At 60.7% G+C, this 57,671-nt stretch carries 48 protein-coding genes and 1 rRNA gene (1 of these 49 running past the window's edge); 11 read left to right on the top strand and 38 right to left on the bottom strand.

Features of this window, described 5'->3' with window-relative positions; translation table 11 throughout:
* From ACQ4V8_RS17270 to ACQ4V8_RS17255, 4 genes are all read right to left on the bottom strand, one after another.
* On the bottom strand, positions 1-1,176 hold the 5' portion of the coding sequence (locus ACQ4V8_RS17270; RefSeq protein ID WP_436571907.1) for a S9 family peptidase. 774 nt of this gene lie to the left of the window's left edge; 1,176 of the gene's 1,950 nt are visible here — the first part of the coding sequence; the start codon lies at positions 1,174-1,176; its stop codon lies beyond the left edge, outside the window.
* 66 nt (positions 1,177-1,242) lie between these two features.
* The gene (locus ACQ4V8_RS17265) at positions 1,243-2,715 is read right to left on the bottom strand and encodes an amino acid permease (protein WP_010401852.1); all 1,473 of its coding nucleotides are present in this window, start codon (positions 2,713-2,715) and stop codon (positions 1,243-1,245) included.
* 351 nt (positions 2,716-3,066) lie between these two features.
* Positions 3,067-4,497, bottom strand: a complete 1,431-nt coding sequence (locus ACQ4V8_RS17260) for an amino acid permease (RefSeq protein ID WP_010401853.1) — start codon at positions 4,495-4,497, stop codon at positions 3,067-3,069.
* Positions 4,498-4,625: 128 nt separating this feature from the next.
* Positions 4,626-5,084, bottom strand: a complete 459-nt coding sequence (locus ACQ4V8_RS17255; RefSeq protein WP_010401855.1) for a RidA family protein — start codon at positions 5,082-5,084, stop codon at positions 4,626-4,628.
* Between ACQ4V8_RS17255 and ACQ4V8_RS17250 the strand changes: the two genes are divergently transcribed.
* Positions 5,083-5,244: a hypothetical protein gene (locus tag ACQ4V8_RS17250; RefSeq protein WP_157998777.1), complete on the top strand. Its 162-nt coding sequence runs from the start codon at positions 5,083-5,085 to the stop codon at positions 5,242-5,244. The two genes, ACQ4V8_RS17255 and ACQ4V8_RS17250, sit on opposite strands and share 2 nt — an antisense overlap.
* Positions 5,245-5,343: 99 nt before the next feature.
* Here ACQ4V8_RS17250 and ACQ4V8_RS17245 read toward each other — a convergent pair whose 3' ends face one another.
* Both ACQ4V8_RS17245 and ACQ4V8_RS17240 read right to left on the bottom strand, forming a co-directional pair.
* Positions 5,344-6,930 (bottom strand): ATP-binding cassette domain-containing protein, encoded by a 1,587-nt coding sequence (locus ACQ4V8_RS17245; RefSeq protein WP_436571906.1) that lies wholly within the window; start codon positions 6,928-6,930, stop codon positions 5,344-5,346.
* A 151-nt stretch (positions 6,931-7,081) separates the two neighbouring features.
* Positions 7,082-8,194: an NADH:flavin oxidoreductase/NADH oxidase gene (locus tag ACQ4V8_RS17240; protein WP_010401860.1), complete on the bottom strand. Its 1,113-nt coding sequence runs from the start codon at positions 8,192-8,194 to the stop codon at positions 7,082-7,084.
* A 214-nt stretch (positions 8,195-8,408) separates the two neighbouring features.
* Between ACQ4V8_RS17240 and ACQ4V8_RS17235 the strand changes: the two genes are divergently transcribed.
* On the top strand, positions 8,409-8,975 hold the full coding sequence (locus ACQ4V8_RS17235) for a glycine zipper 2TM domain-containing protein (protein ID WP_010401861.1): 567 nt from the start codon (positions 8,409-8,411) through the stop codon (positions 8,973-8,975).
* Between the two features lie 369 nt (positions 8,976-9,344).
* On the opposite strand, the gene ACQ4V8_RS17230 is transcribed toward ACQ4V8_RS17235, so the two are convergent.
* From ACQ4V8_RS17230 to ACQ4V8_RS17195, 8 genes are all read right to left on the bottom strand, one after another.
* Positions 9,345-10,358 (bottom strand): succinylglutamate desuccinylase, encoded by a 1,014-nt coding sequence (locus ACQ4V8_RS17230; RefSeq protein WP_010401866.1) that lies wholly within the window; start codon positions 10,356-10,358, stop codon positions 9,345-9,347.
* Positions 10,358-15,073 carry an NAD-glutamate dehydrogenase domain-containing protein gene (locus ACQ4V8_RS17225; protein WP_436571905.1) on the bottom strand — a complete coding sequence of 1,572 codons (4,716 nt, stop codon included), beginning with the start codon at positions 15,071-15,073 and terminating at the stop codon, positions 10,358-10,360. The genes ACQ4V8_RS17230 and ACQ4V8_RS17225 overlap by 1 nt, the downstream gene beginning before the upstream one ends.
* Before the next feature lie 148 nt (positions 15,074-15,221).
* Positions 15,222-16,562, bottom strand: coding sequence for an N-succinylarginine dihydrolase (gene astB / locus ACQ4V8_RS17220; RefSeq protein ID WP_436571904.1), 1,341 nt, complete (start codon positions 16,560-16,562; stop codon positions 15,222-15,224).
* 9 nt (positions 16,563-16,571) lie between these two features.
* Entirely contained in the window at positions 16,572-18,077 is a 1,506-nt protein-coding gene (astD, locus tag ACQ4V8_RS17215) for a succinylglutamate-semialdehyde dehydrogenase (protein WP_010401870.1), read from the bottom strand.
* Positions 18,070-19,125 (bottom strand): arginine N-succinyltransferase, encoded by a 1,056-nt coding sequence (gene astA, locus ACQ4V8_RS17210; protein ID WP_010401871.1) that lies wholly within the window; start codon positions 19,123-19,125, stop codon positions 18,070-18,072. The genes astD and astA overlap by 8 nt, the downstream gene beginning before the upstream one ends.
* A gap of 13 nt (positions 19,126-19,138) precedes the next feature.
* Positions 19,139-20,170 carry an arginine N-succinyltransferase gene (locus tag ACQ4V8_RS17205; protein ID WP_010401872.1) on the bottom strand — a complete coding sequence of 344 codons (1,032 nt, stop codon included), beginning with the start codon at positions 20,168-20,170 and terminating at the stop codon, positions 19,139-19,141.
* Between the two features lie 92 nt (positions 20,171-20,262).
* Entirely contained in the window at positions 20,263-21,504 is a 1,242-nt protein-coding gene (astC, locus tag ACQ4V8_RS17200) for an acetylornithine/succinylornithine family transaminase (protein ID WP_029496723.1), read from the bottom strand.
* A gap of 158 nt (positions 21,505-21,662) precedes the next feature.
* Positions 21,663-22,607, bottom strand: a complete 945-nt coding sequence (locus tag ACQ4V8_RS17195; RefSeq protein ID WP_010401875.1) for a GlxA family transcriptional regulator — start codon at positions 22,605-22,607, stop codon at positions 21,663-21,665.
* A 131-nt stretch (positions 22,608-22,738) separates the two neighbouring features.
* Between ACQ4V8_RS17195 and ACQ4V8_RS17190 the strand changes: the two genes are divergently transcribed.
* The 3 genes from ACQ4V8_RS17190 (at position 22,739) to ACQ4V8_RS17180 (ending at position 24,504) form a co-directional block, all read left to right on the top strand.
* Entirely contained in the window at positions 22,739-23,173 is a 435-nt protein-coding gene (locus tag ACQ4V8_RS17190) for a MarR family winged helix-turn-helix transcriptional regulator (RefSeq protein ID WP_029496724.1), read from the top strand.
* A gap of 45 nt (positions 23,174-23,218) precedes the next feature.
* Positions 23,219-23,503, top strand: a complete 285-nt coding sequence (locus ACQ4V8_RS17185) for a hypothetical protein (protein WP_010401880.1) — start codon at positions 23,219-23,221, stop codon at positions 23,501-23,503.
* A 152-nt stretch (positions 23,504-23,655) separates the two neighbouring features.
* Positions 23,656-24,504 (top strand): HDOD domain-containing protein, encoded by an 849-nt coding sequence (locus ACQ4V8_RS17180; protein ID WP_010401881.1) that lies wholly within the window; start codon positions 23,656-23,658, stop codon positions 24,502-24,504.
* Here ACQ4V8_RS17180 and ACQ4V8_RS17175 read toward each other — a convergent pair.
* From ACQ4V8_RS17175 to queA, 7 genes are all read right to left on the bottom strand, one after another.
* Positions 24,501-24,674, bottom strand: coding sequence for a hypothetical protein (locus ACQ4V8_RS17175; RefSeq protein WP_196855682.1), 174 nt, complete (start codon positions 24,672-24,674; stop codon positions 24,501-24,503). The genes ACQ4V8_RS17180 and ACQ4V8_RS17175 overlap by 4 nt on opposite strands.
* Before the next feature lie 270 nt (positions 24,675-24,944).
* Positions 24,945-25,247 (bottom strand): hypothetical protein, encoded by a 303-nt coding sequence (locus tag ACQ4V8_RS17170; protein WP_436571903.1) that lies wholly within the window; start codon positions 25,245-25,247, stop codon positions 24,945-24,947.
* Between the two features lie 68 nt (positions 25,248-25,315).
* Positions 25,316-26,338, bottom strand: a complete 1,023-nt coding sequence (gene secF / locus ACQ4V8_RS17165) for a protein translocase subunit SecF (protein ID WP_010401883.1) — start codon at positions 26,336-26,338, stop codon at positions 25,316-25,318.
* Positions 26,339-26,429: 91 nt separating this feature from the next.
* Complete coding sequence (gene secD / locus ACQ4V8_RS17160; protein WP_010401884.1) at positions 26,430-28,295, bottom strand: protein translocase subunit SecD; 1,866 nt, start codon at positions 28,293-28,295, stop codon at positions 26,430-26,432.
* A 104-nt stretch (positions 28,296-28,399) separates the two neighbouring features.
* A complete protein-coding gene (gene yajC / locus ACQ4V8_RS17155) occupies positions 28,400-28,732 on the bottom strand; it encodes a preprotein translocase subunit YajC (RefSeq protein WP_010401895.1) in 333 nt (110 codons plus the stop codon).
* Between the two features lie 196 nt (positions 28,733-28,928).
* Positions 28,929-30,068: a tRNA guanosine(34) transglycosylase Tgt gene (gene tgt / locus ACQ4V8_RS17150; RefSeq protein WP_010401896.1), complete on the bottom strand. Its 1,140-nt coding sequence runs from the start codon at positions 30,066-30,068 to the stop codon at positions 28,929-28,931.
* A 2-nt stretch (positions 30,069-30,070) separates the two neighbouring features.
* Positions 30,071-31,132, bottom strand: a complete 1,062-nt coding sequence (queA, locus tag ACQ4V8_RS17145; protein WP_010401897.1) for a tRNA preQ1(34) S-adenosylmethionine ribosyltransferase-isomerase QueA — start codon at positions 31,130-31,132, stop codon at positions 30,071-30,073.
* A gap of 198 nt (positions 31,133-31,330) precedes the next feature.
* Here queA and recG point away from each other — a divergent pair, with 198 nt between their 5' ends.
* A complete protein-coding gene (recG, locus tag ACQ4V8_RS17140) occupies positions 31,331-33,433 on the top strand; it encodes an ATP-dependent DNA helicase RecG (RefSeq protein WP_070346079.1) in 2,103 nt (700 codons plus the stop codon).
* Between the two features lie 87 nt (positions 33,434-33,520).
* Here recG and ACQ4V8_RS17135 read toward each other — a convergent pair whose 3' ends face one another.
* The 10 genes from ACQ4V8_RS17135 to ACQ4V8_RS17090 all read right to left on the bottom strand — a co-directional run bounded on the left by ACQ4V8_RS17135 (position 33,521) and on the right by ACQ4V8_RS17090 (position 43,237).
* Positions 33,521-33,646, bottom strand: coding sequence for a hypothetical protein (locus ACQ4V8_RS17135; protein WP_261980839.1), 126 nt, complete (start codon positions 33,644-33,646; stop codon positions 33,521-33,523).
* Positions 33,646-34,860: an MFS transporter gene (locus ACQ4V8_RS17130; RefSeq protein WP_010401899.1), complete on the bottom strand. Its 1,215-nt coding sequence runs from the start codon at positions 34,858-34,860 to the stop codon at positions 33,646-33,648. The genes ACQ4V8_RS17135 and ACQ4V8_RS17130 overlap by 1 nt, the downstream gene beginning before the upstream one ends.
* Positions 34,861-34,868: 8 nt before the next feature.
* Positions 34,869-35,858, bottom strand: a complete 990-nt coding sequence (locus tag ACQ4V8_RS17125) for a Gfo/Idh/MocA family protein (RefSeq protein WP_436571902.1) — start codon at positions 35,856-35,858, stop codon at positions 34,869-34,871.
* A gap of 1 nt (position 35,859) precedes the next feature.
* Complete coding sequence (locus ACQ4V8_RS17120; RefSeq protein WP_436571901.1) at positions 35,860-36,684, bottom strand: DUF3025 domain-containing protein; 825 nt, start codon at positions 36,682-36,684, stop codon at positions 35,860-35,862.
* A 6-nt stretch (positions 36,685-36,690) separates the two neighbouring features.
* Entirely contained in the window at positions 36,691-37,743 is a 1,053-nt protein-coding gene (pyrC, locus tag ACQ4V8_RS17115; protein WP_010401919.1) for a dihydroorotase, read from the bottom strand.
* Positions 37,744-37,941: 198 nt separating this feature from the next.
* The gene (locus ACQ4V8_RS17110; protein WP_436571900.1) at positions 37,942-38,667 is read right to left on the bottom strand and encodes an amino acid ABC transporter ATP-binding protein; all 726 of its coding nucleotides are present in this window, start codon (positions 38,665-38,667) and stop codon (positions 37,942-37,944) included.
* Positions 38,668-38,686: 19 nt separating this feature from the next.
* Entirely contained in the window at positions 38,687-39,379 is a 693-nt protein-coding gene (locus tag ACQ4V8_RS17105) for an amino acid ABC transporter permease (RefSeq protein WP_070346077.1), read from the bottom strand.
* 1 nt (position 39,380) lies between these two features.
* Positions 39,381-40,130 carry an amino acid ABC transporter permease gene (locus ACQ4V8_RS17100; RefSeq protein WP_010401924.1) on the bottom strand — a complete coding sequence of 250 codons (750 nt, stop codon included), beginning with the start codon at positions 40,128-40,130 and terminating at the stop codon, positions 39,381-39,383.
* Between the two features lie 100 nt (positions 40,131-40,230).
* Positions 40,231-41,187 carry an amino acid ABC transporter substrate-binding protein gene (locus ACQ4V8_RS17095; protein ID WP_010401926.1) on the bottom strand — a complete coding sequence of 319 codons (957 nt, stop codon included), beginning with the start codon at positions 41,185-41,187 and terminating at the stop codon, positions 40,231-40,233.
* Between the two features lie 196 nt (positions 41,188-41,383).
* Positions 41,384-43,237 carry an ABCB family ABC transporter ATP-binding protein/permease gene (locus tag ACQ4V8_RS17090; RefSeq protein ID WP_043463006.1) on the bottom strand — a complete coding sequence of 618 codons (1,854 nt, stop codon included), beginning with the start codon at positions 43,235-43,237 and terminating at the stop codon, positions 41,384-41,386.
* A gap of 61 nt (positions 43,238-43,298) precedes the next feature.
* Here ACQ4V8_RS17090 and ACQ4V8_RS17085 point away from each other — a divergent pair, with 61 nt between their 5' ends.
* Positions 43,299-43,739, top strand: coding sequence for an acyl-CoA thioesterase (locus ACQ4V8_RS17085; protein ID WP_050855976.1), 441 nt, complete (start codon positions 43,299-43,301; stop codon positions 43,737-43,739).
* A gap of 96 nt (positions 43,740-43,835) precedes the next feature.
* Entirely contained in the window at positions 43,836-45,428 is a 1,593-nt protein-coding gene (locus ACQ4V8_RS17080; protein ID WP_436571899.1) for an alkaline phosphatase D family protein, read from the top strand.
* Here ACQ4V8_RS17080 and ACQ4V8_RS17075 read toward each other — a convergent pair.
* Positions 45,425-46,291, bottom strand: a complete 867-nt coding sequence (locus ACQ4V8_RS17075; protein ID WP_436571898.1) for a LytR/AlgR family response regulator transcription factor — start codon at positions 46,289-46,291, stop codon at positions 45,425-45,427. The two genes, ACQ4V8_RS17080 and ACQ4V8_RS17075, sit on opposite strands and share 4 nt — an antisense overlap.
* 156 nt (positions 46,292-46,447) lie before the next feature.
* Between ACQ4V8_RS17075 and ACQ4V8_RS17070 the strand changes: the two genes are divergently transcribed.
* Positions 46,448-47,620 (top strand): acyltransferase family protein, encoded by a 1,173-nt coding sequence (locus tag ACQ4V8_RS17070; protein ID WP_010401935.1) that lies wholly within the window; start codon positions 46,448-46,450, stop codon positions 47,618-47,620.
* Here the strand turns inward: ACQ4V8_RS17070 and ACQ4V8_RS17065 are convergent.
* The 4 genes from ACQ4V8_RS17065 to ACQ4V8_RS17050 all read right to left on the bottom strand — a co-directional run bounded on the left by ACQ4V8_RS17065 (position 47,617) and on the right by ACQ4V8_RS17050 (position 54,447).
* Entirely contained in the window at positions 47,617-49,299 is a 1,683-nt protein-coding gene (locus tag ACQ4V8_RS17065; RefSeq protein ID WP_196855693.1) for a long-chain-fatty-acid--CoA ligase, read from the bottom strand. The genes ACQ4V8_RS17070 and ACQ4V8_RS17065 overlap by 4 nt on opposite strands.
* A 55-nt stretch (positions 49,300-49,354) precedes the next feature.
* Positions 49,355-51,037, bottom strand: coding sequence for a long-chain fatty acid--CoA ligase (locus ACQ4V8_RS17060; protein ID WP_196855694.1), 1,683 nt, complete (start codon positions 51,035-51,037; stop codon positions 49,355-49,357).
* Positions 51,038-51,313: 276 nt separating this feature from the next.
* The gene (locus tag ACQ4V8_RS17055; RefSeq protein WP_010401938.1) at positions 51,314-52,369 is read right to left on the bottom strand and encodes an aminopeptidase; all 1,056 of its coding nucleotides are present in this window, start codon (positions 52,367-52,369) and stop codon (positions 51,314-51,316) included.
* Positions 52,370-52,371: 2 nt separating this feature from the next.
* Positions 52,372-54,447, bottom strand: a complete 2,076-nt coding sequence (locus ACQ4V8_RS17050; RefSeq protein ID WP_070346074.1) for a molybdopterin-containing oxidoreductase family protein — start codon at positions 54,445-54,447, stop codon at positions 52,372-52,374.
* Positions 54,448-54,652: 205 nt separating this feature from the next.
* On the opposite strand from ACQ4V8_RS17050, the gene ACQ4V8_RS17045 reads away from it, so the two are divergent.
* Positions 54,653-55,846, top strand: coding sequence for a M20 aminoacylase family protein (locus tag ACQ4V8_RS17045; protein ID WP_070346073.1), 1,194 nt, complete (start codon positions 54,653-54,655; stop codon positions 55,844-55,846).
* Position 55,847: 1 nt separating this feature from the next.
* On the opposite strand, the gene ACQ4V8_RS17040 is transcribed toward ACQ4V8_RS17045, so the two are convergent.
* A complete protein-coding gene (locus ACQ4V8_RS17040; protein ID WP_436571897.1) occupies positions 55,848-56,750 on the bottom strand; it encodes an NAD(P)-dependent oxidoreductase in 903 nt (300 codons plus the stop codon).
* 96 nt (positions 56,751-56,846) lie between these two features.
* Between ACQ4V8_RS17040 and ACQ4V8_RS17035 the strand changes: the two genes are divergently transcribed.
* The gene (locus ACQ4V8_RS17035) at positions 56,847-57,407 is read left to right on the top strand and encodes an acyloxyacyl hydrolase (RefSeq protein ID WP_010401943.1); all 561 of its coding nucleotides are present in this window, start codon (positions 56,847-56,849) and stop codon (positions 57,405-57,407) included.
* A 160-nt stretch (positions 57,408-57,567) separates the two neighbouring features.
* Here the strand turns inward: ACQ4V8_RS17035 and rrf are convergent.
* Positions 57,568-57,671, bottom strand: a 5S ribosomal RNA gene (rrf, locus tag ACQ4V8_RS17030); the annotation flags it as partial.

The following is a 57,671-nucleotide window of genomic DNA, read 5'->3' as shown; positions in this document are numbered from 1 at the left end:
TTGCGGTGCGAAGCCGTCATTGTCGCGCGTGATTTTTTTCAGCTGGGCCACCGGACCGGCCACCAGGTAGCTGGCATGCGTAAAGTCTTCCTGTGCAGCAGCGGCTCGCAGCCCATCGGCGCTGAACGACAAACGGCCGTCGCTGCCGCTGCTGCTGATCTCACCGAGCAGCACCGGCTGGGCCGGACCGGTCTGCGCATCGACAGGCACCAGCGCAAGTTGCGCATCGATCAGCGCAGTGGCCAGCAAGCCGCTACCGCGCCAGACGACGCCATTGAAGGTACCGCGATAGTCTTGCGTGAGATTGCGCGGCGTGCCGCCCGCCAGCGATACGGTATAGATATCGCCGCCGATAGAGCCGAAATCACTCATCAGGCCGCCGATGAAAACCACCGTCTTGCCATCTGGCGAGACAGAAGGCAGATTCAGCTGCATGGCTGGCGCGGCGATCACGCGCAGCTCGCCGGTGAGCGCATCAATATGGCTGAGCTTGGCAACCCACCAGTTGCTGTCGCCATTGCCCTGCGCGCTGGTGGCGACAAAGCCGCGGCCATCCGGCGTCCAGCTGTATTCATACACATAGGTGTCGTTGGGTGACAGCAAACGCGGTGCGCCGCCACTGGCAGGCACGACGGCAATGCGCTGGGCATCGTCTTCACTGCCCACCTCACCCACCTGGCGCACACCCGCTTCCACGGCACCGGCCAGCTTGCGCGCACCCAGCGTCGCGAGCAGGGCCAGCTGCTTGCCATCGGGCGACCAGCGTGCCGCACTGGCCACGCCCCTAATACTGGTCAACACACGCACTTGCGCCTGTGTCAACGTGGCCAGGTACAGCTGCGCCACGCCCGCCTTGGCGTCGTAGCCGACAAAGGCCAGCTGCCTGCCGTCGGGCGACCAGCTGGGTTTATCGTAGGAGCACACGGCGCAAGGATCGAATTGCTGCACGATGGCACCGGTGGCGGCATCGCGCACGACGATGGCTGCATGCGGACGCTGCGGCTGCTCATCGGCCTTGCTTGATTCAATGGCGGCAATGCGCTGGCCATCAGCCGACAGGGCGACGGCGCGATAATCGCGCAGCTCCTTGCTGCTGGCAGGAGCTGCCTGCAGCGCACTGCCCAGAAGGCTGCTTACCAGCAAGCCACAGGCGGCAAGATCAGTTATTTTCATCATGTAAATTCCCGTTAAGAATAAAAAAACCGCCGACAAGCGCGGCGGTTTTGGAGCGAGCAGACTGTGTTAGCGAGCCTTCTTGCCCAGGTGCGAATGGCGCATGCTGTACAAGAAGTAAATGGCCACGGTCACCGTCATCCACACACTGAACACGACAAACGTCGTATGTGGCAAATCACGCATGATGTACAGGCAAGCCAATATGCTCAGGCCGGGAATCACATACGGCCCGAACGGCACGCTGAAGCCTTCGATGCGGTTCGCGCCCTGCTTGTAGCGCAGTACGGGCACGGCCAGCGAGACCACCATGAAGGCGGTCAGGGTACCGATGCTGACCATGTCCCACAGGTAAGTTGCATCGACGGCGCCGGCTATCGCGGCCACCACCATGCAGACGATGATGGTATTGCTGACCGGTACCAAAGTACGCGGGTGTATCTTCTGGAACGACTTCGGGATCAGGCCATCGCGGCTGACGGCGAACAGGATGCGCGTCTGGCCATAAATCGTTACCAGGGTCACGCTGAAGACGGAAATGACGGCGCCAGCCGACAGCACCAGCGCCGGCCAGGACTTGCCTGTCACATTTTGCAGGATGACCGACAGTCCCGCTTCCTGGCCTTCGAACAGCTTGGCTTGTTGCGCTCCCAGGGCAGCGACGGCCACCAGCAGGTAAAACACGGTAACGATGATCAAGGCACCGAGGATGCCTCGCGGCACATTGCGCGTGGGATTTTTCACTTCGTCACCCGCCGTCGCCACCGTATCGAGGCCGATGAAGGAGAAGAAAACGGTGCCGGCGGCGGCCGTCACACCGGTCATGCCGGCAAAGCCCTTGCTGTTGTCGGAATTGAAGAAGGGGACGAAATTGTCGGCATTAAAACCGGAAAACGCGATGATGATGAAAAACACCAGAATGGCCAGCTTGATAATGACCATGATGGCGTTCATCAGGGCCGATTCCTTGGCACCACGCAGCAGCAAAAGGCCGCACATGCAGATCAGGAAGATAGGCGGCAAGTTGATGTGGCCGGCATGAAACTCCATGCCATGCGGACCGGAAACGATCATCGGCGTGCGCAGCATGGCGGGAATATGCCAGCCGAAGGCATTTTCCAGGAAGTTATTCAGGTAGGACGACCAGCCGATGGCCACGGCACTGCCCGCCAAACCGTATTCCAGCAGCAAACAGGCGGCCATGATGAAGGCAAGGAACTCGCCCACGGTGGCGTAGGCAAACGAATACGAGGAGCCGGAGGCGGGTATGCGGAACGACAATTCCGCGTAGCACAGGGCCGTCAAGCCGGCAGTGATGGCGGCGATCAGGAAAGATAGCACGACCGCTGGGCCGGCCTTGGGAACGGCTTCGACCATGGTAAAGAAAATGCCTGTGCCGATGGTGGCACCGACGCCGATCATGGTAAGGGAAAACAAGCCGATGGAGCGGCTCAAGCCACTACTGCTGAGGCCTTCACCATATTCGATCGTGGCATCGATCGGCTTGGTGCGGCAAAGTTTCTGGACCAGGGTTTGAATCACTAGACTTCCTTTGTGAGGCATGCGCAATGTCATGAGGACTGAAAAAGAGAGCAAACGAGGCGCCAGGCACCTTGCATCGCATCGACTTCTGTTGGCTATAAATTCGCAATAATTTTCTGGTGATTACTCGCCTGCGAAAAAACCGAAAAGAGCTGGTCCATTTTAAATGCCTAAATGATTATAGAGCTTTCATCGGCTCTGCTAAACAGAGCTTTGATGCAAAGAAACAACGCTGAGCATGCACCGGCAAACCTGCCAGCGTGCTGGCGATAAAGGAAAGTGCTTTCAAGAAATAAAAAGCGCGCCGCTGGGATCAGAGGCGCGCTTTGAGCTCGGCACAACTACGCTGCTTTACCGCTTGACATGTGGCGCATCAGCCGGCGGCCAGCCTGCCTCGTAGCCTTGCGGCACGTCATCGCGCCGCTCTTTCGGCGCCAGGCCCAGCACGTAGTACAGCAGCGTCAGCAAGATCAGCCAGGCCGGTCCCACCATCAAGGCGATGCGCGTATCGGGGAAATACGCCATCAGACCAATCACCAGCACCAGGAAGGCCAGCGAAATCCAGGAACCGTATGGCGCGAACGGCATGCGGAAGGCCAGATTCTTGATTTCCAGCGGGCTCAAGGTCTTGCGGAACTGAAGCTGCGTGACCAGGATCACGCCCCAGGTCCAGACGGCACCGAAGGTAGAGATCGAGGTAACCCAGATAAACACTTTTTCCGGCACCAGGTAGTTCAGCAACACACCCAGCAGCAGCGCGAAAACGGACACCAGGATGGCGCGGCGCGGCACGCCGCTGGCCGTGGTTTGCGCAAACGCCTTCGGTGCCTGGCCTTGCAGCGCCAGGTTGTACAGCATGCGGCCCGTGCTGAAGATACCGCCATTGCACGACGACAAGGCTGCCGTCAGCACGACGAAGTTGATGATGCCGGCTGCCGTCTTGATGCCCAGGCGTTCAAATGTCATCACGAAGGGGCTGCCGGTGGTGCCGATTTCATTCCATGGGTAGATCGACAGAATGACGAACAGTGCGCCGACATAGAAAATCAGGATGCGCCAGAACACTGAATTGATGGCGTCAGGAATCGATTTCTTCGGGTTCGCCGCTTCGCCGGCCGTCAGGCCGATCATTTCCACGCCCAGATAGGCAAACATCACCATCTGCAAGGACATCAGCACGCCCTGCGCGCCATTCGGAAAGAAACCGCCATGCGTCCACAAATTCGAAATACCGATGGCCACACCGCCGTTGCCGAGACCAAAGATAATCATGCCCGTGCCGCCGACGATCATCAGAATGATGGTAACGACCTTGATCAGGGCGAACCAGAATTCAAACTCGCCGTAGGCTTTTACAGCCAGCAAGTTGATGGCACCCATGGAGCCCAAAGCCGCCAGCGCCCAGATCCAGCGCGGCACGTCGGGGAACCAGATGCCCATATAGATGGCGACGGCGGTAATTTCCGCCACGCACGTGACGAGCCACAGGAACCAGTAGTTCCAGCCCGTCAGATAGCCTTGCAGGGGGCCCAGATAATCCTGGGCATAGCGGCTGAAAGAGCCGGCCACCGGATTGTGCACGGCCATTTCGCCCAGCGCGCGCATGATCATGAAAATGACCGCGCCGCCGATAATGTACGACAACATGATGCCGGGACCGGCCATCTTGATAGCGTTGCCGGAACCCAAAAACAGGCCCACGCCTATCGCGGCGCCCAGCGCCATCAGGCGTATCTGCCGCTCGCCCAGGCCGCGGTGCAAGCCTTGTTCACTCGTTTTCATTACGTGTCTCCGTTTTTTCTTGAATACACCGATCCCTCCACCCCAATGGCGGTTGCGCTCTTGCTGGAAAGGAGGAAAGGATGCGCCGGCGGCAAGCGCCGGCATGCTCATGTGCTTAGACCACTGCGTCAGGCCAGTTCGGCGATCAGCTCGATCTCGACGCAAGCGCCCAGCGGGATTTGCGCCACGCCGAAGGCGGAGCGGGCATGCTTGCCGCTGTCGCCGAAGACTTCGACAAACAGTTCCGAGGCGCCATTGGTCACCAGGTGCTGTTCCGTAAATGTGGCGGTAGAGTTGACCAGGCTCATGACCTTGACGATGCGCTTGACCTTATTCAAGTCGCCGCCGCACGCGTCTTGCAGCGTGGCAATCAGCTCGATGGCGATACCGCGCGCAGCGATCTTGCCTTCTTCCGTGCTCACGTCCTTGCCCAGTTGACCGACCCAGATCTTGCCATCCTTCTTGGCCAGGTGGCCAGACAGGAAGACGGTGTTGCCCGTGCGGGCATGCATCACGTAAGCGGCAGCTGGTGCGGCAACGACCGGCAATTCAATGTCGAGGGCCTTGAGTTTTTCGTAAAACGACATGCTATTTCTCCAAGAAAACAATATAAGCAAAACCGAAATTCATCAGCAGAAACAGGATGATGGCGCGATGATGGCGTCCTGGCAGCGCGGTAGTGAGCTACAACAACGCCAGATTAAACATCATCATATTGGTGAACCAGCAGTTTTAGTTCACAAATAGGCCCGGTTATTCAGTGGATTATACCGATAATCAAACAAAATTCAGCATCAGTTCGTGTAGCGTGTGCGGCCGGCATCGCGCATGACTATTTTCACTTGATTATCTTTTCTGCAGAGTCAAGCCCTCTGGGTCCAGCTTCAGGCCATCCAGAAATGCGCGGTCGTGCGACACCACAAGTAATGCACCCTGATATTGCAGCAGCATCTGTTCGAGCGCCTGCAGGCTGGCCAGGTCCAAGTGATTGTCTGGCTCGTCGAGCAGCAACAGTTGCGGCGGCACCTGCGCATACAATTCGGCTGCCAAGGCGACCTTCATACGCTCGCCCCCGCTGAGCAAACGACTGGGCATGGTGGCGCGCGCGCCGACAATACCGAGCAGCGCCAGCCGCGTGCGCAAAGCCCCTTCCGCCAGGCTGCTATTGCGTGCCTGCAAGCGCTGTACGGCACTCCACTCGCCATCGCGCAGTCCCGCATGCTGGTCCAGCCAAGCCACCCGTGCATGGCAACGCAACTGGCCTTGCGCCGCTGCCAGCTGCCCGGCGATCACGCGCAGCAAGGTCGACTTGCCGCTGCCATTGTCACCGGTCACGGCCAGGCGGCGCGGCCCGCTGAGTAACAACTGAATAGGGAGTGCCTGACCATGTGGCAAGACCACGTCGTGCAATTCCAGCAGCAACTTGCCATTCGGCACCAGGCTCTCGGGCGCCAGCAGCAACCGTTCGGCATCGGGCGCGCAGCGGGCGCTGGCATCCATCACCCTTTGCTGGCGCGCCTGCTGCGCCTCTTGCGCGCGCAGGTGCAGCTTGCCCTGGTATGCCTGGCTTTTTTCCTTTTTTGCGTCAAGCAGGAGCTTGCTTTGATTGCCTTCGCGGCCCTCGCGCTCACCACGTCCAACGCGGCGCTGCTGGCGCTCGGCTTGCTGTTGCGCCGCGTGCTGTTGGCGTCTGGCGCCAGCTTTTTCCGCCTGCAGGGCAGCGGCGTAGCCGGCCTGCTCCAGCGCGCGCTGCTGCGCATACAAGGAATAATTACCGCCATAGCTGCGCAAGCCCTGCGGCGACAACTCGACGATTTCATCGACGTGCTCCAGCAGAGCGCGGTCATGACTAATCAGCAGCAAGCCGCCCGGCCAACGCGCCATCTGCACCACCAGGCGGGCGCGCTGGCGCGCATCGAGATGGTTGCTCGGTTCATCGAGCACCAGCCAATCCGCCTGCGACAGCCAGGCCCCCTGCAAGGCGATGCGCTGGCGCTCGCCACCGCTCAGGCTACTCGTCGGCGTGTCGGCATCGACATGGCGTAAATCGAGCGCATCGAGCGCCTGGCGCAGGCGGGCGTGGGCATCCCAGCGCTCGCCCACCAAAGCGTAATCTGCCGCATCGACGCTGCCGGCGGCGATGCGCGCCAGTGCAGCCAGCAAGACATCCATGCCGGCGAGCGCCGCCACGCTGGGATAGTGTTGCGGATCGAGTTCCTGCGCCACGTAATGCACGCTGCCGTCGCAGCGCACGGCGCCAGAAGACGGCTGCGCCTGGCCCGCCAGCAGGCGCGCCAGCACGCTCTTGCCCACGCCGTTATCGCCGACGAGGCCGATACTTTGACCAGCAAAGACAAATTGCACATCGGAAAGCAGGGCGCGGCCATCGGGCAGCAGCAAGGAAAGACGGTCGAGTTGTAGTAATGCGGGCATGGATACTCCTGATGCAAGGCTGGCGAACCCGCGCGGCGCAAGGCGCTGTGGCGGGATGGGCGAGGCCGTGCGCAGCACGGCAGTATCAATGGCGCATGTCGAAGCGTCCTGGAAGATGGGGAAGAGACGTCAGTGTAGCAGACGAGGTTCGTTAGCGCTGGCCCAGGGTTGTGTCGCCGAACAGGTTCTTGTACTCGCGCGGCTGCGAACGCCAGTACTGGGGTGGCGCCTGCACCTGCGCGCCCAACTGGGCCGCCGCATGCCAGGGCCAGCGCGGGTCGAACAGGATGGCGCGCGCCAGCGCCACCATGTCGGACTGGCCATTGGCAATGATGTCTTCCGCCTGCTGCGCCTCCGTGATCAAGCCCACGCTGATGGTGGGCAAGCCGCTGTCACGCTTGATGCGCTCGGCAAACGCCACCTGGTAACCGGGGCCCACGGGGATTTGCTGCTGCGGCGACATACCGCCGCTCGAGACGTGGATAAAGTCGGCGCCCAGTTGCTTGAGTTCCTGCGCGAAGCGCACGCTTTGTTCGATTTCCCAGCCGCCCTCGACCCAGTCGGTGGCAGAAATGCGCACGCCCACGGCGACGCTGGCGGGCACGGCGGCGCGCACGGCTTCATAGACTTCCAGCGGAAAACGCATGCGGTTGTCCAGGCTGCCGCCATACGCATCGGTGCGCTGGTTGGACAGGGGCGACAGGAACTGGTGCAGCAGATAGCCATGCGCGGCGTGCAGTTCGATACCCTCGATGCCGAGCGCATGCACGCGCTGCGCTGCGGCCACAAAAGCGCCCTTGATTTGCAGCAAACCCATCTCGTCGAGGGCAATCGGCACCGTTTCGCCGGGCGCATGGGCGATAGCCGATGGCGCCACCGTTTGCCAGCCACCATCGGCCAGATGCACGCAGGCGCCGCCCTGCCAAGGCGCGCGGCTCGACGCCTTGCGTCCTGCATGACCGAGCTGCACCACCAAGGGGATAGTGGCGTGGCGGCGGATCGCCTGCACCACCTTGTCGAGCGCCGCCTGGTTGGCATCCGACCACAGGCCCAGGTCTGCGGCCGAGATGCGCCCCTCGGGCGAGACGGCCGTCGCTTCCGTCATCAGCAGCCCCGCGCCAGACAGGGCCAGGTGCCCCAGATGTATCATGTGCCAGTCGGTGGCGTTGCCGTTGTCGGCCGAGTACTGGCACATGGGTGCGATGGCGATACGGTTGGCCAGGTGCAACGGCCCCAGTGCGTAAGGCGTGAATAGCTGGCTCATGACGGACTCCGGAAAAGGATAAGCACCGATTCTACTGCGCTTTGGAAAATGCGGCTTACACCTGCTTACGTTTGATACAGCGCAAGGTCTAGCCTTGTGCAGGCGCGGCAGTTAAGGTGGATGCATCAGGTAAAGATATCAGCTGGAAACATCAGTTGGAAACATCCGCTGGACCCATCAACAACACCGCAACACCTCGCCACCAGGAGTACACATGAACACCACCACTACCGCCAGCCGCATCCACCCCTTGATGGCCGGCGCTGCCATTTCCGTGACGGTACTGTGCCTGGTGGGCGCGGCATCCATCGCCGGCATCCTGCCCAATTCACGCGCGAATGCGCCTGCTGTAGCAGCCGAGGTGGCCGCCATGACGCCAGCGAGCGCGGCTTCCCTGGCCGCTCCTGTCGCCTCTCCCATGGCAGCACCGGTCGCCGCGCCTGTCGTCGCGCAAGCTGCCCCCGCTGCGACGCCGGCACCCGTCGTGCACAAGCGCATCGTGCACCACACGCAAGTGGCGCAAGCGCGCCCTGCCTACAATGACGATGGCTACCGCGAGGCAGCGTATCGCGAACCCGTGCGACAGCCGCAGCCAGTGCCTGCGCCGGCCCCGGCACAACCCAACTACATGGGCATAGGCACCGGTGCCGTCATCGGCGGCTTGATCGGCAATCAGGTCGGTGGTGGCCGCGGCAAGGCACTGGCGACGGTGGCCGGCGTCATCGGCGGCGGCATGCTGGGCAATGCGGTGCAAGACCAGGTGCAGCAGCCGCAGCGATAATCGATATCCGTCGTATGGCCCCCGATAGTCGAGCTTACCCACGGCCATGCCATGGTTTCTTCAAATGGCGTGGCACATGGAAACGTGGAAATAAAAGTTCGGCATAGCTGAGCTGAGCTGAGCTGAGCTGAGCTGAGCTGATAATTTTCGCCAGAGCTGATGGCTAGCACGCGCACATTGGAGTTCAGCGAGTGCTCGCCGCCATAGAGCACCACGTCTTGGCCCAGTACAGCTTGTACGCATCCTTGCCATAGCGGGACTTTTCCGCGCAGTCCATCAAGTAAAATTTATTTCCATACGGCTTTTTCCCAAAAAAAACGCCAGGCGGGTTGCCCCGGCTGGCGCCTGACGCTGTGCGTGGCTGACGTATCAGGACACGCGCACCACCATCAAACCGGCGCGCAAGCCCACCCGCACATCCGGGTTCGGGAACACCACCAGCTCTTGCGCATGCTGCACCGTATAGACGTGCTCGCCATCGCTGGCGATCACGGCGTGCTGCGGCAAGGAAGTGAAATTTTGCGTGCTGCGATCAAAAGCCATGCGGAACTCATCACTGTGCTTGATAATTTCCTGTGCCACCTTGAACACGTGCGCTTGCGCCTTGATGGGCTGTGCCGGCAGACCGCGCAGCAAGCCGTCCAGCGCCCGCGACGCCTGGTCGAACTGGCTCAAATCGTTCTGCCCCAAAGTGCCCACACGGCCCAGCTCCACCGTGCTGGCAGCCGCACCGAAATGCTCGGCCGAATAATAACTATACGTGCCGGCCGATTGCGGGTTCATGATGATGGCGCCGATGGCCGCCTGCCCCAGCCAGTCGACCAGTTTCGCCTTGGCGTCGTCGGGCGCCAGGTCGGGCACGATGGCAAACGTGGGGTACACGGAAGGCCGGATGGCCGTGTGCAAATCCAGATGCCAGCGTACGGGACCGGCTGCGCTAAAAAACGCTGCCGTGGCGGCGATCATTTCATCGGCGCGCGCGCTTTCCGCAGCTTGCGCCAAGCTCCCCCGCACGGGGCGAAACATGCGATTCAGGTCGGCGTCGATGAAACGCTTGCCAGCCCGGATCGCATCGACATTGCCCACGCAAACGAGCAAGTCAACGGCCAACTGGGACGCATCGCGCGACAGCGCGTCGAGCAAATGCGCCAGCACTTCGATCGGCCCCGTTTCATCGCCATGCACACCGACGGAAATGGCCACACTGGCGCGGCCCGCGCCAGGCTTGAGCACTTGCAGCATGCCCGGCGCCGGCAAGGCCACCGTGAAGCCGGCATGGGCGAACAGCTGCGCCACAGCGCTGAAATCGGCTGACGCCAGCGCCTGCACCGCAGGCGGCAAGCCGCCTGCACCCGACACTGCCTGTATGACTGCTTGCGTCATTAGAGCGCCGCTTTCGCCGTGATTTTATTTACGGCCTCGGAGAGCGTCCAAACGTCCAGCATGGCTTGCTCCAGTTCCGTCGCCGCCACATAGGCCGAAAGGCCCAACGCGCCCGACACCGCATCGACCGCCTGGCCGGCATTGCCTTGCTCGGCACGCGCCAGCACCTGCGTCAGCAAACGCTGTTGCGTGCGGCGCAGGGCTTGCTGCGCGTAGTTGCGCAACTGTTCCTGCGACTTGCCTTGCGCGGCCAGCTTCAGGCCACGCTCCAGCGTATCGATGCCTGCCTGGCTGCGCAAGGCCAGGCCCACTTGCAGGAACGCTGCCAGGTCCATCGAGGCAGGACGCGGCACCGACAAAGCCGGGAACAGGAAGCCGGCGACGACTTCCAGCGCTTCGACCGCATCCCAGGCCTGCACGAAGGCCGGTTTCAGGCCAGGCACCAGCGCGGCCTCGGATTTGATGCCAACGCCTTGCAGCAGTTCGCGCTTCGATTCCGCACCAAACAAACACGTGAGTTCGACCAGGCCGGCGCCACGCAATTGCTCGGCCGGCACGGACAGCACGCCAGCGATCATGGTTTGCTGCAGCACGCGTGTTTGCGCATCGACCTTGATCGAAACCTCACGCGGGACCGTCAGCGCATCGGCATCGAGCGCATCAAACACGGGCGCCAGGTTCAGCGCCACCCAGGCCTGAGCCCAGGCCAGGATCACGCTCGACTCGTCCACGCCGTGCTCCGCCGCCAGGTTGCGTATCATCAGCGGGCCGCAGCGGTTGATCACTTCATTGGCCAGCACGGTGGCCAGGATGGCGTTGGCCAGCGGATGATCAAGCGCCGAACGCGTTTCCACCAGCAAGGATGGGAAGTAAGGTTTCAGGACTGGCTCGGCCCATGTTTCGTCCGTCAACGGCAGGCTTGAGAGGATGCGCTTGAAGCGGTTCTTGACGTTGGCGATCACCACCGCAAGTTCCGGCGTGGTCAGGCCGCGACCGTCGGCCTTGCGACGTGCCAGTTCGGCTACCGACGGCAATTGTTCAAGTTCGCGCGACAGGGCGCCCTCTTCTTCCAGACTGGCGATCAGGGCGGCATAGCCATCCTGCACGCCGCTCTCGCCTTGCGCCTGCAACTCGCGCACCAGCAAATGCGTCTGCTGCGTGTTGTCGCGCAAGACCAGACGCTCGACGTCGTCCGTCATCGCATACAGCTCGCGATTACGTTCTTCTTCTGTCAGCTTGCCGGCATTGACTTCCACGTCCAGCCAGATTTTCACGTTCACTTCATGGTCAGAGCAATCCACACCGGCCGAATTGTCGATCGCATCGGTAAAGATACGTCCACCAGCGAGCGCGAACTCGATGCGGCCAGCCTGCGTCGCACCCAGGTTGCCGCCTTCGGCGACGACCTTCACGCGCAACTCATTGCCGTTGACGCGGATAAGGTCGTTCGCACGGTCCTTCACCTGGGCATGCGTCTCGCTGGAAGCCTTGATGTAGGTACCGATGCCGCCGTTGTAGAACAGGTCCACCGGCGATTTCAGGATGCGATGCATCAATTCTTCCGGCGCCAACGCGGTTTCCGCGATATCGAGCACAGCACGGATCTGCGGCGACAGTTCGATCATGCGTGCGGAGCGCGGATACACGCCACCGCCATTCGATATCAAGTCTTTGTTGTAGTCGTCCCACGAGGAGCGCGGCAAGGCGAACAGGCGAGCGCGTTCGTCGAACGAGACGCCGACGTCCGGTGTCGGATCGAGGAAGATGTGGCGGTGGTCGAACGCGGCCACGAGTTTCAGCTGACGCGACAGCAGCACGCCATTGCCGAACACGTCGCCCGACATGTCACCCACGCCGACCATGGTGATCGGGGTGGTATTCAGATCGTGGTCCATTTCATAGAAGTGGCGCTTCACGGCTTCGAATGCACCCTTGGCGGTGATGCCCAGCTTCTTGTGATCGTAGCCATTCGAGCCGCCCGAGGCGAACGCGTCGCCCAGCCAGAAACCGCGCTGCACGGCGATGCCGTTGGCGATGTCGGAGAAGGTAGCCGTGCCCTTGTCGGCAGCCACTACCAGGTATGGATCGGCATCGTCAAAACACACGGTGTCGACTGGCGGCACGATATTGCCCAACGAACGGTTGTCCGTCACTTCCAGCAGGCTGGAAATGAACAGGCGGTACACGGCTTCGCCCTCGGCCGCGATGGTTTCACGCACCGCATCCTTGGGCATCATCTTGCAGACAAAACCGCCCTTTGCACCGGCCGGCACGATGACGGCATTCTTCACCATCTGGGCTTTGACCAGGCCCAGGACTTCGGTGCGGTAGTCTTCCATGCGGTCGGACCAGCGCAAGCCGCCACGGGCAACCGGGCCGCCGCGCAGGTGCACGCCTTCAAAACGGCGCGAGAAGACGAAAATCTCGCGATACGGACGCGGTTCCGGTACCAGCGCCAGGCTGCTGGTATCGAACTTGAAGATGATCTTGTCGCCAGCTTGATTGTTCTGGAAATAGCTGGTGCGCAGCGTGGCGGCCATCAGGTTGGCCAGCGCGCCGAGGATTTCCTCGGTGTCTGCGTGATTCACCGATGGCAAGCCAGCCTTGATGGTGGCAATCGCCTCCAGGGCGGCGGCGTGCTGCGCATCAGACAGCGACGGATCGAAGCGCTGCAGGAAGGCATCGACCAGTGCCTTCACATGGGCCGGCTGCTTGCGCAGGCTTTCGGCAATATAGCGCACCGAGAAGCGGCTGCCCGTCTGGCGCCAGTAGCTGGTATAGGCGCGCACCAACTGCACTTCGCGCGTCGACAGGCCACCTTCGATGACCAGGCCATTGAGGCGACCATCTTCCGCTTCATCGTTGAACAGTGCAGCAAACAATTCCTGCGCCACGGCGACAACGGATGGCTGCGCCAATTTCGCTGCGCTGTCGGCGTCGACCGTCAGGCTGGTAACGAAATAGCGCGTGCCATCGAGCGGCGAAATCGAAAAGGCCTGCTCGCGGTCGATCGCCACGCCGGCGTTATGCAATGCCGGCAGGATGGCCGACAGCGGCGGCACCTTGTTGGCCGAATACAGGCGGATGGTGGTAACGGCGCCCGTCTCGATGCGCACGGCCACGTGCGATGGATCGGTGTTGCGCAAGATGGTGTCGAGGTCACGGAAGGCGACGGCCGGCGCGGTAGCGGCGACATATTCGAGCGGCAGGGTAGCGCAGAGTTTGCGCAGGCTGGTGCGCAAGGTCACGTCGGGCACGGCATCGGCCACGGCGGCAAAGCCGTTATGCCAGCCATCGAGCACGCTAAGGAGCGGCTGTTCGATGTCCGTTTCCAGGTCCAGCGGGTAACGTGCAGCGTGGGCGATCAGGTAAACGCGCGCCAGCGGACCGTCAGCGACCAGGGTTTGCGTGCTCACATGCGTGGCGCCGGAACTCGCTTGCAGGGCTTTTGCCAGGCTCGATGCCACGCTGGCGCTGTAGCGCTCGCGCGGCAGGTACACCAGCACGTTCAGGTGGCGTGCATACACGTCGCGGCGCGCGAAGACTTTGGTGCGCGGCTGCTTGTACAGCGAAACGACGGCACCGCATACTTGCGCCAGCCAGTCGAGCTCTGCTTCCAGTGCTTCGGTGCGCGGCAAGGACTCAAGGATTTCGCGGAATTTTTCGGCGCGGAAGCCTTGCTGGCGCACGCCGGCCAGACTCAGTACCTTGGCCACGCGGCCGCGCGCAAACGGCAGTGCCGCCAGCGGGGTGGAATTACCGGCGCGGGTAAACAGGCCGACGAAGCAATGTTCGCCCAGGATGGCGCCTTGCGCATCCATGTCGCGCACGCCGATGAAGTCCAGCTGCTGGTCGCGGTGCAGGGTGCCCGCCACGTCGGCCTTGACGATGGAGAGCGCCGATTCGCGCTTGGCCAGGGTGTCGAAGTCGCCCGGAATATTCGCCAGGCAGGTGCCGTAGACGGGGTGCGCCGTATCTTGCAGTACGCCGACACGGCTAGGAATGTCGCGTTCGAGTTCACGCACGCCCGGCTTGACGCGGTAATAGGCGTAGCCGAACACTTCAAAACCACCGCTGCGGGCCCACTCCAGGAAGGCGGCGACTTCCGCGCCTTCTTCGCCATGCTTGGCAGCGGCAGTGGCACCGGTAGCCAGACGCTCGCTCATGGCGGCGGCGTCGCGACGCACAACAAAGGCGTCATGCGCGACCATTTCCAATGCGCCGACCAGTGCGGCCAGGGCTTCCGGCACCAGTTCTTCGTCGAGCAGCACCAGCACATACGATTCGAGCGGGTCGCCCGGCTGGCGCACCGCTGCCACGCTGCCGTCAGCGGCGCGGCGCACCGGCAGCACGGTATTCATCACGCCGCGCACAGCCAGGTGCTGGCGGCGCATGGCCATGACGATGGAGTCGACCAGGTAAGGCATGTCTTCGTTCAGGATCAGCAAGGCGCTCGCCATGCCGCCACGGCCATCCGCATAACGCAGGGTAGCGATTTGGCAGCCGCTGCCGCTGCGCTTCGCCGCTTGCGTAAAACCATCGACCAGCACTGGTGCCAGGCTGTCGGGCGCGATATCAGCCAGGTCTTCGGCGTCGAGCGAGTCCAGCCATGCCTGTACCAGTTGTACGACAGGTGCTGCCGCCTCTTTCGCACTGCCAGCGGCGTTAATCAGCTGCAGCGTTTGTGTGCGCAAATCTTGTGGCGTGTGATTCATCTTGCATCTCCATTACGGTAATGTGAATGTCCAACGCTGTCGTTCGGGCTCGTGGCTGCGCGGCAGCGGTGTCAAGGGACGGGGCGCGCCCGTCCAATTCTGTGTTGCGGATAGTTTGTCTCGAATTTTTTCTGTGTTTTTCTATCGCCTACAAGTCGTACAACCCAGGTAAGTTGAGGATGATCGTCAATTCTTCAAGCGCCGCATGCACTTCCAGCGCCAGCTGCGGGTCAGCCAAGTCGCTCGGCTCCAGATGGTCGCGGTAGTGCTTCTCCACCCATTGCACCAGCCGATGGTACAGCGCTTCCGTCATGATCACTCCCTGATGCATGGCGCGCGCTTCGATCTCCGTCAGGGCGACACGCAAACGCAGACAGGCTGGCCCGCCACCGTTGCGCATGCTCTGGCGCAGATCGAAATGAATCAGCTCATCGACCGGGCCACCGCTGACCACCAGGTCTTCCAGGTAGCGCGACACAGCGCGGTTTTCCTGGCATTCCTGCGGAATCACCAACGCCATCTTGCCATCCTCTTTCGTCAGCAACTGGCTGTTGAACAGATAGCTGCTGACGGCGTCCGCAATCGGTACCTGTCCCGTGCCCACGCGCAGCGCCTGCAAATCGGCGCCCGTGGCGGCGACGGCACGGCGCAACTGCGACAGGCTCTCGTCTTCATCGACAAACGCCTGCTCGTGATAGAACAGCACATTACCATTGCCGACGGCGATGACGTCGTTATGGAACACACCCTGGTCGATCACGTCTGGATTTTGCTGCACGTAGACGGTGCTCTTGGCATCGAGGCCATGCAGGCGCGCCACGGCTTGTGACGCTTCCAGGGTTTGGCGCGCCGGATAGCGTTTCGGCGACGGTGCGGAAGAGTCGAACTCCACCCGACCATACACGAACAACTCAACCGACGGCGCGCCGTGGCTGGCGCCCAATCGCGTGTGGTTGGCCGCGCCCTCATCGCCAAAGGCGGGCGTCGATGGCAGCGCTTCATGCACGGCGAAGTGCTTGTCGTCGCTGAAAATGGCGCGCAGGCTGCGTGCGGACTGCGCATGCTCAAAGGCGCGATGCAGCTTGTTATTCAAATTGGCGGCCGTGAAATGCACGCGGCCGTCCTGGGTGTCCGCCGACGGGCTGACCGTGGCGGCATTTGCCGTCCACATGGGTGAGGCGGAATACGCGCAAGCCAGGATGACGGGCGACTCCTTGTAAGCGCGCGCCAGCACTTCAGCGTCCGTGCCAGTGAAACCGATGGAGCGCAGCAGGCGGAAATTGGGCCGATCCTGTGGCGGCAACAAGGCTTGCGCAAAGCCGCGCGCGGCCAGCGCCCGCATCTTGGCCAGGCCTTGCAAGGCCGCCTGCTTCGGATTCGAAGCGCTTTTCACATTGCTGAACGAGGCTACGTTGCCAAACGAGAGTCCGGCATAGTTATGCGATGGGCCAACCAGGCCGTCAAAATTGTATTCACGCGTGCTGTGCATGGCTAATCCTTAAAAGTTCAGGCCGGGCGACAGTTTGGCCGGCATTTCGAGTGTGCTGTTTTCGATCGAGGCGACAGGATAGGCGCAGTAATCGGCCGCGTAATAGGCGCTCGGACGGTGATTGCCCGACTTGCCTACGCCGCCGAACGGCGCCGTGCTGGCCGCGCCCGTGGTGGGACGGTTCCAGTTGATGATGCCGGCGCGCGCGCGTGCCTGGAAGCTTTGCCACAGGGCAGGATCGTCGGACAGCAAGGCCGCAGCCAAACCAAATTCGGTGGCGTTGGCAACCTTCAGGGCCGCGTCGAAATCGGCCACGCGGATCACTTGCAGCAGTGGACCGAACCATTCTTCGTCGGCAATGCCAACAGCGTTGCTGACATCGACGATGCCGGCCGTCACAAAGCCCGCTTCGGGGTTCAACTGGCGCATCTGCAGCAGGCTGGTGCCGCCCTTGGCCAGCATATCGGCTTGCGCCTGCACCAGGCGAGTGGCCACGGCGCTCGACACCACAGGGCCCATGAAGGGCTGCGGCTGGGCGTCGGATGCGCCGATGCCCAGCTTGGCCGCCACTTCCACCAGGCGCGCGACAAAAGCAGCACCGGCAGCATTGTCTTGCACCACCAGGCGGCGCGCGCAGGTGCAGCGCTGGCCGGCCGAGACAAAGGCGGAAAAGATCGCGTGGTGCACGGCGGCGTCGACATCCTTCACATCCCACACCACCAGGGCATTGTTGCCGCCCATTTCCAGCGCCAGCATCTTGCCCGGCTGGCCGCCAAACTGGCGGTGCAGGCTGATGCCGGTCTGGCACGAACCGGTGAACAGCACGCCATCGAGGTGCGCATTGGCACCCAGGGCCACGCCCGTGTCGCGTCCGCCATTGACGAGGTTAAGCACGCCGTTCGGCAAGCCGGCCTGCTGCCATAGCTGCACGGTTTTGATGGCCGTGCGCGGCGCGTATTCGCTGGGTTTGAAAACGATGGTGTTACCGGCAATCAGGGCTGGCACGATGTGGCCGTTGGGCAAGTGGCCGGGGAAGTTATACGGGCCGAACACGCCGAACACGCCATGCGGGCGGTGCCGCAGTACGGCGTCGCCGTCGGCGATCTTGCTTTGCGTGATGCCTGTGCGCGCGTTGTACGATTGCACCGAGATATCGATCTTGTTGGCCATGGTGGCCACTTCCGTGCGCGACTCCCACAAGGGCTTGCCCACTTCTTCCGAGATCAGCAGCGCCAGCGCTTCGGCATGCTCCTTCAACAGTTCGCGAAAGCGCACGCAGATGGCGATGCGTTCATCGACGGGGGTAGCGGCCCATGCCTCAAAGGCGGCGCGAGCGGCCTGGCAAGCTTGCTCGACTTCGCTCGGCGTCGCTTCCAGGCTGGCCCAGGTCTGCTTGCCATTCGATGGATCGATGGTCAACAGTTCCCTGCCGGTGCCAGGCAGCCAGGCGCCATGGATGAAGTTCGATGCTGCGATAGATGAATTAGACACGTTAAGGCTGGACGATTTAGACATGGGGATGCTTCCTCGGGTTGAGTGATAAGGTGCGCACGGTGTCGCCGTTATGGCAACGCAGCAGGTGCAATTCATCGTCATCGAGCGCAATCTTTCCGCTGTGCGGATTGACGTTGGCGACGATCATGCGGAAATCTTTCAGGTCGGTGTTCGACACCATATAAGGCTCGGCTTGCGCCAGCTCGCAGCTATCTGCGGCGGTTGCAGGCTCAGCGTCGAGCACGGCCGACATGCTGTCACGCATGGCGCGCAGCTCGGAGACGCGCGCCTGCAGCACGGGACCGGCATCGAAAATATCGACATAGCCTTCGAAGTGCAAGCCTTCCTGTTCCAGCAGGCGGCGCGCGGGCGCCGTGCTCAGATGCACCTTGCCGATCACTTCCTGCGCCTCATCGGGCAGGTAGGCCACGTACATGGGCTGGCGCGGCATCAGCTCGGCGATGAACGATTTCTTGCCCAGGCTGGTCAAATCGTCGACGTGATGGAAATCCATCTTGAAGAAGTGGCGACCGAGTCCCTCGTAGAACGGCGAGCTGCCGTCTGGCGCCTGGTAGCCGCGCATTTCGGCGATCAGCTTTTCCGTGAACAGGTGCGGGAACTGCGCGATAAAAAGAAAGCGGCTTTTCGACAGCAGTTTGCCGTTGTTGCCACTGCGGTAATCAGGGTGCAAAAACAGCGAGCACAGTTCCGTGCTGCCCGTCAGGTCATTCGACAGGTACAGCGTTTCCATGCGCGTAAACACGTCGAGCTCTGCGCTCGAATGCACGAGGGTGCCGATGCGGTAGTTATAGAACGGCTCTTCCAGTCCCACGGCTCCCTTGATGGCGCACACGCCGGCCAGGCGGCCCGTGTCGGTATCCTCCATGACAAACATGTAGTCGCGTTTTTCGGGCGGGATGGTTTCGGCGAACGAGGCACAGGCAATGGCCAGGCGGTCGCCCAGCATTTTCATGTCCGGCTTGAGGGTGGTCATGCCTGTGCCGACCTGACTGGCCAAGCCGTAAAGGGCGTCCAGGTCAGAAGCGTTAATGGCGCGTACTACTAGCATAGTGTTCTCTCGGTTAGATGCGCACGCAGATGACGCTGTCGCCTTCGGCCACGGCCAGCGTTTCAAGCAACTCGGCCGGCAAGCCGACGCTGTCCTGCCCTTCGAGCGCATCGCAGGTGAAGGTAACGGCGCGGAAGTTGCGCTCCGCGCCCGAAGCGACCGCGTAATGCACTTTCAGGCCGGTGCGGCTCGGCGTAACGCCGGCGGTGACACGGCGTGTGAGCGAGCCCGTAAACGAGCGCAGCGCATTCTTGTGCGCCTGCAAAATGGGGCCACCGTCGAAGATATCGATGTAGTCGTCCGCTTCGAAACCTTCTTCCGTCAGCAAATTGAAAGTCAGTTCGCCGCTCGGGTGAATCTGGCCCATGGCCGCCTGCGCGTCGCCTGGCAAGAGCGGCACATACACCGGGTAATGCGGCATCAGTTCGACGATCAGGGTGCGATTGCGCGCACCGCCGATGACTTTTTCTGCATCGAGAAAATCCATCTGGAAGAACTTGCGGCCCAGCGCATCCCAGAACGGCGACTGGCCGTTGGCGTCAGTGATGCCGGCCAGCGGCACGAAGAAACGGTCGCCGAAACGGTGCGGCGCCAGTACGGCGAACAACAGCCGCGCGCGCGACAGCAAGGCCGCTTCCAGGCCGGCCTGCTCTATATTGTGCACGTAGAAGCCGGACAACTGCGAATATGCCGTCAACTCCGAGCACAGCGTCAGCGCATGCACGCTGTGGCTGATATTTAAGTCACGCGAGACTTGCTGGATGACGTCGTTGCGAAAGGAAAAATACGTCCCGTTCGAGCCGGCCGAGGCAAAGATGGCGGCCGTGCCGTAGATGCTCTTATCGAGCAGGGATTCAAGCACGAAGAGATACGACTCTTCGCTGGGGATGTCGACATGGGCGGCAAACGAGGCGATGGAGCGCTCGACGGAGGCGGCGATTTTTTCGCGCGTCTTCGGCAGGGTATGGACACCCGGCATGGTGACTGCGGCCAGCGCCTCGAGGGCGGCAATATCCGCAATTTCTACCGGACGGACAACATACATGGGTACTCCTTCAATCCAGACAATACCAGGGTAGATCCAAGCCGGCCCGCAGCAAAGCGGCGGGCCGGGGATAGTGGGCGGTAAGACTAGCCTTAGGCTTGCAGCAGGCTGTCGACGGCGGCGCGCAGCATGCGGCCAGCTTCGGCAATCTGCTCGTCCGAGACGATCAGGGCCGGCGCCAAGCGCAGCACGTCCATGCCGGCGATCAGCACCATCAAGCCTTGTGCTTCGGCCGCTTTCTGGATGTCTTTCGCGCGGCCTTTGTAGGCATCGCTAACTACCAGGCCCAGCAGCAAACCGCTGCCGCGCACTATAGAGAATACTTGCGGATAATCCGTCATCAAGCCTTGCAGCATGGCGATGGTGTTGACGCTCGCTTCCTTGACGCGCGCCAGGAAGGCTGGCGTATTGATGGTCTCGAGCACGCTCAAGGCAACGCTGGCAGCCAGCGGATTGCCGCCGTAGGTGGTGCCATGGGTGCCTACGGCCAGGGTTTTCGCCAATTCATTAGTCGTCAGCATGGCGCCGATCGGATAGCCGTTGCCCAAGGCCTTGGCCGACGTCAGAATGTCCGGCGTGACGCCATAGCCCATGTAGGCGAACAACGCGCCGGTACGGCCCATGCCGCACTGGACTTCGTCGAAAATAAGCAGGGCGCCGGTCTTGTCGCACAGGGCGCGCAGTTCCTTGAGGAACTCCGGATTACCCGGCACCACGCCGCCTTCGCCTTGTACCGGCTCGACGATCACAGCGCACACGTCGTCGCCGATGGCGGCACGCGCCGCTTCGATATCGTTGAAGGCGATATGGTCGATCGATGGCGGCAACGGCTCGAAGCCCTCCGTGTACTTGGCCTGGCCGCCGACGGACACCGTAAACAAGGTGCGGCCGTGGAAAGAGCTGAAGCACGAAATGATGCGCGACTTATGCGCGCCAAACTTGGTGTGGGCGTACCTGCGCGCCAGTTTCAGGGCCGCTTCGTTAGCTTCCGCGCCCGAGTTGCAAAAGAAGGCGCGGTCGGCGAAAGTCGCTTCCGTCAGGGCCAGTGCCAGGCGCATCACCGGTTCATTGGTATAGCCATTGCCCAAATGCCACAAATTATTGATTTGCTTGGTCAGCACGTCGACCAGTACCGGATGACAGTGGCCCAGGCTGTTGACGGCGATGCCCGAGGTGAAATCGAGGTAATGCTTGCCCGACTGGTCCCACAGGTCCAGTCCCGCACCGCGCACGGGCACCATGGCTGCAGGGGCATAAGTAGGAACGAGAACCTGGTCAAAGGTTTCCCGTGTGACTGGACGAGCCGTTACGGTCGAATCAAGCTTGGCATTCATAGCATTTCCCCATCAATATGTTAGGTACTCCGCAGCTACGACAGCTACGTGTGTACTGCATTATAAAAAGCGGGATGCTAAAACTCTTTTGAATCTGCGACAAGGATTTTCACAATTCATCACAGCTGCCTTTACGCTAGCTGAGCTGGCCAGGCTGGCTAGGCTGGCGGCATAAGCTTTCTTTGCCGCTCTTCGCGCGGGGTATGGCCAAACAGGGTGCCAAACGCCGTGGAAAAGTGCGAACCGGAGGAAAAGCCGCACATCAGGCCAACTTGCACGATGGAATAATGCGTATCGAGCAATAACTGCCGTGAACGCTGCAGGCGCAGCTCCAGGTAGTAGCGCGACGGCAGGCTGCCCAGGTATTGTTTGAACAGCCGTTCCAGCTGGCGCCGCGACAATCCCGCCAGGCTGGCGATGTCGTCGGTCGACAGCGGCTCTTCAATATTGGCTTCCATCAGGGTGACGGCTTCGGACAGCTTTGGCTGCAACAGGCCAAAGCGCGCCTGCAAGGCCACGCGCTGGCGTTCTTCCTTGCCGCGCACCTTGTCCACGCACAACGCTTCCTTGACGAGCGCCTGCACATCGGCGCCAAACACGGTCTCGATCAGGGTCAGCGAAAAATCGATGCTGGCGGCGCCGCCGCAGCAAGTGAGGTGGGGGCCATCGATATCGAACAGATGCGGCGTCAGGATGGCCCGCTCGGCCTTGGCTTCCGCATCGGCGTACAGGGCCCATGGCAAGGCGATGCGCACGCCATCCATGACGCCCGCGTCGGCCAGCCACAGCACGGCCGCTCCCACGCCGCCCCAAAATGGCGCCGAACGGCAGCGCTCGATCACGGCACGGCACAGCTCGGCGCGCAGCGGCGCCTCCGTTTCATCGGCCACCAGCAGCGCGATATGCCAGTTGCCGCCTTGCTGGGCCACCTGCTCGGGCGTGCGCACCTCCAGTTGCAGGGCGTCCGGCCCCAGCGCCCGCGCACACAGACGCAGCGGCTGCACCAGACCCGCCCAGGTAATCGACTCGGCATCGCCGGCATGGATCAGCAGCAGGCGCAGCGGTTTGTCGAGGCCGATACGAGAGAGGTTAGCGAAAGACATCGGCGGGCGGGCTAGGAGCAAGGGCTGAGTTGCATACATGATACCGGAGTTCAGCCCCATCGAGCCCCATACGCAACTGCAGGGCCTGACGCGGCGGAAAAAAGCGCGATGGAAGGATATAATCACACCCCATGGCTGAACGATATTTAAAGAGTCTCCGGCTGCTGGCCGAATGCATGCAAGGCTTCGATAAGTTTGCTAGCGACTTCGTGCGCCAGTATGGCTTGACGCATGCGCAGTTCGACATCATTGCCACGCTCGGCAACACCTGCGGCATGCCCTACAAGGAGCTGGGCCAGAAAACCCTGATTACCAAGGGCACCTTAACGGGCGTGGTGGAGCGCTTGGAGCAAAAGGGGCTGGTAGTGCGCGAGCGTTGCAATAAAGATATGCGCTCCTACTCCGTGCGCTTGAGCTGCGAGGGTGAACAGGTGTTCCATGATGTGTTCCCCGAGCTGACAAAGCGGGGCCAGCACTTGTTTGACGGCTATACCGAAGACGATTTCATGCGTTTGGAAACCACCCTGGCGGAACTGAAACACGCCATTGCCAATGGCCACAATTGACAATTCACCAAGCACAGACATTCAAACAAGACAAAGGAAACTAACTTGAAAACCACACTGCTCGACGGCAAAAAAACCGCGCATTTCGATAAACACATCATCGGCAATCTGCTGCTCAACGCCAGCACGCCGGAACTGGTACGCCAGGAAAAACTGATCATCGGCGTGCGCAACGAAGATGGCGAAATCTACCGCCTGATCGGCGCCACCAAGCACAACAGCTTCATGAACGCCGTCGAGGAATTGTTCGACCTGGGACTGACGGATGAGCTGGAAGACAGCGACGAGCTCGTTGAAGGCTGCGATGCGATCTTCAGCGAAGCTGACTGATAACGCTGCCTAGCATCAAAAAAAAGCCTGCCGCTGATACAGTGGCAGGCCTTCCCCGTTGACCAGGCTTTACTTGCCTTTTACTCGCTTGTTTGCGAAAAGATCACGCTTAAAAAGTTCCGTACGGAAATATTACGAGTATAATTTTTTCAATGAACAGACTCGACGCCTTTAAAAGCATCGCCGCACAAGCCGCTCGTGGCGAGCTGACCTTTCCCGCCAATGTGGACGCTTCGCTCAAGCTGCAACAGGCGCTGGCCGATCCCGACTGCCACATCGAGGCCGCTGCCAAGCTGGTGCAAGCGGACCCGCTGCTGGCCGCGCGCACCGTGGCCATCGCCAATTCGGCGGCATTCAACCGTTCCGGCAACGACATCACCAGTGTGCGCAATGCCGTGCAACGGCTCGGCGTGCGCACCTTGCAATCGGTGGTGGCGTCGCTGATCGTGCGCCAACTGGGCAGCACCATCACCGATCCCGTCGTGCAGGCGAAGGCCAACCAACTGTGGGAACATACGGCCCACGTGGCGGCCCTGTCGCAGGTATTGGCGCGCCGCGTCACCAGGGTAGACCCGGATACGGCCCTGTTTGCCGGCATCATGCATGAGGTGGGCGGCTTTTATCTGCTGTCGCGCGCGGCCGAATTCCCCGGCATCCTCGACGGCGAGCCGCAGGACTGGATCGAACATGGCGAACAAGCCATCGGTCATGGCGTATTGACCAAACTGAAGGTGCCGGACGCGGTGATGAGCGCCATCGGTGCGCTGTGGGAAGGCTTGCGCGCCATCCCGCCTGAATCGCTGGGCGACACGCTGCTGCTGGCCAATGACCTGGCGCCGGTGGCCTCGCCCCTCAACGAAAGCCCGGCCGCCATTGCCGTGCGGGCCGCCCGCACCACCGGCAGCATCGATTGCGTGATCGGCGCTAATGCGACCCTGTCGAGCATCATGGAAGAGTCGGACGAAGAAGTGCAGTCGCTGCTACAGGTGCTGGTGCACTAAACTGCAGGCTTCTTGATCACTGGCGGCGCTGGCGACGCTGGCGCCGGCTTGACCTCGTCCACGATCAACACATGCTTGTCCATGGCCTTGCTCGCCTGCTTTTGCTGGACAACTTGCGTGGCGACCGCCCGGGTGCTCAACAGGGGCTTTGGATGGCGAGGCATAAACATGGCGTACCTGCTGAAAGTGGGAGACACCGCATATGTGCAGCGATGATCAATTTATCAAGCCACTTTTCAAACGCTGCACAAAAATCGCTCGAAACCAAAAAATCCGCTCCAAAGCGGAAAAAAACCCCGCTCGAAAGCGGAAAAAAAACCGCTCGAAAGCGGAAAAAAAGAACCCGCTCGTAAGCGGGTAAAGTCCAAAGCTAGGGATGTCCTGAAAGAGACAGTCCTATCTTATGCGCTGCGCTGCGCCGCTTCCGTGCGCTGGCACACTTAGCGCGCACATTTTCCTGACTCGCGCTCAATCGTGCTTCCCGAAACACCGAGGACGGCAAGACCCCATTGCAGTTGCCGCAGGTAGCGTCCCAGCAGCATGGCTGCCTGCGGATCACCACCGTCGCTATTGACGCGCAATACGCTGATCCCTGGCGTGACCAGCTGGCGCAGCTGGTCCACGTCGCCCTCGGCAATGGCACCACGCAGGGTGATGGCATCGCTAGCCACACGGCGCAACTGCGCGCCGCTGGCCAGCATACTGAGGCCTGCCATGATGGCCATCACTATCCAACGTTTCATCGCCATCGGTTAAAAAAAAACGACCACCGCGGTGATCGTTTTTGAATTCGTCATGCAATCGACTGCGCTTAAACCACGGCGCCGTCGGTTTCGTCCTTTTCCTTGATCGGCTTGATCAAGTCTTCGCGCTTGACGCCCAGCCACATGGCGATCGAGGCCGCGACGAACACGGACGAGTAAATACCGAAGCAGATACCGATGGTCAGCGCCAGTGCAAAGTGGTGCAGGGTCTGGCCGCCGAAGACCAGCATCGACAGCACCATCAGCTGAGTCGAGCCGTGGGTGATGATGGTACGCGAAATGGTGCTGGTGATCGCGCTGTCGATCACTTCATGCACGGAAGCCTTGCGCTGCTTGCGGAAGTTTTCGCGGATACGGTCAAAGATCACCACCGATTCGTTGACCGAGTAACCGAGCACCGCCAGGATCGCCGCCAGCACCGTCAGCGAGAATTCCCACTCGAAGAAGGCGAAGAAGCCCAGGATGATCACCACGTCATGCAAGTTGGCGATAATGGCCGAGACCGCGTATTTCCACTCGAAACGGATGGCCAGATAGATCATCACACCGATAATCACCACCACCAGCGCGTTCAAGCCGTTCTGCGCCAGTTCCTCGCCCACTTGCGGACCGACGAATTCGACTTTCTGCAACACGACTGCCTCGCTGCCAGCGGCGTCCATGCACGCGCTCTTGAGCACATGCTCACCCTTGGCCGTGACGGTGTCGATCGCCTTGCTCGTGCCTTGCTCGGCCTTGCACAGGGCGTCAAACACGCGCTGCGAGGTGTTGGCGGCGCTGACGCCCTTTTCCACCGGCAGGCGTATCATCACGTCACGCGCCGTATCGAAGCTGGTCACGCCAGGCTCTTCATAGCCCATGGCGATGAGGGTACCGCGTATGCCTTCAAGATTGGCCGCCTTCGGGTATTTCACCTCCATCAGGGTGCCGCCCTTGAATTCAACGGACAGGTGCAAGCCCTTGTGCACCAGGAAGAAGACGGCGGCAAGGAAGGTCACCGCCGAAATCACGTTGAAAATCAACGCATGGCGCATGAAGGGAATATCTTTTTTGATCCGGAAAAATTCCATGAAATCCTCTGAGTTCTATTCTGTGCATCCGGCTGGCCATGCCACCGGACGCTATCGCTGTTGACGCTATTGGGTGAGTCTGGGCCGTGGCTTATTTGCTGATGCCCGGCACCCACACCGTGCCGATCGACAAGGTCGTCAGTTTTTTCTTGCGGCCATACCAGAGGTTGACCACGCCGCGCGAAACGAAGACGGAGGAGAACATCGAGGTCAGAATACCCAGGCAATGCACGACAGCGAAGCCGCGCACCGGGCCGCTGCCGAAGGCCAGCAGCGCCAGGCCGACGATCAGGGTGGTCACGTTGGAGTCGAGAATCGTGGCCCAGGCGCGATCAAAACCGGCAGAGATCGCCGCTTGCGGCGTATTGCCGGCGCGCAGCTCTTCGCGGATACGCTCATTAATCAATACGTTGGCGTCAATCGCCATGCCCAGCGCCAGCGCGATAGCGGCGATACCCGGCAAAGTCAAGGTCACCTGTATCATCGACAGCAAGCCGACCAGCAGCAGCAGGTTGGTGGCCAGGGCCAGCACGCTGAAGGCGCCGAACAGCATGTAATAGGCGATCATGAAGACGGCGATAGCGATGAAGCCATACAAGGTCGAGTGGAAACCCTTGGCGATGTTTTCCGCGCCCAGTTGCGGTCCGATCGTGCGTTCTTCGATGACGGTCATCGGGGCCGACAAAGCGCCCGAGCGCAGCAGCAGCGCCAGTTCATTCGCGTTTTCCGCGCCGCCCATGCCGGTGATCTGGAAGCGCGAACCGAGTTCTTGCTGGATGGTCGCCACCGACAGCACTTCCGGTTTGCCTTTTTCAAACAGCACGATAGCCATGCGCTTGCCCACGCGTTCGCGCGTCGCTTCGCGCATCTTGCGCCCGCCGTCGCCATTCAAGTCGATCGACACGGCCGCCTGCTGGTTCTGGTCGAAGCTGGCCGTGGCGCTGGAAATATAGTCGCCCGTCAGGATCACGTCTTTCGCCAGCACGACAGGCACGCCCTTGCCAACCGTAAACAATTCCGAGTTGAACGGAATTGCGCTCGACAATTCCGTGCCAGGCACGATGCTTTCATCGACCAGGCGCACTTCCAGGGTGGCTGTGCGGCCGATGATGGCTTTCGCGCGGGCCACGTCCTGCACGCCAGGCAGTTGCACCACGATGCGGTCCGGACCTTGTTGCTGGATCAGCGGCTCAGCCACGCCCAGCTCATTGACGCGCTTGGACAAGGTAGAGATATTTTGTTTCACGCCTTCGTCGATGGTCGCCTTCAGGGCCGCCGGCTTGAGACTGACGTTCAGTTTCAAGTCGCTGCCTTCGCCGGCATCGGCGAATGCCAGTTCCGACATTTGGTCGGACAAGACATTTTTTGCCTTCCCGCGCGTTTCCGCATCGCGGAAGTTGATCTGCACGCTATCGCCCACGCGCTCGATGCCGGCGTGGCGGATATTTTTGTCGCGCAAGACGCTACGCGCGGCGGACTGGACGCCCTGGACTTTCTTGTTCAGGACTGCTTTCGCATCAACCTGCATCAGGAAGTGCACGCCACCACGCAAATCGAGGCCCAGGAACATGGGCAAGGCGTGCAATTTTTGCATCCACATTGGCGTATTGGCTTGCAGATTGACCGTCACGATGTAGGCCGGATCGGTGGCATCGGGATTCAGGTCTTTTTCCAGCACCAGTTTTGCCTTGAACTGGGTATCGGGATCGGCGAAGCGCGCGCGCACGGAGGCGAGGTTGCCGGCGCCATCCATGGTGACACCTTCCGACTTGACGTTTTCTTTCGTCAAAATTTGCTCGACTTGCGTCATCAGCTCGCCCGTCACTTTGACAGTCGACTTGCCGCTGGTTACTTGCAGCGCCGGTGACTCACCGAAATAATTGGGCGCCGTATAGAGTGCGCCCAGCAATAAGGCGACGACGATGATGATGTATTTCCAGGCAGGATAGCGATTCATAGTGATTCAGCGTTCAGTGTTGAGCGTCGGAGGCGTCGGAGGCGTCGCGATAGGCGGCGGGTAGCCGCCCGGTCAGTCGCTACATGCGTAGCGACGGCGAGCAATTACAGCGCCTTCAGGGTGCCTTTAGGCAACAGGGTGGTGATAGAGCTCTTTTGCACCGTGATTTCGGTGCTGGTCGCCACTTCGATGGTGACGTAGGCGTCCACTACCTTGACAACACGGCCCAGCATGCCGCCAGCGGTGACGACTTCGTCACCCTTGGCCAGCGCGTCCATCATCGCCCGTTGTTCTTTGGCACGCTTTTGCTGTGGACGTATCATCAGGAAATACATCACCACGAACATCAGTACAAGCGGCAGGAAGCTGGTCAGGTTGCCGCCGAAACCGAGAGCGTCGGCAGGGGCTTGCGCATAAGCGTTGGAAATGAAAAACACGTTGACTCCAGTTCTAATCAGTTTGAAAAAACAGCGCTGTATTCTAGCATTGACAAAAGACCATCCCACGAATTGCAGGCATGGCAACTTCAAATGGGGCTAAAAAAGCATTATGCAATGCTTTATCGCCCCAGTCCAAGCACCAATCTCGAAAACATCAGCTCAGGGCCTCGCGGCTCTTGAACCTAAGCATTTCTTAAGTTCCGCGTGCGCGCTCGGCATGGAATTGCAGCGTGAACGCGTGGAAACGGTCTTCGTCGAGCGCCTCGCGCATCTGGCGCATCAAGTCCAGGTAGTAATGCAGGTTGTGGATGGTATTCAAACGCGCGCCGAGAATTTCCTTGGAGCGGTGCAAATGGTGCAGGTAGGCGCGCGAAAAGTTGCGGCAGGCGTAGCAGCTGCAGGTGTCGTCGAGCGGCGCCTGGTCTTCCTTGTACTTGGCATTCTTGATCTTGATGTCGCCGAAACGGGTAAACAGCCAGCCGTTGCGAGCGTTACGCGTCGGCATGACGCAATCGAACATATCGATGCCGTTCGACACGCCGGCCACCAGATCTTCGGGCGTGCCCACGCCCATCAGATAATGCGGCTTGTTGGCAGGCAGGCGCGGACCCACGTGGGCCAGCATGCGCATCATGTCTTCCTTCGGCTCGCCGACGGACAGGCCACCGATGGCGATGCCGGGGAAATCGATCTCTTCGAGCTTGGCCAGCGACTCGTCGCGCAGCATTTCGAACATGCCGCCCTGCACGATGCCGAACAGCGCGTTCGGGTTTTCACCACGGTGGAACTCGTCCTTCGAGCGCTGCGCCCAGCGCAAAGACATGCGCATGGACTTGGCCGCTTCCTCGATGGTGGCCGGGCGGCCGGCGATTTCGTATGGCGTGCACTCGTCGAACTGCATGACGATATCGGAATTCAAGACGCGCTGCACTTGCATCGACACTTCCGGCGAGAGGAACAATTTATCGCCATTGATGGGCGAATTGAAATGCACGCCCTCTTCCGTGATCTTGCGCATGGCGCCCAGCGAAAACACTTGGAAGCCGCCCGAATCGGTCAAAATCGGCTTGTTCCAGCCCATGAAACCGTGCAAGCCGCCGAATTTCTCCATGACGGTGTTACCCGGACGCAACCACAAATGGAAAGTGTTACCCAAGATGATTTGCGCATCGATCTCATTGAGTTCCAGCGGCGACATGGCTTTTACGGTGCCGTAAGTACCCACTGGCATGAAGATTGGCGTCTGCACGACGCCATGGTTGAGTTTCAAGGTGCCGCGGCGTGCCTTGGTCAGGCCGCTCGTGTCGGTCTTGAGTAGTGTAAATTCCAGCATGGTCAGTCTTTCACGGGAGTATCAAGGTTCAGCGCAAGCGGAGCACGCGACTGCGTAGTGAGCAGCATCGCATCGCCATAGCTGAAGAATCGGTAGTTCTGCGCGATCGCATGCGCGTAAGCACTGCGGATCGGCGCATAGCCGGCAAAGGCCGACACCAGCATCAGCAGGGTCGACTTGGGCAAATGGAAATTGGTAATCAAACGCGTCACCGTCTTGAAGGCATAGCCGGGCGTGATGAACAGGGCCGTATCGGCACTGCCCGCCACCAGCTGGCCGCTTTGCGAAGCCGATTCCAGCGCCCGCAGGCTGGTCGTGCCGACGGCCACCACGTCGCGCCCGGCCCGTTGCGCGGCGCGCACGGCATCGACGGTGTCCTGCGACAGGGTGTACCACTCGGTATGCATCTTGTGTTCGGCCAGTACTTCGGTGCGCACGGGCTGGAAGGTGCCGGCGCCCACGTGCAGGGTCACATAGGCAAAGTTGACGCCCTTGGCCTTCAATTGATCGAGCAGGGCCTGATCGAAATGCAGGCCGGCCGTCGGCGCGGCGACAGCGCCGGGCACCTTGTTGAAGACAGTCTGGTAGCGCGTTTCGTCAAATTCATCCGCATCGTGCTCGATGTAGGGTGGCAGCGGCAAGCGGCCATGCGCCTCGATCAGCTCGAACACGTCGGCCTCGAAATGCAGCGTGAAGAATTCACCGGCGCGCTGGCCAACCGTCACGTCGAAGGCGTCGGCCAGGCGGATGCGGCAACCGGGCGGCGGCGACTTCGACGCGCGCACCTGGGCCAGCACGGTGCGCTCATCGAGTACGCGCTCGACCAGCGCCTCGATCTTGCCGCCGCTTTCCTTGACGCCAAAGAAGCGCGCCTTGAGTACGCGCGTATCGTTCATCACCAGCAGGTCGCCCGCGGCTAGCTGTCCGACGATGTCGGCGAACTGGCGGTCGATCAGGGCGTCGCCATCCAGATGCAACAGGCGCGAGGCGCTGCGCTCGGCCAAGGGAGTTTGCGCAATGTTTTCTTGCGGCAAATTAAAATCGAAATCGGATAGCGAATACATGCGTTTTGCTTCAAAAGTACGTCAAAAATGATTAGGAGTGCGCAATGGAACATCTGGCACTATACTGTGCGCCTATACAGGCATTACAATAATCCGCCGCAACAACGACGACTGCGGTACGCACAGGGTGTGCCGGACAACCCTCTATTTTACGCTAGCGGCATAAAAACCTGCGCTATTGGCACCAAAACCTTGCATATGCCCGATCCAAAGCCCGCTCCTCCTCCCACGGCCAAGCCCGCCGCGAAGCCGAAAGCTGCCAAAAAAGCGGTCAGCACGGAAAGCCGGCTGGCCAAACTGGGCTTGCGCACGGACATGGACCTGGTGCTGCACTTGCCGATGCGCTACGAGGACGAGACCAAGATCTACACCATCCGCGATGCCTGCCTGCGCGGCGGCGAGTCGTGGCAAGTGGAAGGTGTCGTCACCAAGTGCGAAGTCAATTTCAAGCCGCGCAAGCAGTTGCTGGTGACGATCGCCGACGAAACGGGCAACCTGCTGCTGCGCTTCATGAATTTCTACGGCAGCCAGGTCAAGCAACTGGCCGAAGGCACGCGGGTGCGCGCGCGCGCCGAACTCAAACACGGTTTTTTCGGCGCCGAGATGGTGCACCCGAACTACAAGGTGGTCAACCAGGGCGCGCCGCTGCCCACGGCGCTGACCCCCGTCTACCCGTCCGGCGAAGGCCTGTCGCAGAACGTCCTGCGGCGCGAGATCGCCGCCGCCATGCACCGCATCGACTGGCACGATACCCTGCCTGACGACTTGTTGCGCCAGATGCAGCTGTCGCCTTTCCAGGCTGCCGTGCGCCTGCTGCACTACCCGCCGCAGGACATCGATGAAAGCGCGCTGATGGACCGCTCGCACCCGGCCTGGGTGCGCATGAAATTCGATGAACTGCTGGCGCAGCAGCTGTCGCTGAAACGCGCCCAGCGCACGCGCCGCTCGAAAGGCGCCGCACAGCTACCCATCGTCGGCACCCTGTCGCATGCCTTTGGCGCAGCCCTGCCGTTCAAGCTGACGGGCGCGCAGGCCCGCGTGCTGGAAGAAATCCGCGCCGACTTGCACCAGCCGTATCCGATGCAGCGGCTGCTGCAAGGCGATGTCGGCAGCGGCAAGACGGTGGTGGCGGCGTTGTCCGCCACGCAGGCTATCGACAGCGGCTACCAGGCCGCGCTGATGGCGCCCACGGAGATTCTGGCCGAGCAGCACTTCCGCAAGATCGCCGCCTGGATGGAACCGCTGGGCGTGAAGGTCGCCTGGCTGACGGGCAGCCTGAAGAAAAAGGAAAAGACGGCGGCGCTGGCCTTGATCGAATCGGGCGAAGCGCAACTGGTGATCGGCACGCATGCGCTGATCCAGGACAATGTGCTGTTTGCCAAACTGGGCCTGGTGATCGTCGACGAGCAGCACCGCTTCGGCGTGGGCCAGCGCCTGACCCTGCGCAACAAGGGCGACAGCGCGGCCGTGCCGCACCAGTTGATGATGTCGGCCACGCCGATCCCGCGCACCCTGGCCATGACCTACTACGCCGACCTGGAAGTGTCGGTGATCGACGAACTGCCGCCCGGACGCAGCCCCATCGTCACGCGCTCCATCGACCAGAACCGGCGCGACGAGGTCATCGCCCGCGTGTATGCGGCCGCGCTGGAAGGCCGGCAGGTGTACTGGGTCTGCCCGCTGATCGAGGAATCGGAAGCGCTGCAGCTGCAAACGGCCACCGACACCTACATGATGCTGGCCGAAGCCTTGCCCGCACTGCAGGTGGGCCTCGTGCATGGCCGCTTGAAAGCGGCGGAAAAACAGGAAGTGATGGATGCCTTCATCGCCGGCCATATCCATGTGCTGGTGGCCACTACCGTCATTGAGGTGGGCGTCGATGTGCCGAACGCTTCGCTGATGGTGATCGAACACGCCGAGCGTTTCGGCCTGTCGCAGCTGCACCAGCTGCGCGGCCGCGTGGGGCGCGGCACGGCGGCCAGCGTGTGCCTGCTGCTGTACCAGGGCCCCTTGGGCGGTGTGGCGCGCCAGCGTTTGATGACCATGCGCGAGACGACCGATGGCTTCGAGATCGCGCGGCGCGACCTGGAAATACGCGGCCCCGGCGAATTCCTCGGTGCGCGCCAGTCCGGTCAGGCCATGCTGCGCTTTGCCGACCTGGAAACGGATCAATGGCTGGTAGATCAGGCGCGCGACGTGGCGCACGATTTGCTGCACGCCACCACGGCCGCCGCCGCGACTACCGTCGAGGCACACTTAGCACGCTGGCTGGGTGGGAAAGAAGAGTTTTTGAAAGTGTAAATCTGGTATTGCATGCTTCAGGGTGTTGTCGGATTACGCGCTGTGCGCTAATCCGACTTTTCGCAAACTACCTTGCGCCCGCGCAGTCTACATGCACATCCAGAAGCGGTTCGCCAGGTCGAGCATGAAGTCGGGGCGCAAATACGCCATGAAGACGATGGCCAGCAGCGCGGCGCCAGCCAGGCGCCACAGCCAGTTGCGCCAGCTGCCCATTACGCCGCCACCGCCACACGCTTGACGGCGCGCTCGTCGATAGGCAGGTTGATCAGCGCGGCCAGCAAGCCCAGGCCGATGGTGATCATCCACACGACGTGGTAACTGCCCTGGTGCTCGTACAGATAGCCGCCCAGCCACGCACCGAGAAAACTGCCCACCTGGTGCGAGAAAAACACCATCCCGGCCAGCATCGACAGGTGCTTGACGCCGAAGATGCCGGCGATGATGCCATTCGTCAGCGGCACGGTCGACAGCCACAGCACGCCCATGCCGGCGGCAAACAGGTACACCGACCACGCCGACAAGGGCGCCAGCAGGAACAGCGTGATGACCACGGCGCGCGTCACGTAGATGGCCGACAGCAGATAGCGCTTGGCGATTTTTCCACCGAGTTTGCCCGCGTAGTAAGAGCCGACGATGTTGAACAGGCCGATCAGCGCCAGCGCCGTGACGGCGATGTTCGGATTCATCAAGCCCTGATCCTTCAGGTAGGCCGGCAGGTGCACGCCGATGAAGACCAGCTGGAAGCCACAGACAAAATAGCCCGCCAACAGTAGCCAGAACGAGCGGCTGGCGATGGCTTCATGGAAGGCTGCACCGATGCTTTGCTGCGCACCACTGGCGTGCGAGACGGGGGGCTCGCGCAAATAGAAGGCCATCGGAATCATCGCCAGCAGCACCAGCGCGGCCAGCACATAAAAGGCGTTTTGCCAGCCCACGGCAGAAATCAGTTGCTGCTCCACCGGCATCATCAGGAACTGGCCGAAGGAACCTGCTGCCGACGAGATGCCGAAGGCCCACGAGCGCTGCTCGGGCGGCGCGCTGCGCCCGATGATGCCGCTGATGGCACCAAAGGCCGTGCAGGCCAGCGCCAGACCGATGAAGACGCCGGAACCGGCGATAAACAGGATGGGTTGCGTCATCAGGGCCATCCACACTAGGCCCAGCATATAGCTGATGGCACCGACGATGACAACGCGCATGGTGCCGAAGCGGTCGGCCGCCATGCCGGCGAACGGACCGAAGACGCCCCACATCAGGTTTTGCATGGCCAGCGCCAGCGAATACGTTTCACGCGTCCAGCCATTGGCTTGCGAGATCGGCTGCATCCAGAAGCCCAGGCCGTGGCGCACGCCCATCGCCAGGGTCAGGACGACGCCGCTGGCGATCAGGACAGTTTTCAGGCTGGGACGCGATGAGTGCAGTGTCATACGACTCCTTAGGCCTTATCGGCGCTGTATATCAGCCCAATCTGGCCGCGTATGGTGTCAAGGTTGCGCATCAGCGCCACGCTGTCCGCGTGCGGCATGACGGGGCTCTCCAGCAAGCCGGCGCGGATGCAGCGCATCGCTTCGATCGCCTCATGCGTGTAGCCATTGCCAAGATAAGGCGCGGCGACGACGCGGTACCCGCCATCCATCGCTTCAACGATCAGATGATCTGGTTTGTAAAAACGGTTAGGCAGGCGGATGCGTCCCAGGCTGCCGGAAATGCGCATTTCTGTCGGCGTTTGCGCGCGCAGGCTGCAGGCGCAGGATGAAGTGCCGCCGTCCGCGTGACGCAATGAAAACACGACCTGCTCATCGACGCCAGTGGAGCCCATTTCAGCGAGTGCCTGAACCTGCGATACCGGGCCGAGGAAAAACGCCGCCATCGACAGCGGATAAATGCCTACGTCGAGCAGCGCACCGCCCCCCAGTTCGGGATTGAATATGCGGTGCTCGGGCGGGAAATTGGCGACAAAACCGATATCGGCCTGCACCTGCTGCAGCACACCGATCTCGCCGCTGGCAATGATGCGCTGCGCTTCCTGCACGGCAGGCAGGAAGCGGCTCCACATGGCTTCCATCAAAAACAGTTTCTTGTCGCGTGCCAGGTCGACCACGGCCTGCGCTTGGCGCGCATTCATGGTGAACGGTTTCTCGCACACGACATGCTTGCCGGCAGCCAGGCACATTAAGGCATTTTCCGCATGCAAGGTGTGCGGCGTGGCGATGTAGATCACGTCCACGTCGGGATCATCGGCCAGCGCCTGGTAAGACCCGTGGCAACGCTCGATGCCGAATTGCGCGCCGAAGGCCTGCGCCCCGGCAGCGCTGCGCGAAGCGGCTGCCAGCAGCTGCGCGCCGGGCGCATCGCGCAAGCCATGCGCCATCGCATGGGCGATCTTGCCGGTGCCGAGGATGCCCCAGCGGACGGTGTTTTCCATGCTATCGATCTCTTTCTGGGTCAGCTGCCTTGCGCTTCGGGCGGAACACCGCCGCGTCATTGTAAAAATCGTCGTCCTGGCCCTCGCACCAGCCGGGCAAGCCAAGCACGGGCAGCGGCGTGAAGTCGGCTGTCGTCAAGCCATCACTGGCCAGGTCTTGCGCCACGCGTTCGTCAAGCCAGGCGCGCCGTGCCGCAGCATCAAGCGCAAAGTAAGCGTCGCCGGCAAAAATCACGCGCGTGTGCGCCGTGATGGCCTTGCGCGGCACCACCAGTTTTTCCATCAGCGCGTGGCCGAACAGCCATACTTCGGCGTCGGCGTCGCCGCCGGCGCCAAACTTGTCGCGCTGCATAATGAAAGCGCTGCGCCAGTCGTGGCCGCGCAAGGCCGCTTCCAGCGCGCGTCCGGCATCGCTGTCGCGCAGTACCAGCAGGGCGCAATTTTCATCAAAGATAGTGGCGCCGTCGCGTGCCGGCCCGCGCGATTTGCCGACGCCGGACAGGGCGATCTGCGCCGCCTGCAGCGCATTCAACTGTCGCTTGATGCGCGGGAAGGTCAGCCACACGAGCGCATTGAAAAAATCGTGCAGATTATCGCGCGTGGGCACGCCGCCCGTCGCGCCGATGAACTCCTCGTAAGCCATGCCTTCGGGCAGGTCGGCTTGCGGCACGAAGCACAGCGGCAGGCCGGAGGGATTGCGCAAGTCCAGCGCCCGCGCCTGAACGTTCAGCGCGGCAATCACCGTGTCGCGTTGCAGGTCCAGCTGCCGCCGCGCCGGCAGCACCGTGGCAAACCAGGGGCGGCTCCAGTCTATCGATGGCAACATGAACGCTTAGACCATTTTCCAGTTGATCTGCTCGCCCGCGTTGAGCGGAATGACGTGGCTGTCACCGAGCGGCAGCGAGTCTGGCAAAGTCCAGCTTTCGCGCTTCAAGGTGATGCTGTCCGTGTTGCGCGGCACGCCGTAGAAGGCAGGGCCGTGGAAGCTGGCGAACGCTTCCAGTTTATCCAGTGCGCCGGCCCGTTCGAATGCCTCGGCATACATTTCCATCGCATGCAGGGCTGTATAGCAGCCGGCGCAGCCGCAGGCCATTTCCTTGGCGCCTTGCGCGTGCGGCGCCGAGTCGGTGCCGAGAAAGAAGCGTTCGTCGCCGCTGGCGGCGGCCGTCATCAGCGCCAAGCGATGCTCTTCGCGCTTGAGGATGGGCAAGCAGTAGTAATGCGGACGGATGCCGCCCTTGAAAATCTCGTTGCGGTTGTACAGCAAATGATGCGCCGTAATGGTGGCGGCGATCGGACCTTCCGCTTCGGCCACATACTGCGCCGCATCCTTGGTGGTGATGTGTTCGAACACCACGGACAGGGCCGGGAAGGCGCTGCGCAGCGGGCGCATTACACGCTCGATAAAGACGGCTTCGCGGTCAAAAATGTCGATCTCCGGGTCCGTCACTTCGCCGTGTACGAGGAAGGGCATGCCCACTTCCTGCATCACTTCAAGCACCTTGTAGCAATTCTTTAAATCCGTCACGCCCAGGTCGGAATTGGTGGTGGCGCCGGCCGGATACAACTTGACGGCTTGCACGATGCCGCTATCTTGCGCGCGACGGATTTCGTCGGGCGAAGTGTTGTTCGTCAGATACAGCACCATCAGCGGATCGAAGTTCACGCCTTCAGGCACGGCGGCCAGGATGCGCTCGCGGTAGGCGCTAGCGTCCGCCGTGGTGGTGACGGGCGGTTTCAAGTTCGGCATGACGATGGCGCGGCCAAACTGGCGCGCGCTGTGTGGCAGCACGCTGGCCATGACGGCGCCGTCGCGCAGGTGCAAATGCCAGTCGTCAGGACGGGTGATGGTGATGGAGGTCGGGGTGTGATCGAGTGTGGACATGGCGGCAGCTCTCAGGCGGTCGTTGCGGATGACACCATTTTACCAGCCGCACGAGCGTCGCGCCGGTCGTGCGGGTGCGTGCACGCTTGCGGCCGGACGACAAAACGGCCAGTGTGCACTGGCCGTTTTCACTATCAGGAGTACGCGCGAATCAGGATGCAGCCAGTTGGCCGTCAGCTCCTGCTCGCGCGCCACTAGTTAATGAATGATCTTGGCAAGGAAATCGCGCACGCGATCCGAACGTGTGGTGTTGAAGAAGTCATCCTTGCTGCAATCCTCGATGATCTTGCCCTGGTCCATGAACACGATGCGGTTGGCGACACGCTTGGCAAAGCCCATTTCATGCGTGACGACCATCATCGTCATGCCTTCCTGCGCCAGGCCCACCATCACGTCGAGCACCTCGTTGATCATTTCAGGATCGAGCGCCGAAGTGGGCTCGTCGAACAGCATGGCGATCGGGTCCATCGACAGCGCGCGGGCGATGGCCACGCGCTGCTGCTGGCCGCCCGACAGCTGGCCCGGGAATTTATCCTGCTGCGACAGCAGGCCCACGCGGTCCAGGTATTTCAAGCCCTTGGCATTGGCTTCGTCGGCGCTGCGGCCGAGCACCTTGATCTGGCCGATGGTCAGGTTTTCGCGGATCGACAAGTGCGGAAACAGCTCGAAGTTCTGGAACACCATGCCGATGCGCGCGCGCAGTTTCGACAAGTTCGTCTTCGGGTCGTTGACGGTGATGCCGTCGACGATGATCTGTCCCTGCTGTATCGGTTCAAGGCCGTTAACGGTCTTGATCAGGGTCGACTTGCCGGAGCCGGACGGACCACAAATGACCATCACGTCACCCTTGGCGACCTTGGTGCTGCAGTCGGTCAGTACCTGGAACTGGCCATACCATTTGCTGACGTTATTGAGTTCAATCATCTTGTTCTTTCTTTTTCGGTTAGCGAATGATGGCGACGCGTTTCTGCAGGCGTTTTACCAGGAACGACAAGGCATAGCACAGCACGAAATACACGACGGCGACAAACACATACATTTCCACCAGGCGGCCGTCGCGCTGCGCGATTTTCGAGGCGGCGCCGACAAAATCGGGGATCGACAACACGTACACGAGCGACACGTCCTGGAACAGCACGATGGTCTGCGTCAGCAGCACGGGGATCATGTTGCGGAAGGCTTGCGGCAGCACGATGCTGGCCATGGTCTGCCCGTAGTTCATGCCCAGCGCCTGGCCGGCCCATACCTGCCCGCGGGGAATCGACTGTATGCCACTGCGCATGATCTCGCAATAGTAGGCCGCCTCGAACAGGATGAAGGTGATCAGCGCGGAAGAAAATGCGCCCACTTTCACGGGTTCGTTGGCGCCGATGACCCAGGCGGCAATGTACGGCACCAGGAAATAGAACCAGAAGATCACCAGCACCAACGGGATCGAGCGTATCAGATTGACGTAGCTCGACGCCACGCCCGAGATTAGGCGGTTGCTGGACAGGCGCATCAGCGCCAGCATTGTGCCCAGCACGATGCCGCCGACCATGGCCAGCGCCGTCAGTTTCAAGGTGAAGACCATGCCGGTCTGGAACAGGTAAACCCACGAGCGGGAGATGACATCGAAGTCGAAATTACCGAACATATCAGTGTCCTCCTGTCTTGGCGCCAGCGACGATGAAGCCGGGAATCGCGATTTTTTTCTCGATCAAGTGCATCAGCACCACCACCAGCAGATTGACGACGACGTAAATGATGGTGGCGGCCGAAAACGCCTCGAACACCTGGAAGGAAAACTCCTGGATGGCGCGCGCGCTGGCCGTCAGTTCGATCAGACCGATGGTCAATGCCACGGAGCTGTTCTTGATGATGTTCAAAAATTCGCTGGTCAGCGGCGGCATGATGACGCGCGCGGCCATCGGCAGCAAGATGAAACGGTAGGTTTGCGGCAGGGTCAGGCCGAGCGCGGTGCCAGCCAGTTTCTGCCCGCGCGGCAGCGCTTCGATGCCGGTCGTCACCTGCACCGCCACGCGCGATGAGGTAAAGAAGCCCAGGCACACAACGGCCGTAACGAATGGCGCGTTCGGCAGCGACTTGACCCAGGCGCCCAGGTCCGGCGGCAGCAATTCCGGCATCACAAAATACCAGAGGAACATCTGCACCAGCAATGGCACATTGCGGAATAATTCAACGTAGGCATTGGCCACGCCCACCAGCCATTTGTTCGGCAAAGTGCGCACGGTGCCGATCACCAGGCCCAGGATCAAGGCCATGATCCAGGCCACGCCGGCCGTGGCCAAGGTCCATACCAGGCCGGACCACAAAGTGTCCATATACGTGCCCACGCCATCGGGGGAGATCTCCCAGAAGATGCGCCAATTCCAGTTGTAATTCATGTTCACCCTTCCCATGCAGCTAAAGCAAAGCGGCCAACCAGCCGCCGTCCCGCAAATAAAACCGGGAGGCTCGCGCCCCCCGGTTTGTTACGCACTCTTGTTACTTTTTCCGTTTGTCCGATGTCTTCTGCGCTTCGGGTACAGCCGCATACGCAGCCGGGTCACCCGAGTCGGTCGGATTCGTGAACACGGCCTTCAATTGCGGCGGCATGGGGAAATTGAGGTTGATGTTTTTCGGTGGGATCGGCGAGGTGAACCATTTCGCATAAATGCGATTGATGTCGTCGCTCTTGTACAAGCGGGTCAAGGCATCGTCGACCACTTTCTTGAAGGCCGGGTCACCCTTGCGCAGCATGATGCCGTACGGCTCGACCGACAGCGCTTCTTTGGTGATTTCGTAGTCATTCGGGTTCTTCGAATTGGCCACTTGCGACGCCAGCAGGATGTCGTCGTTGGCTTCTGCCACCGCGCGCCCCGTTTCCAGCATCAGGAACGACTCAGGATGATCCTTGCCGACGGCGATGGTCATGCCCAGGTTCTTTTCCTTGTTCAAAATCGTCATCTGCTTGATGGTCGAGGTGCCGGCCGTGGCGACCAGGGTCTTGCCGCGCAAGTCATCCAGAGTCTTGATGTTCGAGGTTTTTTTCGACAGGATGCGGTTGCCGATGACGAACATGGTCGGCGCGAACGCCACCTGCTGCTGACGCTCCAGGTTGTTCGTGGTCGAGCCGCATTCGAGGTCGATGGTGCCGTTGGCCATCAGCGGAATACGGTTGGCCGACGTGACGGGGCTCATCACCACTTTCAGTTCGCTCATGCCCAACTGCTTTTGCAGGGCCGTCACGACTTTCATGCACAGGTCGATCGAATAGCCTTGGTATTGCTGCTTGTCATCGAGGTAGGAGAAGGGAACGGAGCCGTCGCGCACACCGAGGGTGACGGAACCGGACTTCTTGATCTTGGCCAAGGTACCGGTCAATTCCTGAGCCTGGACTGGCGACATGCTGCTGATGACACCGACGCTGAGCAGCGTGGCGAAGAGGTTGGTCAATTTCATAAATTCTCCTGGACGGACAAACCGGACGAAAAGCCGGACGAAACAACTGTGGTGCTAACGCCACCAAGGGGACCAATTTTATTTCATTTTCAGCACTGGACCAGCCGTTTTCTGCGATTGTCCGCAAATAGGGGCTGCGCGCGCGCCTGAATCAGCGCGCCTGTAGCATTTTTCCTACTGATTTCTTCCCTCCGATTTATTTTTCCGGCACCAAGCCCGCCAGCGCGTCATCCACTTGCGCCTCATCGTCCGTATTCGCCTGCTGGCGTTGCCACATCTGCGCGTACAAGCCCTGCAATGCCAGCAATTGCGGATGCGTGCCTCGCTCGACGATGCGACCATGGTCGAGCACCAGGATTTGCTGGGCGTCGGCCACCGTTGACAGCCGATGCGCGATCACCAGCGTAGTGCGGTTTTTCGCAATATCCTTCAATTGCGCCTGGATCGCCTGTTCGGCCTTGGAGTCGAGCGCCGACGTCGCTTCGTCGAAGATCAGAATGGCCGGGTCTTTCAACAAGGTGCGGGCAATGGCCACGCGCTGCTTTTCGCCGCCCGACAGCTTCAAGCCCCGCTCGCCCACCATGGAGTTGTAACCATCTGGCAAGCTTTCAATAAAATCATGGATAGCCGCCGCTTTTGCCGCCGCCACGATGGCGTCCTTGCTGGCGCCCGGCTTGCCGTAGGCGATGTTGTATTCGATGGTGTCGTTGAACAGCACCGTATCCTGCGGCACGATGCCGATGGCGGTGCGCAAGCTATCCTGCCTGATGCTACGCAAATCCTGGCCATCGATGGTGATGCTGCCGCCATCGACTTCATAGAAACGGAACAGCAAGCGCGACAGGGTCGACTTGCCCGAGCCGCTATGCCCGACCACCGCCGTGGTGGTACCGGCCGGGATCTGGAAGTCCACGTCGAACAAGATTTGCCGCTTGGCTTCATAGCTGAAGTCCACATGCGCGAAGCACACGGCCGCGCCCCGCGTAACGAGCGCTTTGGCATCCAGCGTATCGGCGATTTCGCGGTTTTCGTTCAACAGGGAAAATAGCCGCTCCATGTCAGCCAGGCTTTGCTTGATTTCGCGGTAAATGACGCCCAGGAAATTGAGGGGGATGTACAGCTGGATCATGAAGGCGTTCACCAGCACCAGGTCGCCCAGGGTCATGCTGCCGTTGATCACGCCCACCGTGGCGCGCCACAGTATCAAAGTGACGGCCGTGGCGATGATCAGCGACTGGCCCGTATTGAGCAGCGACAGGGATGTTTGCGATTTCACGGCGGCCGATTCATAGCGCTGCAAGCCTTCATCGTAGCGCTTCGCCTCGTAATCTTCGTTGCCAAAATATTTTACGGTTTCATAGTTGATCAGCGAATCGATGGCCTTGGTATTGGCCTTCGAGTCCAGCTCATTCATGGTGCGGCGGAAATGCGTGCGCCAGTTCGTCACCAGCACGGTAAACGTGATGTACGACACCAGGGCCACTGTCGTGATCACGGTGAACCAGATATCGTAATGCAAGACCAGATAGCCGAGCACCAGGGTAATTTCTACCAGCGTCGGCAAGATGTTGAACAAGGTATAGGAAATGAGCGAGCCGACACTGCGCGTGCCGCGTTCGATATCGCGCGTCATGCCGCCCGTCTGCCGGTTCAGGTGAAAGCGCAACGACAAGGCATGCAGGTGACGGAACACTTGCAGGGCGATGGTGCGCACGGCCCGCTGCGTGACCCGGGCGAACAGGAATTCGCGCAACTCCGTAAACAAGGTCGTCGACAGGCGCAGCAAGCCATACGCTACCAGCAAGCCGACGGGCAACACCAGCAGTGCTTGCGGATGCGCCGCCGTAATCGTCATGGCGTCAACGAGTTTTTTCAGGATCAGGGGCACGCCGACGTTGGCCAACTTGGCGCCCACCAGGCATAGCAGCGCCAGCAGGACCCGCCATTTGTAGACCCATAAATACGGCAGCAAGGTCTTGATGGTGGCGAAATCGCTGTGGCTGGCGGAGGCTGGCGAGCGGGGCGGAGGGGAAGTCTGGGAGGGGCGCATGGCGAAGGTCGGCTTTTTATGGTTCAATCAGGGCAATTGTAGCCTTTCATGAGAATAAAAGATGAGTACTTCCCCCGAGCGTCCCGACAACTGCCTCGCTTCCGGCCTGCCCGCCGGAAAAATGCCAGAACTGCGCATGATGCCCGCGCCCTCCGATGCCAATGTGTATGGCGACGTGTTCGGCGGCTGGATCATGGCGCAGGTCGATATCGCCGGCTCGCTGCCAGCCACGCGGCGCGCCAACGGTCGCGTCGCGACCATCGCCGTCAATTCCTTCGTCTTCAAAAACCCCGTTTTCGTCGGCGATCTGCTGTCCTTCTACGCTGAAATCGTCAAGGTTGGCAATACCTCGATCACCGTCAATGTCGAGGTGTATGCCGAGCGCAACCGCCTGCAGGCGTGCATCGTGAAAGTCACGGAAGCCACCCTGATCTATGTGGCGACCGATTCCGACCGCAAGCCGCGCAAGGTGCCGCCGATCGAGACCTTATTGTCGTCTTGATTGTCGCCTTGCTTGTCACATTAGTTGCCGCCTTAGTTGCTACCTTAGTTGCCACCTTAGTTGCCACCTTACTCCGACGTTTCATTTTCAGACGATATGGATAGCCAGCGCCGCATCTTCCTGCAGAGGGCTGCGCGCATCGGCGCAGTCGCTGCCGCCGGCGGCGTGCTGTCCGGCTCCAGCGCGCGTGCCGCCACGCGCCTCAACAGCACGGGCTACCCGTTTGCGCTCGGCGTCGCTTCCGGCTCTCCCCTGCCGCACGCCATCGTGCTGTGGACGCGCATTTGCTACGATCCGTTGCAAGCAGCCGCCACGCCCGCCATCGCCCTGAACGTGCGCTGGGAAGTGGCCGACGATGAAGGTTTCAGACGCGTCGTCGCCAAGGGGCAAGCCACGGCTACGCCCGCCCTCGCGCACAGCGTGCACGTGGACGTGGATGGCCTGGCGCCCGGCCGCTGGTACTGGTACCGCTTTATGTTTGGCGACGCCGTCAGTCCCGTGGGCCGCACGCGCACGGCACCCGCCACCGATGCCCTGCCCGCATCGCTGAAACTGGCCGTGGCCTCGTGCCAGCATTGGGAATTCGGCGCCTACGCGGCGCACCGGCACATCGCCGCAGCTGCGCCCGACCTGGTGGCCTTCCTCGGTGACTACATCTATGAATGGGGACCGTACCAGCTGCAGCACCCGAGCCGTGCCATGCGCACGCACGAAAGTTTCACTCTGGACGACTACCGCGCCCGCTACGCGCAATACAAGAGCGACCCGGATTTGCAGGGCGCGCATCTGGCCGCGCCATGGATCGTCACCTGGGATGATCATGAAGTGGCCAACGATTATGGCAATGACCGCGACGAATTACTCACGCCCACCTTTTTACAGCGCCGCGCGGCCGCCTACCAGGCATTTTATGAACACATGCCGCTGCGCCTGCTGCCACTGGGGCGACGCGGCTTTGTCGACATGCGCATCTACCAGCGCTATGACTGGGGCCGCCTGGCGCGCTTCCACGTGCTCGACGACCGCCAATACCGCGCTCATCACGCGTGCGCCAGGCCGGGCCGCGGCGGTTCCAATTCCGTCACCACGCGCAACTGTCACGACTTGCTGAAACCACAGCGCAGCATGCTGGGCGAAGAGCAGCAGCGCTGGCTGCAGGACGGTCTGGCTACCTCTCCGGCGCGCTGGAATATACTGGTCCAGCAAACGCTGATGGCGCAAGCGAGCCAGGTGCCCATCGCGCGCCCCGGCGACGAGCGCATCTGGACCGATGGCTGGGACGGTTACCCGCTGGCGCGCCAGCACCTGCTCGACGCCCTGCGCAGCAGCAAGGCCAGCAACCCACTGGTACTGTCGGGCGACGTGCACACCTTTTATGCGACCGAACTGAGGCGCAACGTCATGCGCCCCGCGAGCAACGATAATCGCGTGCTGGCCACCGAGTTTTGCGGCACGTCCATCACCTCGAGTTCCCGCCCGCAGGCGCGCACCGAGCAGTACGTGGCGATGAACCCGCACATCCGCTACGGCCGCAGCGACAAGCGCGGCTACATGCTGCTGGAAATCACGCCTGAGAAAACCACGACCCTGTTCCAGGGTTTGGACAATGTGCGCGACAGCACATCGGGCATCGCCACATTGGCCAGTTTCACCGTGCAGGATGGCAAAGCGGGCCTGCAGCCGACTTAGCAGGTACTTTTCAAGGCATCGCGATAGCGCCGGCTGACGGGCACCTCGCCACCTGTGCTCAAACTGGCGCGGGCATCGCCCGATTCCAGCGGCACGATGCTCTGTACAAAATCGAGGTTGACGATGTAGCTGCGGTGCACGCGCACAAAGCGCTTGCCGTCCAGGCGGTGCTCGATGGCGGCCATGGTCGAGCGCAGCGGATAATCATGCCCGCGCACATGCAGGTTCACATAGTTGCCCCAGGCCTGTATCCATTCGATTTCCAGCGCGGGCAGCAAAAAATCCTTGCCCAGCTTGCGCACCAGGAAGCGCTCCGGCTGCTGCACCGGTTCCACGGGTGGCCCTTCATCGGGTTCGCCCAGCAGGGTCGCCTCGCCCTGCCAGCGCATCAGCAGCAAGCGATAGAACCCCACCGCCAGCAAGACCAGGAAGTAAGCACGTACATCTTTCATGTATTCATATGGCAGCTCGCGCCACCAGTCGCCGAAATCGTAGTCGCTGTCCTGGCTCCAATAAGCAATTTTGCGCAAGGCGACCATGGCCGCCACATGCACCAGGCTGTAGACGACCGACGCGGCCAGGTGCCAGCGCAAGTTTTGGCGCTGGAACACCAGGTGTAGCGGCCGGTACCGCTCCGCCAGGACAAGCACCGGCACCAGCGCCAGCAACACCAGATTGCTGCTCCATTCCCACACGGCCACTTCCCAGAAGGCCGTATCAATCCCGGCGCGCTGCAAGTCGAGCCAAGCCAGCGAGCTGTTCACGCTAGCCTGCATCAGGGTCAGCGCGATCCAAAATCCGGGCTCAGCCACGCGGCGCCAGCGTTGATAACGTTGCAACAGGTCGGTGGAAGAGACGCGCATGGCTTCGACAGGTAAATTAGTTGCACGATTGTAACGCCCCACCCCCGTCCCAGGCGATTCATTCGTCCCAGCGAGCTGTCCGCTGGTCCCATTTTGCTCGCTGGCGGTCTCGCCGATGCCTATGCTGGGACTTCCTTCACCACTCGCCCTCCGATCATGCACCACGACTCCCGCCGTCACGATATCGACGCCTTGCGTTGCCTCGTCTTCAGCCTGCTGATTCTCTATCACACTGCCCTGATGTACCTGGAAGGGTCGAGCTTTCATCTGCGCAGCAGCTATGCCACCGATGCCCTGAATATGCCGCTAGTGTTCATCAACCGCTGGCGCATGGAAATCGTCTTCCTCATTTCCGGCGTTTCCTGCGCCATGATGACGCCCACCTCGCGCGGCGCCTTCCTGTGGCGCAGGATCAAGCGCCTGCTGCTGCCGCTGCTGTTTGGCATGGCCATCATCATTCCCATTCAGCCCTATTGCGAAGGCGTCAGCCATGGTCTGGTGGAGCCCGGCTTTGGCCGCTTCCTGCTGCATTACTTTGGCGGCCACGCCTGGCCAGCCGGCGCATTCGCCGGCTGGCAATATGGTTTTACGTGGAATCATCTGTGGTACCTGGTGTACCTGCTGCTGTATATCATCGTGCTGGTGACGCTGCAGCCGCTGCTGCAGCGGATCACGCCATACTTCCGGCGCCTGCGCGGCTGGCGCCTGCTGGTCTTGCCGGCGCTACCGACGCTGGCGGCCATGGCGCTGCTGAAGATGCGCTACCCGGAAAACCACGCGCTGGTGGGCGACTGGTATGCGCACGCCATCTATTTCACGCTGTTCATGTATGGCTGGTGGCTAGGCAATGACAAGGGCTTGTGGCAGGAACTGGCGCGCTTGCGCTGGCATTCGCTGTGGCTGGCCTTGTCCGCGTTTTTTCTATATCAATATTTTGACAAGATTCACTCGGAAAATTTACTGACCTGGGCCTCGTTCGGCTCCTGGCCCATGCGTAATATGTACATGTGGCTGGCCATCTGCGCCATCCTGGGCTGGTCGCACATCCTGCTGAACCGCCCCTTCGCCTGGCTGTCATGGGCGCGCCAGGCGGTCTTTCCCTGGTACATACTGCACCAGAGTGCCATCGTGCTGCTGGCCTACTGGCTGGTGCCCTTGCAGCTTGGACCGGTGCTGGAACCGCTGCTGGTCCTGACCGGCACGGTGGCGATCTGCTGGCTGGGGACTTCGCTGCTGATCAGCAAGGTCAACTGGCTGCGGCCCTGCTTCGGCCTGCCCGCCCGACCACGGCAAGCCGTGGCGGCGGACACAAGCCTGGCGGCGAACTAAGCGGACTTTTTTTCGTCGCGCAATTGACGGCGCAAGATCTTGCCGACATTGGTCTTCGGCAATTCATCGCGGAACTCGATGTATTTCGGTTTCTTGTAGGCGGTCAATTCATGCTTGCAATGCTCGCGGATCTGTTCCACCGTCAGGTTCGGATCCTTGCGTACCACAAACACTTTCACGGCTTCGCCCGCGTTGGCGTCCGGCACGCCGATGCATGCGCATTCGAGCACGCCCGGGCACGACGAAACAACGTCTTCCACTTCATTCGGATACACGTTGAAGCCGGACACGATGATCATGTCTTTCTTGCGATCCACGATCTTCACATAACCGCGCTCGTCCATGACACCCACGTCGCCCGTCTTGAAGTAGCCGTCCGCCGTCATCGACTTGGCCGTCTCTTCCGGACGCTGCCAGTAGCCGGCCATCACTTGTGGGCCGCGTACGGCAATCTCGCCCGGCTCGCCCAGCGGCACTTGCACGCCATCGTCGTTCAAAATGGCCACTTCCGTCGACGGGAAAGGCAAGCCGATCGTGCCCGTAAATTCCGTGATATCGACACGATTGCCCGTCACCACGGGCGACGTTTCCGACATGCCATAACCTTCGATCAGCGGACAGCCCGTCAGTTTCAGCCAGCGTTCTGCCACATTGCGCTGCAAGGCCATGCCGCCGCCATTGCACACCTTGTAGCTAGAGAAGTCGAGCTTGGCAAACTCAGCATTGTTCAGCAGCGCGTTATACAAGGTATTGACGGCCGGGAAGACGACGATCTTGTGCTTGGCCAATTCCTTGACGAAGCCGGGGATGTCGCGCGGATTCGGGATCAGTACATTCAAGCCGCCTAAGCGCATGCCCATCAAGGCGCTGACCGTCAGCGAATAGATGTGATACAGGGGCAAGGCACACATGAAACCCATCGAGGTGGCGCGCATTTCAGCCGTCATCACGGGCGACATCCACGCTTCGTTTTGCAACACGTTGGCGATCACGTTACGGTGCAACAACATCGCGCCTTTCGATACGCCCGTCGTGCCACCCGTGTATTGCAGGAAGACGATATCGTCATGCCCCTGCTGCACCGGCTTCAAAGTCAGGCGCGCGCCTTCGGCCAGCATCTTGTTGAAACTGATGGCGCCTGGCAAGGAAAACGCAGGCACCATTTTCTTGATCTTGCGCACGACGAAATTGACGATGGTGCCCTTCAAGCCCCCCAGCAAATCGCCCATGCTGGCCACGATCACATGCTTGACCTCGGTGTGCGGCAGCACCTGTTCCACCGTGGTGGCGAAGTTTTCCAGCACGATGATCGCTGTGCTACCCGAATCGATCAACTGGTGCTGCAATTCACGCGGCGTGTACAGCGGGTTGACGTTCACCACCGTATAACCGGCGCGCAAAATCGCCGCCATGGCTACCGGATATTGGAGCACGTTCGGCAACATGATCGCCACGCGCGCACCGGCTTGCAAGCCTTTGCTTTGCAGCCAGGCGGCCATGTGCTGCGACATTTGATCGAGTTCACGGTAGGTAATAAATTTATCCATGCACACGAAGGCATTGCGGTCCGCATATTTCTGGAATGACTCCTCCAGCAAATGGGTTACGGAACGGTATTGCGTGCAATCAATCTCTGCGGGAACGCTGTCCGGGTACGACTTCAACCAAATCTTGTCCATCTCGCCTCATCTTTATCTGTAAAAGAGATGCACCTCCTGGCGCATCTCACACTGTTTATGCTGCTATCTTCGTTTCGTCACGCAGGGCGCGACGCAAAATCTTGCCGACATTTGTTTTCGGCAATTCATCGCGGAACTCGATGTATTTCGGCCGCTTGTAGCCCGTGAATTGTTCCTTGCAATATGCGGACAGCGCTGCCTGGGTCAGGTTCGGGTCCTTGCGCACCACAAACACTTTCACGGCCTCGCCCGAATGCTCATCGGGCACGCCCACGCAGGCGCACTCAAGCACGCCTGGATGCGCCGCAATAACGGCTTCGACTTCGTTCGGATACACATTGAAGCCGGAGACGAGTATCATATCTTTCTTGCGGTCCACAATCTTCACGTAGCCACGCTCGTCCATGATGCCCACGTCGCCCGACTTGAAGTAGCCGTCAGGCGTCATGACCTTCGCCGTTTCATCGGGACGGTTCCAGTAGCCGCTCATCACTTGCGGACCACGGATGGCGATCTCGCCCGTCTGCCCCAGCGGTACTTGCTTGCCGTCATCGTCGAGAATCGCGATCTCGGTCGACGGAATCGGCAAGCCGATAGTGCCGGAAAACGCCGTACTATCGGCGCGGTTGCAGGTCGCAACGGGCGACGTTTCCGACAGGCCATAGCCTTCGATGATGGACACGCCCGTCGCTTTGAGCCACTTGTCATTCACCGCTTGCTGCACTGCCATGCCGCCGCCATTGGCGATCTTCAAGCCCGAGAAATCGAGCTTGGCAAAATCGGCGTGGTTGACCAGCGCGTTATACAGCGTATTGACCGCTGGCAACATGTTGAACTTGTACTTGCCCAGTTCCTTGATCAAGCCCGGGATATCGCGCGGATTCGGGATCAGGATATTCAGGGCGCCCACGCGCGTGCCCCACATCGCGCATGCCGTCAGCGCAAAGATATGGTACAGCGGCAAGGCACAGACAATGATCAGTGGCTCCTGGCTATTTTGATCAAGCGCCGCACCCGACCACGCTTCGCTTTGCAGCACGTTGGCGATCACATTGCGATGGCTCAAGGTAGCGCCTTTCGACACGCCCGTGGTGCCGCCCGTGTATTGCAAGAAGGCGGCATCGTTGATACTGAGCTCGACCGGCGTAAGTTTCATGCGGCTGCCCAGCACCAGCGCCTGCTTGAAACGCATGGCGTTCGGCAAGGAATACGCGGGCACCATCTTCTTGACGTTGCGCACGACAAAATTGACGAGCATGCCTTTCAAGCCGCCCAGCATTTCGCCCATGCTGGCGACGATGATGTGCTTGACGGCCGTCTTGCTCAGCACTTGTTCGAGTGTGTGGGCAAAGTTTTCCAGCACGATGATGGCTTCGCTGCCCGAGTCGTTGAGCTGGTGTTCCAGTTCGCGTGGCGTGTATAGCGGATTGACGTTGACCACCGTGTAGCCAGCGCGCAGCACGGCGGCGATCGCCACCGGATACTGCAGCACGTTCGGCATCATCAGGGCGACTCTGGCGCCTTTTTTCAAGCCACGGCTTTGCAGCCAGGCACCCAGCTGGCGCGAATAAGTATCGAGTTCGGCATAGGTGAGAAATTTGTCCATGCAGACATAGGCATTGCGGTCTGCATATTTTTGAAACGCTTCTTCCAGCAAGTGCACCAGCGAACGATATTGATCTGGATCGATGTCGGCAGGGACGCCGGGAGGGTACGACTTCAGCCAAATTTTTTCCATCTTGTGCCTCTTGTCTCGAATCATCGTGGGGGAGCCGGCCCAGCTTGCCGACGCGGATCATTGCTGCGGATTCTATCGTCCTGCAGTCTATTTGAGCATTCTGACGAGCAAATGCTCTATGCTACTACTGCGATGCTATCGGGCGCAGCGCTTCCATGCAAGCGCTTTCAACAGTATTCTAGCGGCAACTTTAGGGGCTTTTTGTGCTGCACCGCAGCATAACAAATACACCATTGCAAGATCGTTCGCCTTGACGTACGAGACAATCTTTAAGGGTCAGGGGCTGGACAATTGTTCTAGCGCATGCCTGCGCTCAGGCTTCTTGAATTGGGCTATTGTGTGCACTGCAGCATAAAAAGCACGAAAGTTCTTTTTTTCTTCCAGCAATTTTTTGAAGGCAGGCAAGAATTCATTGTAGGTCGACACGGAAGCGAGGTGCGCATTGCTCAATGGCTGCTCGAACCAGCGGTCGTAAGCGGCAAAACCACCCCAGCGCTGCTTGAGTAATGGATATGCCTCTTGCAGCGCAGCAAACACCTGCGCCTTGCGCACGCGCTTGTCTGCGTCGCTGGCGTCACTCGCATACACGGCCTCCAATTTCCCCCGGTATGTCAGCAGCAAGGACAGGAAATCCTGGCGCCGCGCCGTGTACTGGGCGTATGACGCGCGCATGGCGTCATTGCCCTCGCTTGCCAGCCAGCGCTGCACGCCCGCCTCCTCCACGGCGCTGGCAAACGACTCATTAAAGGCCGAATCGCCTGGTACGTACACCACTTGGTGCGCCAGTTCATGGAAAATCAGGCGCGCCAGTTCCGCATCGTTGTAATGGATAAAAGTCGACAGCAATGGGTCGTCGAACCAGCCCAGGGTGGAATAGGCGGGCACGCCGCCCACCTGCACATCGTAGCGCTGGGCGCGCAACTCGTCGGCATGCGCAAGCGCCTCTTCCTGGCTGTAATAACCGCGATAATTCACGCAGCCGGCGATGGGAAAACACCATTGCAGCGGCTGCAGCGACAGTTCCGGCGCGGCCACCACGTTCCACAGGACAAACGGGCGCGGCAGGGCGGCGTAGTTCTTGTAACTGCCATTGTCGGGCAAGTCCAGCTCGCTGACGGCAAAGCGGCGGATCTGCTGCGCCCTGGCCAAGCGCGCTTTCAGCTTCGGCTCGGCGGCCGGATCGGCTAGCCAATCACCGATGGGGCGCGCGCCGGACCACACGGCATATTGCCCTTGCGCCGCCTGCGTGTAGTAGCGCAACTGCGTGCAGCCACCCAGCAGCAGGCATAAGGTAGCGACTAGCAAGCGGGCCGGCCAGCGCGCCAGGGCCATGGTCAGGCAACCTTTTCCACTTCGACCAGCGTATCGTAAAAGGTCGGCGCGCGGCCCATGTCCGTCAGGCGCTGGCTCGTCACCTCATTGGCATTCTTGCCATCGCTGGCGAGTTTCTTCCACCACACGGACAAGCCCACCACCAGGCCCCGCCTTGCCTTGTCCGTGATCCTGGCCTTGGCGACAAAACTGCCGCGGTCATTGAAGATACGTGCCATGTCGCCGGCCGCCAGGCCGCGCGCGGCAGCATCGTCGGGATGCATATCGAGGTGCGGCTCGCCTTCGGCCGAGCGCAGGCTGGTGACGTTGACGAACGTGGAATTGAGGAAATTGCGCGCCGGCGGCGAAATCATGGCCAGCGGGAAACGCGCCGCCAGCGCAGGATTGCTGGCCAGCGATTCGTGCGGCGCAATATACGTCGGCAAGGGATCGAGTCCGGCCTGCGCCATGGCGCTGGAATAAAACTCGCACTTGCCCGATGGCGTGGGGAACCCACCCTCGGCAAATGGTGCCTCAGGCATGGCCAGCTTTTGCCAGCCCGTGCGTTTCAGCGATTCCCAGTCGAAATGCACGGCGCGCGCATCCGTCGCATCGAAGGCCTTGGCCGCCAGCGCATCATCGCTTTCCTGGAAACACGGGTCATCAAAGCCCATGGCTTGGGCCAGCAGGCGGAAAATTTCCGTATTTGCCTTCGCTTCGCCCAGCGGCGCCACGGCCGCGTTATTCGCCATCATGTACAGATGGCCGTAGGTGGAGTGCGCATCGACGTGTTCCAGCTGCGTGGTGGCGGGCAGCACGATGTCGGCGTAATCGACGGTATCGGTCTGGAAGTGTTCAAGCACGACCGTAAACAAATCTTCGCGGGCAAAGCCCTGCGCCACCTTGGAGGAATCGGGCGCTACCGCCAGGGGATTCGAGTTGTACACGATCACGGCTTCCACTTGCGGGCCGAACTCGGGCGAGCTTTCTTTCAATAAATCGTCGCCGATAGTGCTCATGTTGATGGTGCGCGGCGTGCCTTTGAGCAAATCGGGGCGCTGCAGAGCCTTGCGATTGACGGGGAAGGAACCCGAGCTCGACAGTTGCATGCCGCCGGCCGGATGGCGCCACGCACCCGTCAGGGCCGGCAGGCAGGCGATGTTGCGCACGGCCATGCCACCGCCATGCACGCGCTGCACGCCGTAATTGGTACGGATGGCGGCGCCCTCGCCAGAACGGCAGGCCTGGCCGTACAGGCGCGCAAGTTCCACTACCTCGGCCGTCGTGATGCCGCACACCTCGGCCACGCGCTCGGGCGGCCATTCCAGCGCCCGCTGTTGCAAGGCAGCGTAGCCTACGGTATAGCGTTCAATGTAGTCATGATCGAGCATATCTTCCGCTATCAAGACATGCATCAAGCCCAGCGCCAGGGCCGCATCGGTCCCCGGCAGCAAGGCGATGTGCTGATGGCACTTTTCGGCCGTCAGCGAGCGATACGGGTCGATGGCGATCAGGGTGGCGCCATTGCGCTTGGCCTCCTGCGCGCGCATCCAGAAGTGCAAGTTCGAGGCGATCGGGTTACCGCCCCAGATGATGATCAATTTTGCATTCTGAAATTGCTCCAGGTCCGTGCCGATGCTGGCGCCCACCGTATAGCGGTAGCCCGTGGTGCCAGCCGAGGCGCAGATGGTGCGGTCGAGCAGGGATGCGCCGAGCTGGTTGAAAAAGCGCGACGACATCGACTCCCCCTGCACCAGGCCCATGGTGCCGCAATAGCTGTACGGCAAGATCGCCTGCGGATCGCGCGCGGCGATCGGTTTCAAGCGCGCCACGATGGCCTGCAATGCTTCGTCCCAGCTGATGCGCTCGAACTTGCCTTCCCCCTTCTTGCCCACGCGGCGCAGCGGATGCAGCAGCCGGTCCGCATGGTAGGTGCGTTCCGTGAAGCGCGACACCTTGGTGCACAGCACCCCAGCCGTGGTCGGGTGGTCAGGATCGCCCTTGACGTTTGTTGCCACGCCATCGGTCACGGTGACGAGCAAGGCGCAGGTATCAGGGCAGTCGAGCGGGCAGGCGGCGCGCACTTGGGTGGTGGTCATGGTGCAATCCAAAAACGTTGGTGGAAGGCGTTACTGTAAACCATTGCGCACACTTGCTGTTGGCGCTTTAGCAAGCTGAGCCGTCCGCTGGATTTACCCATCAAACAAGGGCTACAATGCATCATTAGCCGAGCCTGTTTTTGATCAAGCAGCTGCGGCCCGGTGCGCCACAGATGCCGCGCGCCAGCATCCACAGGAGAGTCCGATGAAATTAGTTGATCCCATCTTGGCGTTTCAATCCGAGCTGCAAAGTATCCGCCGCGATCTGCACGCGCATCCTGAACTATGCTACGAAGAACAGCGCACCTCGGACGTGGTCGCCGCCAAATTGACGCAATGGGGCATCCCCGTGGTGCGCGGCCTGGGCCGCACTGGCGTGGTCGGCATCATCCAGAATGGCAGCTCCAAGCGTGCCATCGGTCTGCGCGCCGATATGGATGCCTTGCCCATGCAAGAAATGAATACCTTCGAGCATGCCTCACGCCACCCGGGCAAGATGCACGCCTGCGGTCATGACGGTCACACGGCCATGCTGCTGGGTGCCGCCCATTACCTGGCGCAGCACCGGCATTTCGACGGCACCGTGTATCTGGTCTTCCAGCCGGCAGAAGAAGGCGGCGCCGGCGCGCGCGCAATGATTGCAGACGGCTTGTTTAGCAACTTTCCCATGGATGCCATCTACGGCATGCACAACTGGCCAGGCGCTGCAACAGGTACCCTGAGCGTGGTGGAAGGGCCGATGATGGCCTCCAGCAATGAATTCCACGTCACCGTCAAAGGCAAGGGCGCCCACGCAGCCCAACCGCACAAGGGCATCGATCCCGTGATGGTGGCGGTGCAAATCGCGCAAAGCTGGCAAACCGTCATCACGCGCAACAAGAGCCCGCTCGACACGGCCGTACTCTCAATCACGCAAATCCACGCGGGCAGCGCGACGAATGTGATCCCCGATGATGCCAGCCTGGTCGGCACCGTGCGCACCTTCACCACGCCCGTGCTGGACCTCATCGAAGAGCGCATGCGCGAGATTGCCGTACACACGGCCGCCGCCTTTGGCGCGGAGGTCGATTTTCACTTCAAGCGCAACTATCCGCCACTGGTCAACCACGCCAAGGAAACGGCGTTTGCCGTCGAAGTGATGAAAAGCGTGGTGGGGGCCGACAAGGTTAATGCGAATGTCGAACCGACCATGGGCGCGGAAGATTTCGCCTTTTTCCTGCAAGAAAAGGCCGGCTGCTACATCTTCATCGGCAATGGCGATGGCGAGCACCGCGATGGCGGCCACGGCCTGGGTCCGTGCGTCTTACACAATGGCAGCTACGACTTTAACGACCATCTACTGCCCATCGGTGCCAGTTTTTGGGTCAAGCTGGCCGAAGCGAGCTTGCCCGTCGCCTGATTCAACTCAGCTTATCCGGGCCGTCACCGAGGCGCTGGCCCGGATTCAACGCTTCCAGGGCCAGCAAGGCAGCCGCATGGTCCGCCGTCGAATACCTTTCGGCGATGGTTTCATAACGCTGCGTCACCAGTTGCGTCACCGGCAAGGTGATGCGGGCCGCTGCGGCCGCTGCGAGGATGTTGTGCATATCCTTGACCTGGCTTTTCACTTGCCCACCAGCAACAAAATTTCGCTCCAGCATGCGCTGGCCATGAACGTCCAAAATCTTGCTTTCGGCAAAACCGCCACGGATGGCTGCCCGCACGGCCGCCACATCCGCGCCGGCCGCCTGCGCCAGCAACAGCGCTTCGGCCACGATGGTCAATGTGGCGCCGACGATTAGCTGATTGCACAGCTTGGCAACTTGCCCGCTACCGGCCGGCCCCACCAGCGTCGGGCGCCCCATGGCCGACAGGATAGTTTCGACACGTGCATAATCGACGCTGCTGGCACCAGCCATGATGGCCAGAGTGGCAGCCTGCGCGCCGCCGACGCCGCCCGACACGGGCGCATCCATGAAGGCATGGCCTGCAGCGTGCAAACTGGCATGAAATTGCTGGGCTTCGGATTGCTTGGTGGAACTCATATCGATCCACATCGCACCAGCGGGCAAGGCCGGCAACGCCTCTTGCAACACCTGCGCCACGATGGGGCCGGCTTCCAGCATCGAGATAACCACATCCGCGTCGCTGACCGCCTCAGCAACCGAAATGACGGCTTGCGCACCCGCCGCACACAGGACTTGGGCCTTGCTGTGCGTGCGATTCCAAACTGTGACAGAATATCCAGCGCGTAGCAGGCACCGGACCATAGGATCACCCATCAGACCGATACCAAGAAATGCGATTTTTGTAGAGAAGGTCAATTGAAATCCTGATATCAAAAAGTGGCGAGAGCAGCATGCAAAGCAAGGTGCCTGTACAACAATAGCCTATCGGCCAATTTTACGATGAAAGCCTCTATGTTCTTCAAAAAGAATCTCCTCAAATCCATTGCCGCCATTGCCGCGCTGATGGCCGCCAACGCCGGCTTTGCCGCCGACGACAAACTGATTGACTCCGTTTACGGCGAATATGCCAAGGGAGTCAAAGTGCAGATGCTGCGCGCTGGCGTAACGTCGAACTGGGATAAGGCCTGGTTTGTATCGAATGGCACACAACTGAGCGGTTATTGGGATGCCAGCATTGGCGGCTGGGATGGCAAAAGCTATCGCAACGTCCCTGGGCAGCATCAAAAACTGTGGGATCTGGGCTTCACTCCGGTGTTCCGCTTTGAAAACACGAATAAGCTGGGATTTTATGCAGAAGGCGGTATTGGCGTACACATGCTGTCCAAGCTGTACAACAACGACGATAATCGCCTGTCGACCCACTTTCAGTTCGGCGACCATATCGGCGTTGGCTATGTGTTCAATAACAAATGGGAAGTCGCTGCGAAAATCCAGCATTTCTCGAATGGCGGCTACAAAAAGCCTAACAGTGGCGTTAATTACATGAACGTCAAAGTCGCGTATCACTTTTAATCGATTGGATACATGACAAAGGCAGCGCATAGCGCTGCTTTTTTTCGTCTGCTGAATAGCTAGGCTAACATTAAAACCAACAGACGAAAAAAAACCCCACCATTGCTGGCGGGGTTTTTCTCTAGGTGCAACAGCCGGGAGCTGTTACACCAAATAACAAGCCTGACGATAACCTACTTTCACACTGGTTGCAGCACTATCATCGGCGCAAAGTTGTTTCACGGTCCTGTTCGGGATGGGAAGGGGTGGGACCAACTTGCTATG

Source organism: Janthinobacterium paucivorans, assembly GCF_051380805.1.
GTDB classification, from domain to species: Bacteria; Pseudomonadota; Gammaproteobacteria; order Burkholderiales; family Burkholderiaceae_D; genus Janthinobacterium; species Janthinobacterium lividum_D.
The sequence above is the reverse complement of the archived record's forward strand: the minus strand, read 5'-3'. Positions and strand labels throughout refer to the sequence as shown.

Bases quoted from the DNA above. Each gene is read 5' to 3' on its own strand.
- ACQ4V8_RS17260 (WP_010401853.1), bottom strand. From the start codon at position 4,497: ATGAAAACGAGTGAACAAGGCTTGCACCGCGGCCTGGGCGAGCGGCAG.
- ACQ4V8_RS17250 (WP_157998777.1), top strand. From the start codon at position 5,083: ATGCTATTTCTCCAAGAAAACAATATAAGCAAAACCGAAATTCATCAG.
- ACQ4V8_RS17255 (WP_010401855.1), bottom strand. From the start codon at position 5,084: ATGTCGTTTTACGAAAAACTCAAGGCCCTCGACATTGAATTGCCGGTC.
- ACQ4V8_RS17245 (WP_436571906.1), bottom strand. From the start codon at position 6,930: ATGCCCGCATTACTACAACTCGACCGTCTTTCCTTGCTGCTGCCCGAT.
- ACQ4V8_RS17240 (WP_010401860.1), bottom strand. From the start codon at position 8,194: ATGAGCCAGCTATTCACGCCTTACGCACTGGGGCCGTTGCACCTGGCC.
- ACQ4V8_RS17235 (WP_010401861.1), top strand. From the start codon at position 8,409: ATGAACACCACCACTACCGCCAGCCGCATCCACCCCTTGATGGCCGGC.
- ACQ4V8_RS17230 (WP_010401866.1), bottom strand. From the start codon at position 10,358: ATGACGCAAGCAGTCATACAGGCAGTGTCGGGTGCAGGCGGCTTGCCG.
- ACQ4V8_RS17225 (WP_436571905.1), bottom strand. From the start codon at position 15,073: ATGAATCACACGCCACAAGATTTGCGCACACAAACGCTGCAGCTGATT.
- astB (WP_436571904.1), bottom strand. From the start codon at position 16,562: ATGCACAGCACGCGTGAATACAATTTTGACGGCCTGGTTGGCCCATCG.
- astD (WP_010401870.1), bottom strand. From the start codon at position 18,077: ATGTCTAAATCGTCCAGCCTTAACGTGTCTAATTCATCTATCGCAGCA.
- astA (WP_010401871.1), bottom strand. From the start codon at position 19,125: ATGCTAGTAGTACGCGCCATTAACGCTTCTGACCTGGACGCCCTTTAC.
- ACQ4V8_RS17205 (WP_010401872.1), bottom strand. From the start codon at position 20,170: ATGTATGTTGTCCGTCCGGTAGAAATTGCGGATATTGCCGCCCTCGAG.
- astC (WP_029496723.1), bottom strand. From the start codon at position 21,504: ATGAATGCCAAGCTTGATTCGACCGTAACGGCTCGTCCAGTCACACGG.
- ACQ4V8_RS17195 (WP_010401875.1), bottom strand. From the start codon at position 22,607: ATGTCTTTCGCTAACCTCTCTCGTATCGGCCTCGACAAACCGCTGCGC.
- ACQ4V8_RS17190 (WP_029496724.1), top strand. From the start codon at position 22,739: ATGGCTGAACGATATTTAAAGAGTCTCCGGCTGCTGGCCGAATGCATG.
- ACQ4V8_RS17180 (WP_010401881.1), top strand. From the start codon at position 23,656: ATGAACAGACTCGACGCCTTTAAAAGCATCGCCGCACAAGCCGCTCGT.
- ACQ4V8_RS17175 (WP_196855682.1), bottom strand. From the start codon at position 24,674: ATGTTTATGCCTCGCCATCCAAAGCCCCTGTTGAGCACCCGGGCGGTC.
- ACQ4V8_RS17170 (WP_436571903.1), bottom strand. From the start codon at position 25,247: ATGAAACGTTGGATAGTGATGGCCATCATGGCAGGCCTCAGTATGCTG.
- secF (WP_010401883.1), bottom strand. From the start codon at position 26,338: ATGGAATTTTTCCGGATCAAAAAAGATATTCCCTTCATGCGCCATGCG.
- secD (WP_010401884.1), bottom strand. From the start codon at position 28,295: ATGAATCGCTATCCTGCCTGGAAATACATCATCATCGTCGTCGCCTTA.
- tgt (WP_010401896.1), bottom strand. From the start codon at position 30,068: ATGCTGGAATTTACACTACTCAAGACCGACACGAGCGGCCTGACCAAG.
- queA (WP_010401897.1), bottom strand. From the start codon at position 31,132: ATGTATTCGCTATCCGATTTCGATTTTAATTTGCCGCAAGAAAACATT.
- recG (WP_070346079.1), top strand. From the start codon at position 31,331: ATGCCCGATCCAAAGCCCGCTCCTCCTCCCACGGCCAAGCCCGCCGCG.
- ACQ4V8_RS17135 (WP_261980839.1), bottom strand. From the start codon at position 33,646: ATGGGCAGCTGGCGCAACTGGCTGTGGCGCCTGGCTGGCGCCGCGCTG.
- ACQ4V8_RS17130 (WP_010401899.1), bottom strand. From the start codon at position 34,860: ATGACACTGCACTCATCGCGTCCCAGCCTGAAAACTGTCCTGATCGCC.
- ACQ4V8_RS17125 (WP_436571902.1), bottom strand. From the start codon at position 35,858: ATGGAAAACACCGTCCGCTGGGGCATCCTCGGCACCGGCAAGATCGCC.
- ACQ4V8_RS17120 (WP_436571901.1), bottom strand. From the start codon at position 36,684: ATGTTGCCATCGATAGACTGGAGCCGCCCCTGGTTTGCCACGGTGCTG.
- pyrC (WP_010401919.1), bottom strand. From the start codon at position 37,743: ATGTCCACACTCGATCACACCCCGACCTCCATCACCATCACCCGTCCT.
- ACQ4V8_RS17110 (WP_436571900.1), bottom strand. From the start codon at position 38,667: ATGATTGAACTCAATAACGTCAGCAAATGGTATGGCCAGTTCCAGGTA.
- ACQ4V8_RS17105 (WP_070346077.1), bottom strand. From the start codon at position 39,379: ATGTTCGGTAATTTCGACTTCGATGTCATCTCCCGCTCGTGGGTTTAC.
- ACQ4V8_RS17100 (WP_010401924.1), bottom strand. From the start codon at position 40,130: ATGAATTACAACTGGAATTGGCGCATCTTCTGGGAGATCTCCCCCGAT.
- ACQ4V8_RS17095 (WP_010401926.1), bottom strand. From the start codon at position 41,187: ATGAAATTGACCAACCTCTTCGCCACGCTGCTCAGCGTCGGTGTCATC.
- ACQ4V8_RS17090 (WP_043463006.1), bottom strand. From the start codon at position 43,237: ATGCGCCCCTCCCAGACTTCCCCTCCGCCCCGCTCGCCAGCCTCCGCC.
- ACQ4V8_RS17085 (WP_050855976.1), top strand. From the start codon at position 43,299: ATGAGTACTTCCCCCGAGCGTCCCGACAACTGCCTCGCTTCCGGCCTG.
- ACQ4V8_RS17080 (WP_436571899.1), top strand. From the start codon at position 43,836: ATGGATAGCCAGCGCCGCATCTTCCTGCAGAGGGCTGCGCGCATCGGC.
- ACQ4V8_RS17075 (WP_436571898.1), bottom strand. From the start codon at position 46,291: ATGCGCGTCTCTTCCACCGACCTGTTGCAACGTTATCAACGCTGGCGC.
- ACQ4V8_RS17070 (WP_010401935.1), top strand. From the start codon at position 46,448: ATGCACCACGACTCCCGCCGTCACGATATCGACGCCTTGCGTTGCCTC.
- ACQ4V8_RS17065 (WP_196855693.1), bottom strand. From the start codon at position 49,299: ATGGACAAGATTTGGTTGAAGTCGTACCCGGACAGCGTTCCCGCAGAG.
- ACQ4V8_RS17060 (WP_196855694.1), bottom strand. From the start codon at position 51,037: ATGGAAAAAATTTGGCTGAAGTCGTACCCTCCCGGCGTCCCTGCCGAC.
- ACQ4V8_RS17055 (WP_010401938.1), bottom strand. From the start codon at position 52,369: ATGGCCCTGGCGCGCTGGCCGGCCCGCTTGCTAGTCGCTACCTTATGC.
- ACQ4V8_RS17050 (WP_070346074.1), bottom strand. From the start codon at position 54,447: ATGACCACCACCCAAGTGCGCGCCGCCTGCCCGCTCGACTGCCCTGAT.
- ACQ4V8_RS17045 (WP_070346073.1), top strand. From the start codon at position 54,653: ATGAAATTAGTTGATCCCATCTTGGCGTTTCAATCCGAGCTGCAAAGT.
- ACQ4V8_RS17035 (WP_010401943.1), top strand. From the start codon at position 56,847: ATGTTCTTCAAAAAGAATCTCCTCAAATCCATTGCCGCCATTGCCGCG.